The sequence below is a fragment of the Legionella sp. W05-934-2 genome (assembly GCF_964199965.1).
Taxonomy (GTDB): Bacteria; Pseudomonadota; Gammaproteobacteria; order Legionellales; family Legionellaceae; genus JAFIFT01.
The window spans coordinates 57,672-115,342 of sequence record NZ_CAXMZT010000007.1; the positions used below are offsets into that span (position 1 = coordinate 57,672).

A 57,671-nucleotide genomic window follows, 5' to 3' on the forward strand; every position below is an offset into this window, starting at 1 on the left:
TAAAAGCGAACCAACGGTAAGCAACGATAGGCAAGCCATCATTCAACGCTGGCAACAACAAAGTATCGCATTTAAACAATCAGCGAATCGCGAGGAAAAAGCAACCTGCATTGCAGAGATGATTGATTGCCTGCACAAATTAACCATGATTTATCAACAGCACGCATCATCCCAACAATTTTCCCAAAAGAGCGAAACCTTACCATTGGAAAGTTTATCTAGCTGGTTTCTATCGTTTATTGATTTAATCCGGCACCAACAAGACAACCCTGCCTGGGCAACTGATTTTTTCCATCAGCTTAACACCAGTGCCTACCAAGATCTTTATCAAATGTTGACGCATGATGATACGGCTCATTTGATGTTCCATGTTTATTACTACAAACTATTTCCCGATCAATTATCCCAGCATTCAAAGCATCCCGATTTTCTGATTTCACTCGATCATCGCTTATCGTTTCTTTATCAACGCATTGAGCAATTTATTGAAACGTTTATTTCAATTAGCAAAAACCTGTATCATCTTGCACCAAAAAATTTCTTATGCCATGGCAACCAACTTCCAAAAGGAATTACACTTCGTTCAAAAGAAACGTATCGCCAATTAATCATGGAAGGGCTTAAAAAACTAAATAGCAAAGTGGCTATTACAGAACAAACTCCCACCGCCGAAATCATTGACGCTATTTTTCGGTCTTATCAATTTTGGTTTAATCCATGTCGACTTCTGGATGCCATTTTTATGTTATGCAAGCGCTTACAACTTTCAATCCATCAACCATTAGGCACAACATTATATAGCCATATGGTAAATGCCTTTCAATCGCTTGAAGTCGATGCATGTATCAACCTATATGGCTATTTTAGTAACAACGACACATTGTATTTATTAAGAGTCTTGTATTATATAAGCCAAGGAAGAAAGTTGTCGCAACTGCCAACACTATCAGAGGCCCAATGTCAATTAATCGACTTCTTCTATCAAGCGTTAATGCAAGTGACTGATGCACTTTCTGAATCGCTTAATGCGAGAAATTTGCCTTGTAAAGCGATTGAAGTCGATAAAACCGCGAAAGCCCCTAGCCCAAGCAAACGTAATCTTCAAGCGATTCTTCATATTATCGCAACCTACTGTGAAACCGCGGGTACAGGACCAAGCTTGGAAAGTTTATTTGCAGAATTAGAACACGACACGAGGGAACAGCGCTAACTCGTCTTGGGTTATTTAACGGTTGTGTTAAGATGCCAATTATAAATATACCCATCAATTGTTTTGATATGGCGAAGTTGTTTTTTAAGGGGTTCTTTTGCAAACAAGGCTAGATGCTGAATCAAATCGCCATCATTGATACCAAAATCACGGGCAAACCATTTATACATTTTTGATAGGATCAGATGTCCTCCAATTACCTGCGCACCACGTTTACAATTAATATAGGCTGTCGCAGCATCATTGAGTTGTGTTTCAATATTTTCGCCATCAAAGGGGACTAATGGCAAATTGGCTGAACCGATGGAACCATTATTAATGGCATAATGGGTACGAGCATCATTCCAAATGGGGCGAATAATTCGATTATGGATATCCTCTAATGACAAGGGGATATTTTTCACTCGAACTAAACGTGCACCCCATGGCCCAACGCTAAATAAACCCGGCGATATATTAATATCTTGAATACTACTTACCGGATAATAACGATAAACGATTGAAATAGTCAGCGCATTATATAAATTTAGCCAGTAGGCTAGCTGTTCATCACGATTATAGTTATCAATATCAATTTGCTCTAGAAAATGGATGTATTGCTGTAACTTTGCAATATCTGCTTTGGTTATCGCAGGATAGTTCACTAAATGAATATCCTCATGATTGACAACCACATGATGTTTTAAGAAATCGCGCCAAAGCGTATGATCGATCGTTTGTTTAGATAATGGATTATTTGCCTCCCAAATCGGCCAGAGTTCTTTTTGATACATAGCCAGGGAATGCTGAGAAAATAAAAGGCTTATAACAGCTATCAGAAATAGGGAGAAACGCTTAGTCATGTTGTAATGCGGCACGGTGTTGTAAGGCACGGCTAATCGTATAGCCATCTAGGAATTCTAACTCCCCACCCGAAGGAATACCTTGTGCGAGTTGACTCAGCACGATGTCTAGGGGTTTTAGCATTTGCTGAATATGGTAGATGGTCGTTTGTCCTTCAATCGAGGGGCTAATCGCTAAAATAACTTCCTTGATTGCACCGGACTGAACACGGTTGTAGAGTTCAGGCAAGCCAATATCTTCTGGTCCCAAGCCATCAAGTGGTGAAATCTTTCCATTGAGAACAAAATAGGTCCCTTTAAAAACATGACTTTGCTCAATTGCCATCACATCAACGGGTGATTCCACTACACATAGCGTTGCGGGATCACGCTTTTCATCTGCGCAAATTGGACAAATAGCCTGCTCAGCAAAAAAACGGCATTGTTGGCATGCATGCACCCCATTCATCGCCTTTTCAAGGCAAGTTGCTAAGTGTAAACCACGTTGACGATTGGTTCGTAGCAAATGAAAAACCATGCGTTGAGCCGATTTTGGCCCAACACCTGGTAAACATCGTAATGCATCGGCTAATTGTTCGACAAGGGTCATGAACTATGTTTATTCCTTGCCTTCATCTTTCATAAAGTCTTGAGGAATATTTAATCCAGCAGTTAATTGACGAATTTTTTCTTGAGATTTTTTCTCAACGCGATCCGTTGCCGAGTTAATAGCAGCTAACACCAAGTCTTGTAACATGCTGCTATCGGATACATCTTCATCCAATAAAGAGTCATCAATCGTCACTTCCAAAGCCTGATGACGACCATTCATTTTAACTTTAACCATGCCACCGCCGGCTTCGCCCACGACGACCATTTCAGTCAACTCATTTTGTGCTTGTTGCATTCGCTCTTGCATCTTTTGAGCTTCTTTCATTAGGTTAGATAAATCAGCCATGAAAACCTCGCTGTTGTTTCAAATAATAACATTATAGTTCATCTGATAAAAAAGTTATAGAATTTTCGAGCACATTTGCTGAAAAACTTTCTTGAATTTCTTTTACCACCGGATCTGACGCTATCGCCTCAAAGGCTTTTTTTTTATCCTCGGCCTCTTTGGCTGCTTGAATTTTTGCTGGCGTATTATGAACTTCCGGCAATTCTTCAATATGCAACTTGATGGGCCGGTTAAAATGGGCAGCTAAAGCGTCAGAAATTCGCTCTCGCACAGAAGGGATAAACAAAGACAAATGTCCACCATGCGTGACCAAATATATCGCATTCTCTTCTAATGTCTTTAAAGACGTGTTATCGAGTGCTGTCTTTGCCATGCCAGACACATTCAATTTGGCAACAAGACTTGCCCAATCGGTCGGTGTATCCATTGTTTGCTCTTTGCCATCTGGTTTATCTGCTTTGACCTTCGTGTGCGTGTCTGATTTCTTGGTTTCAATCGGCTCAGACAAGGGCTCTGCTGAATCTTGGAGCTCAGGCGATTTTGGCGGGTTTGTGCTACCCGTTTGGGGCATTACCAATGGTTCAGTTTGTTCTGTTTGATTCGATTTTTTTGAGCCTGTATGCTCGACCTCCACCACCGGTGATTGGCCGCTAACGGTTGCATTTGCAATCGATGCTTTAGCTGTGGTTTGTGGCGGATTACTGAATAAGCCAGAACTACTTTTAGCATTTGATGTGCCATCAGGCTTTGTTTGTTTTGGCATTGGCCCAAACTGAAGCAGGCGTATCAAGGTCACATCAAACCCAATTGCTGGCATGGGTGCCAACGATAATGCTTCTTGGCCATTTAGTAAAATTTGATAAAAAAGTTGTAAATCCTCGCCCGACCAATAATTTGCTAACTCGGTTAATGCATCATTTAAGGATGGAACACCGTCGATGTTGCCAACTTGCTGATAGATCATCATTTGGTGTAAATGTTGCAACAATTGTTCGTTAACGTACGAATAATGCCCACCTTCCTGACCAATCTTTGCAGCGATAGTCAGCATTGTTTGCGCATCATTGCCTGCGAGTGCCTGTAAGAGGTGCAGCGCATAATCTTGTTGAGTGTAACCTAACATATTTTGGGTAGACGTTAAGGTTACTTGTTGATTACCAATCGCTAACGCTTGGTCGAGTAAACTCAATCCATCACGCATGCTACCTTGTGCTGCATGGGCAATCACTTCGATCGCTGATTGTTCGTAAGATAACGACTCAGCCGTTAATATTTCGATTAATTGGGCAATGATGGCTTGTTCACTAATCGCTCGTAAACTAAATTGCAAACAACGAGACAAAACCGTCACAGGAATTTTTTGAGGATCGGTGGTAGCTAAGAAAAATTTGACATGTGCGGGGGGTTCTTCCAGTGTTTTCAGCAACGCATTAAAACTGCTTTGGGAAAGCATATGAACTTCGTCGATCAAATAGATTTTGAAGCGACCTTGTGTTGGCAAATACTGCGCATTATCGAGCATCTGTCGCGTATCTTCGACCCCAGTTTTCGATGCAGCATCAATCTCAATTAAATCAAGAAAACGACCCTGTTCAATAGCAACACACGCATCACATTGTAAGCATGGCTCGGCACTTATTCCCTGTTCGCAATTCAAGGCTTTGGCAAAAAGGCGTGCAATGCTGGTTTTACCGACGCCACGGGTACCTGTAAAAAGATAGGCATGATGTAAGCGTTGCTCTTTGAGGGAATGTATGAGGGCCTGGCTGACATGGTCCTGCCCAATCAGCTGGGAAAAAGTTCGAGGACGCCATTTGCGTGCTAGGGCAATATAGCTCATTGACTCGTATCACCTCTAAGTTTGGGCGGCGGTTTCAAAAGCCACACCCCGACGCCCGAATCCACTGCTACCGCTGCTCCCTTCCGGGCCTGACGGGGTTCACAGGTTTTCGTCGTGAGGGGACCTAGGAAACCACCCTAACTGGAAACGTCATGGTAACAAAGTTGCTATTGAAATGCTAGCAAATTTGGCGATTTTGCCTAGGTAACAAAAAAACAACCTTCGTCTGATAACGTGAACGTTTGCGTTATCGTCTGCGTTACCGTATCTAAGCATCTATTTTCATGAGCGCGCTCTAGCCAATTTAACTGATGCAAAATTGCTTCGTGTTATCTAGCAAATGGATTATTTAAAACAATCGTTGAATCACGTTCAGGCCCGGTTGATAAAATGTCAACAGGAACTTCCAGCAAGCTTTCCAGCCGCTTGATATACGCCAATGCATTCGCAGGCAATTGTTTTAAATCAGTGATGTCTGCTGTCGATTCAGTCCAGCCTGGCATGCTTTCATAAACAGGTGTTATCCCTTGAAAAGCATCTGCAGATTGGAGCGGATAGTCTATACGGCTACCATCGGGCTTTTCATAAGCAACAGCGATTTTAATCGTATCTAGGCCATCAAGCACATCTAATTTTGTAAGACATAAGCCCGTAATGCTATTCAACTCAATGGATCGCCTCAACAAAACCGCATCAAACCAACCACATCGCCGTGGACGACCGGTCACTGCACCAAACTCACAACCACGATCTGCCAAACGTCGGCCAATGTCGTCCTGCAATTCCGTTGGGAAAGGTCCGCCACCCACTCGGGTTGTATACGCTTTTGTGATCCCTAATATATAATCAAGAAAACGAGGCCCCACACCGGCACCATTGGTCACTGATCCCACGCAAGTATTGGATGAAGTGACGAAGGGGTAAGTGCCATGGTCAATATCTAAATAGACGCCTTGCGCGCCTTCAAAAAGAATATTATCTCCTTGACGGCGATGGGCGTGTAGCATAGCCGTGATATCCCCAACCATCGGCTTCAATTCATTTGCCCAATGCTTAGTCGCACTGATTACTTCCTCTTCAGAAACGGGATCCGCTTGATAAAGCTGAGTTAAAAGAAAATTATGGTACGATAATAAGCTTGTGAGCTTTTGTTGGCATAAATTTTCATCGAATAAATCAGCCACTTTGACCGCTCGACGTGCCACTTTATCTTCATAAGCAGGTCCAATGCCACGACCCGTCGTACCAATGGCAGAGCTACCCTTTGCTTTTTCTCGAGCCTTATCTAAAGCAATATGAGAAGGTAATATCAAGGGACAAGCGCCACTGATATGAAGGCGTGAGCGAACATCAATCCCCCTCGCTTCAAGTTCTTGGATTTCACCTAGCAAGGCATCCGGCGCCACCACCACACCGTTGCCGATATAGCAATGAACATGCGCTCTTAATATACCAGAAGGGATAAGCCGAAGTATCGTCTTCTCTCCATTGATTTTCAGGGTATGTCCTGCGTTATGGCCACCTTGGAAACGAGCAACAGCTTTTGCATCTTGCATCATCAAGTCAACAATTTTACCTTTGCCTTCATCACCCCACTGGGTGCCGACAATGACAACATTTTTACCCATAATCAACTCTTTTTATATATGGTGAACTATCGTTAATAAAACAACGCCAAATACCATACTGATTAAACCAGCTTTTCGTATCGTATCTTGATTTAACAAACTCAAGCGCAACATGTTGCTACGCCATTTTGATGGACTGATAAAAGGTAACATTCCTTCTATCACAAACACCAGAGCAATTGCTGATAAAAAATCAATTAACATCTGATCTCCAGACTATTTTTCACCTGCTGCATTGAGCACCGGAATTATTCGACATGACTCGTTCATGGTTGCCAACCAGATAATAAAAGAAAGCTGTCTAGCAGCTTTTGACACGTCAGCACGCTGAATAAAGCACCCCTCAATCAGCCCAATAAAAAAGGGTTAAGCGTACTTAACCCTATTCGGTTAGTTTGAGCAGAGCCATCGTGAAGCAACGCTTTATCCAGATGGCCAGGTGACTAAACTGGTTGGTCACGCAAATAGCCCATCAATGTATTATCTCAGGGCATTATACTTAGTTTTTTTTCGGATTACCATTGCTATTGGTAAGTGAATGCTTGAAGTAGTCAAAGAATGAGCTACTTTGATCTAATACCAAAATATCTTGCTTATTATTAAAGCTATCCTGATAGGCGCGCAAGCTGCGATAAAATCGGTAGAAAATCTCATCTTTCGCATAAGCATTCGCATAAATTGCCGCGGCTTTCGCATCAGCGAGTGCTCTTGTTTCTTTTGCTTTTTTTATGGCTTCCGATTTTATAATGGTGACTTCAGCATCAGCAGAAGCCTTAATTGCTTCAGCCTTAGACTGACCATCAGCACGATGTCCCCGCGCAATTTTCTCCATATCAGCGCGCATCCGCTGATATATTGCGTTTGACGTAGAAGGTGGTAGCTCAATCCCCTTGATGCGGACATCAACCACTTCTATCCCTAATGTATCCGCTTTCTCTTCCGCCTTTTGTCGCAATTCATTCATCACTTCATCGCGGCTGTCAGAGACAACTTGGGAGATAGTCCGTTTTCCAAACTCAGCCCGTAACCGGGTATTGATCTGCTGCTCCAGTAGTGTTTCGGCCTTGAAAGCAATCCCACCCGTCGATTTAAAATAGCTGGGTAAATTTTCAATACGCCATTTCACATAATAATCAGCAATAACATCTTTCTTCTCTTTAGTCACAATACGAGAAGATTTAATATCCAAGGTTTGCAGACGCACATCAAAAACACGGACGCTTTCAATAAAAGGCCATTTGAAATGTAGACCAGGTTGTAAAATGATGGTTTGGTTTGATGAATCAGTTTTTAATCGGCCGAGACGCAACAATAAACCATTATAGCCTTGACTGATTGTGAACACCGTTGAAAGAATACCAATCAAAACGAAAAACACCACCACGGCAACGGTTGTTTTAATACCATTCATCTAGATATCCTCCCCTTGACTATACGTCTTACGGATTTGTTGACGCCCGGAAGAGATGCTATTTTGCATCTCATCTAATTGTTTATTTTGTGAATCATCCAGTGACATTATCTGCGATGACATCCCTTTTTGATTAACTAATTTTTCCAAAGGCAGGTACATCAAATTACCCGATTTGCCATCAACGATGATTTTGCTTGACTGACTTAACACCTGTTGCATGGTATCAAAATACATTCGATCAGACGTTACTTTGGGCGCATTTTTATAAGGTGACAAAAGTGCGATAAATTCAGCCACGTCTCCTTCAGCCTTATTAACTGCTTGTTCCACATAGGCCCGTGCTTCTTGGAAAATTCGCTTGGCTTGACCTTTTGCAATTGGTACAACTTGTGCTTCATAAGCCTTTGCCTGCTCGATAAAGCGTTTTTCATCTTCTTGCGCTTTGATGGCATCATCAAACGCATCCTGAACGCTCTCAGGTGCCCTTGCAGGTTGTGGGGAAACACTAACAACCATAATCCCGACTTTGTAACGATTTAAAATAGCCTCCAAGGAAGTCTGAACACTTGCACCCCACGTTTCGCGGCCTTCGGTAATAATTTCATTCAAGGTGGTTGTCCCAATCACTTGGCGCAAGGCGCTTGATGTTGCTTGACGGAGGCTTTCTTGAGGGTCAGTTACTTCAAACAAATAATTTTTTAAATCGGCAATGCGATATTGAACGGCCAACGAAACTTGCACCAAATTCTCATCGCTGGTCAACATCTGACCCGAATAAGAATAGTCCATGACGCTTTCGACATTACGAATAATCTTGGTTGAAATGATTCGCGGAATCCAATGAGGTCCTGAACCGACCGTGTTCACATATTTTCCGAAACGAAGAATAGCCGCTTGCTCAGCGGGTTGAACAATGAAGATTCCAGAAAGTAGCCAAATCACGAATAAAGCAGCAAATACTATGCCAATGATAAACCCCCCTCCGGGTGGTGTCGTTTCATCATTGCTACCTCCGCGTCCTTTACCACCCATGAACGATTTTTTCAGCTTTTGTTGAAATCGTTTCAAGGCTTCATCCAAATCAGGCGGCTCCTGTTTTCCACCCCAGGGATCTTTTTCATTTCCTGAATCATTCCATCCCATTGTCTATTCTCCGGAAAATGGCTAAAACTAGCATTTTATGGGGAACTTTGCAGGAAGGCAAGTGATAAGGTAAATGACAGAGCAACTGCGTCGAATTGAAACAGCGTCGTTGCGACCCAGAACGCCGTCTAGGGCAAGCAACGACCTCAAGTAATCCACTAGGCTTTTTCTAGTTGCAGCATGACATCTTGGTTAAAATTAGCGACGATCAATCCTAATAATTTCACTAATTGGCGATAATCTTGGATGTCAAAAACACCGGCTTGCTGATGGGCATAACGCATGGGAATACCAAGATTTATGACGGGCACACCTTTACCAGAGGTTTGTATCCTGGCACCGTCTTCACCGTATCCGGATTCTAGCTCAAGCTGTAGAGGAATATTGTTTTTTCGGGCAAGCGCTATCACCCACTCAACCAGCGCTTGATTGGGGATCATACTCCTATCATAAACAAACAACGTCGGTCCAGCACCCAACTTGATATGATTTTTTCGTTTTGCGGAAACTTCAGGATAATCATCGGCCAAGCCAATTTCAACGTTAATCGCAACATCCGCTTGCGTACTAGCATAAATAGTGCTCGCGCCACGCATCCCTACTTCTTCTTGCACGGTTGCTGCAGCAAATAATTGATTGGGTTGATGACGAGGAGAAACATTTTTCAACGTGTCAGTGATGGCAGCAAGGCCAATTCGGTCATCCAATGCTTTGGCAAGATAGCGTCTGTCGCTTAGCTTGGTAAACTTGCTGGCTGGCGCAATTGCTAGTCCTGGGCGTATGCCAAATTGTTGCTCAGCTTGTTGCTTACTAGTAGCACCGATGTCAATAAACAATTTACTAAAATCAGGTGTCTTTGTTTTATAGTCATCTTTTAATAAGTGAGGTGCATCAAAGCCACTATATCCCGTGACCACCCCAGAGGGCGTTTGGATATGCCACCGTTGTGCAAATGTGACAGGACCATAGATGCCGCCAATTGCCTGTACTCTAATGAAACCATCATCGGTGATTGAGTCAACCATCAGACCCACTTCATCCATATGAGACATCAGCAATAAGCGGGGGCCTTGTTGGTTATTGCTATGACCCGTAATAATATTCCCCATCCCATCGGATTTAAAATCTCGGGTATAGGGCTGCCAATGCTCTTTTAACCATAAACGGACCGGTTTTTCAAAACCAGAAATTGCGGCTATTTCACTTAATTGGGCGATGTTTTGAAGATCTGCATCCATTGCCTTGTTAGCACCTACTGCATGGCAACTGATGGCGAACAACAATCCACTTGCTAACCATTTTTTCATATCATCTCCTATTGACTTACTCTTTTTTAAATATTAAATCCCACACACCGTGTCCTAATTTTTCGCCTCGCTGTTCAAATTTGGTTAAAGGTCTTGAGGCTGGCCGAGGCACATAGCTATTCGTTTGCGATTGATTGGTGAGATGAGTATTCTCGCTCAAGACATTCAACATCTGCAAAGCATAGGGTTGCCAGTCCGTGGCGCAATGGATAAACCCACCTGGCTTTAATTTATCAACCATTTTGGCAACCCAATCGGATTGAATCAATCGGCGTTTATGATGTTTGGTTTTATGCCAAGGATCGGGAAAGAAAATTTGAAACCCGTCCACCGAATTATCAGCCACATAGTCTTGGATTATCGAAACAGCATCTTGATCGATGATACGAATATTAGTTAATGCTTTTTCATGAATTAAAAAGGCAATATTGCCAATTCCTGCTTGATGCACTTCAATTCCCACATAATTAAGCTCGGGATTTTGCTCAGCCATGGTGACCAACGTCTGCCCCATGCCAAAACCAATCTCGATGATCGTGGGTGCATTTCGACCAAACAGCATCTGCCATTGCCATAGCCCTGGCTCTAGTGGCAGGACATAGTCTGCGAAATAATCACTTAATCCTTTGTTTTGGCGAGCAGTCAAACGACCACCTCGCCTAACAAAACTGCGAATCTTGCGTTTCAAGTTAACCTCGTTAAAACTCGGATGAGATTTGTGGCGCAAATTGTTGTATATTTTGTTTAAATTGCTGCTTAATTTGGGTCAAGGCCAGCTCATCATCGGCCTCAAATCGAGCCACTAAGCAAGGGGTGGTGTTGGAAGCTCTTAATAGGCCCCATCCCTTATCAAACTCAACTCGCATCCCATCCAAGGTAATTTTTTTACCCCCGGTGAATACCGACTTATCGACTAATGTCTGCATCGTGCTAAATTTCACCGACTCATCCACCGGAAGATGTATTTCAGGTGTGCTAACACTATCGGGAACGTCTTCGAACTGTTGATCCGCATCCCGGTCATCGTCACTGAGCAACTCGAGTAGCCGGCAGGCGCTATATAACGCGTCGTCAAAACCAAACCACCGGTGCTTGAAAAAGATATGGCCACTTAGCTCCCCCGCTAACGCCGCTTTTTCTTGTTGCATAACCCGCTTTAGAACAGAATGGCCTGTTGGCGACATCACCGGTCTCCCACCATAGGATTCGATATATCGAGGAAGGTTGGCTGAACATTTCACATCGTAGACAATCGTCGCACCGGGTTCTGCTTTTAATACGCCTTTAGATAACATCATCATCACCCTGTCAGCCCAGATTAAGCGCCCTTTTGGGGTGATGACGCCTAATCGGTCAGCATCCCCATCAAAGGCAAAGCCAATATCCGCTTGGGTTTCTTTAACTAATTTTTTTAAATCGCTTAAATTCGCTTCAATGGTGGGATCGGGGTGATGATTGGGAAAACGTCCATCCACATCGCAATACAAGGGAATCACCGTGCAACCCATCGCTGTTAAAACCTCAGGGACATATCGACCGGCAATACCATTGCCACAATCAACAACCACTTTGAAATGTCGCTTGATGCGATGGTCAGAAACAATCCGATCCCGATAAACATCAAAAATGGCAGTGGTTTGGTATGTGCCTTCTCCGCGATGAAAGGTTTTATTGACAATCAGATTTTTTAATTGTTGAATGTCGTCAAATACGAGCGTTCGTCCGGCAATCACCATTTTAATCCCATTATCTGACGCCGGGTTATGGCTTCCCGTGACCATCACACCGCAATCGCTTCGCTGTTGATAGGTTGCGAAATAGAGCATAGGGGAAGTGACTTCGCCCAAATCAATGACATCAATACCACTATCGATTAACCCTGCTGACATCGCTTTTGCTAACTGCGGGCTTGTTAACCGACCATCTCGACCCAGGTATATGACTTGTCGGTCCTGCTGTTTCATTAAGGTGGCTATCGCGTTACCAATGGTGTAATAGGCATTTTCTGAAAAAGCAGTGCCAATCTGGCCTCGAATATCATAGGCACGGAAAACGCTATCTGGAATAGCAACAATTTCATAGGCCATTATTGCCTCCCAGAACTGCCAAAGCCACCTTCGCCCCGATCGGTTTGATTAAATTCATCGACAACTTCAAAAGAGGCTTGAATCACTGGAACAAAGACGAGCTGAGCAATCCGGTCACCTGGCTCAATGGTAAAATAATCGTTTCCTCGATTCCAACAGGATACCTTTAGCTCCCCTTGATAGTCTGAATCAATTAAACCCACTAAATTACCCAATACAATGCCGTGTTTATGGCCTAACCCTGATCGCGGTAAAATGACAGCAGCCAAACTCGTATCACCAATATGGATGGCCATGCCTGTTGGAATCAACAATGTTTCGCCAGGAGCAAGTTGGTATGCGCTTTCAAGGCACGCCCGTAAATCAATGCCAGCCGAACCATCCGTTGCATACGTTGGCATGGGGAAATCATTCCCTAAGCGCGGGTCTAACCGTTTTAGTTGTATTTTTCTATCCATTATGTATGCCTCAAATTGCAATCAGTGAGGCGTATTTTGCAGATTTGTTGCAATAAATGCAATGATTTGAGCAGCGATTCGTGTTTTATGATTATTGGGTAACTCGATTACTTTATCCGATGTGATAAGGGTTACTTGATTCGTTTCTTTGCCAAACACTTTATCATTGCCCACTTCATTAGCCACGACTAAATCCAGCTGTTTACGAACCAGTTTATCTTTTGCATGCGCTAATACATGTTGCGTTTCTGCAGCAAAGCCAACCACGTAAGCAGGCAGCCCACTCTTTGCGACCGTCGCAATGATGTCAGGATTATTTATGAGTTCTAACGTATGATTTTTTGCCTGTCCCCGTTTGATTTTTTCTGCTTGGGGTGTTGTCACAGAAAAATCGGAAACGGCCGCACATCCGATGACAATCATATCTTTCTTTAATAACCCATTCACGGTTTTTAACATATCGGCAGCACTTTCAACACGATACAGTTGCACGCCCGAAGGGGGGGATAAGGAAACGGGGCCGGATACTAATAATACCTTTGCGCCGGCATGTTTGGCAGCGCGCGCTAAGGCATATCCCATTTTCCCCGAGCTACGGTTACTCAAATAACGCACCGGATCAATAGCCTCTAAGGTTGGGCCTGCTGTAATTAACACCGTTTGACCCTGCAGGGATGTTTTGAAATCCGCTAAACGCAGTTGTTCAATGATTGCTTCTACTTCGGGTAAACGGCCTGGGCCAAATTCACCACAAGCCTGAGCGCCCTCATCAGGCTCCATGACCATCACACCATAGCTGCGCAACGTGGCAACATTGGCTTTCGTGGCTGGATGCGACCACATGCTATGATTCATGGCGGGACAAATCACCACCGGATTGGTGTTGACTAAAAATAGCGTCGATAGCAAATCATCCGCTAGTCCATAGGCAAACTTAGCAAGACAATTAGCCGATGCAGGGGCTATGACAAACAAGTCTGCCCACCGCGCCAACTCAATATGACTCATGCCCTTTTCAGCTTCTGCATCGAACAACGCCGTGCGCGGTGGCTGGCCACTCAGGGCTTGGATACTCAAAGGCGTGACAAAATGAGACGCGGAATCCGTCATCACCACGCGGATGTCTGCGCCTAAATGGGTTAACTCACGAATGAGCAACAGCGCTTTATAGGCAGCCACCCCACCTGTAATGCCAACTAAGATGTTGGCCCCAGTAAAATCTTTCATGCAAACCTATCCAGAAAAGCACCATTGATTGCCTATATCATAGTCGAAATTAAGGCAATGTTCCTAGCCTAACTTTATTTCATACTCATAAAATAGCAAATTGATTAACGAGTTGCCATAAAAACCGTTGACTACTAGCCACCTCTTGCAATCCGCCCCCCCAATGGTAATAATGAAGTGAGTCGCATGATTTTGGTCTTTAATGCTATTATCGCTGGCTAGGGCGTATCCTCACTCCATTAGTTAAAGCGAAAAATAATTAATTCAATAAGTAGGAGCGGCAATGAGCCATCACATTTGGGCACAACATTACAACCCTGAAACCAAGGAAGAAATTGGCGAATTGGCGCACCAACATTTATCCTCCATGCTTTCCGAAGTCGCTATCCAATACGCCAATAAGGTGGGCTTTAGCCAAATTCTGCCTAATGGGATGCACGCATCTCTAACCTACCAACAAGCCGATGAGCTTTCCGATGCGTTTGCTTGTTTTCTACGCAATAACTTAAATCTTCGCCAAGGAGACCGCGTTGCCGTCCAGTTGCCGAATTGTTTAAGTTATGCCATTGCCGTATTTGGCATCCTGAAAGCAGGCTGTGTGTTAGTCAACACCAACCCACTTTATAAAGCCGAGGAAATGACCCACCAATTTGCTGATGCAGGCGCTAAAGCATTGGTTATCATTGATATGTTCACCGATGCATTACCTGAAGTGATTCCCCAAACCGCCATTGAACACATCATCACTGTCAGGATTGATGAGTTTTATTCACCCATTCAAAGTGGCCTCATCCGCTTTATCCAAAAATATGTCAAACGAGTCATCCCCCATTTAACCCTTCCCTATACCCCATTTTCCCAAGCACTCGAGAAGGGCAAATCACAGTTAAACAAAGGGGAGAGCGTCAAAGCATTCATCGAAGGGCTTGATGAAAATTCGTTGGCGTTATTGCAATACACGGGTGGAACCACCGGTGTTTCCAAAGGGGCTATGCTCAGTCATAAAAACCTCATTTCCAACATGATGCAAATGCTGGAGATGGTTGGTTCTTATTTAAAATCTGGCGAAGAAACGGTGTTAACAGCACTGCCTCTTTATCATATCTTTGCTTTTACTGTGAATTTATTAGGGTTTTATTTTATGGGGTCTCACAACATATTGATTCCCTCCCCACGCCCTGCTAGCAATATGAAAAAAGCCTTTGAAACTTACGATATTACTTGGATGAGTGCAGTTAATACATTACTCAATTCCTTGCTCAATGAAACATGGTTCCTTGAAAATCCACCAAAGCATATGAAAGCGACTGTATCAGGTGGTATGCCATTGCATGAAAATGTGGCAAAAAAATGGGAAAGAGTGACTAAATCCCCCGTTGTTGAAGGGTATGGATTAACGGAATCGTCCCCATTGCTATCCTTTAACCCGTTAGGTGGCAAAACTAAAATTAATTCCATCGGTATTCCCGCTCCCTCCACAGAAATGAAAGTGGTCAATGAAAAAGGCAAGGAAATGCCCATTGGCGAAGCCGGCGAAATTATTGCTAAAGGACCTCAAATCATGCTTGGGTATTGGCAACGCCCTGAGGAAACCGCCAATACCATTCGGGATGGATGGTTATATACCGGTGATGTTGCTACCATGGATGAAGAGGGCTATTTCACCATCGTTGATCGTAAAAAAGATATGATTATTGTCAGTGGCTTTAATGTATACCCCAACGAAGTCGAATCTTGCATCGCTAAATATGACGGCGTCATGGAAGTGGCTGTTATTGGTGAACCAAATGACAAAACGGGAGAAGCAGTTATCGCGTATGTTGTCAGGAATTCCCCAGACATGACCGAAGAAAATTTACGGCAATTCTGCAAACAACACCTTGCCGATTACAAGGTGCCAAGACGGGTTATTTTTCAACAAGAGTTGCCAAAGAGTACGGTGGGTAAAATTCTACGCCGTTCATTACGAAAGCAACCCAATGTTCAAACTATGGAAGTCAGTGAACCGGCTTGATAGTGCTTTCCTCCATACTGGACAAACAAAACTGATCTAATACGGGCGCGGGCACTTTTTAAATCAGTGCTTTTTGTCCGGTAATGATAGTGCTTTCCCATACTTGGTTTAACTGATTAATGACAGCTTCGGCCGGGATTAAGGACATGGTATCTAGGCCGTGAATTTGTGTTCCCCAAGGGATAGTGTCGACAGTCTTTCCAAGGACTTTTTCGACCGCTTCATCATAGTAATCGACAGCCAAATGGCGATAAGGGTAAGGACCCGATATTTTCCCAGACGTTACTGCTTGCAAGGCAATCACCGGTGTGCCAACGGCTCCAGCCATATGGGAGGGACCCGTGTCTGGACAAATCATTAATTTAGCTTGTTTTATCACAGCCATCAATTGAGGCGGTTTTGTTTTACCCACTAAATCGAACACCTCAACTTCCGCCAAAATAGCATCTGCCAGCTGCCTATCAAAATGACCCGGACCACCGGTTAATACGATATGACAATCCAGATTAGCCTTTGCATACTTGATAACAGAAATATACCGGTCAACAGGCCAGCTTCGTTCGGGTTTGCTTGCAGCCGGATTTAAACAAATAATGGGCATACCTTGGGGAAGATGGGATTTTGCCCATTCCTCATTTTCTACGCTAATGGGTATATCCCACCTGACATCTGTTTGCGGCACACCAAGAGCGTCGGCAAATTTTAAAAATCCTTCTAAGGTATGCTCCTTTCCTGGCTGAATCGCTTCATCGATAAACCAACCATGACCATCTTTTGCACGCTTGGTGTCATAGCCAATAATGCGTTTAGCCCGAATAAGCGGATAGAGGAGATTTGCTCTTAATGCTGCTTGAGCAGCTAAGCATACATCAAATTGATAAGATCGCATTTGTTGTCGAAACGCCCAAAAATCCTTTATCGATTTGGGTTTGTCAATCACGACAAAGTCAATTCCTTTCATCGGAGCGACGAGTTGATAAGCAAGTGATGAAATCACCCAGGTGATCGATGCATGAGGAAGCGTATCTTGAAGACGTCTGACAAGCGGAACAATCATCAACACATCGCCGAGAGCCGATAAGCGCACGAGACATATCGATTGGATCTTTTCTGGTTGAACGTTGACAGATCGTCGAAAAAGCATGTGGATGGCTACTTATCAAGAATATAGACAGCACCACAATAGGGACACACTTCCCTGCCTGTTTTTTCGATGGGCAAATACACTTTGGGGTGCGCATTCCAAAGCGTCATCTCATCGGTTGGGCAGGATAGGGGTAAATCGTTTGCAGTAATATGATATTCTTTGCGCTCACACGCTAATATTTTACCTTCTTGAGACATAGTTTACCTTATAGTAATTTAAGAATTTTCCCGCATTAGGCGTTAACCACATTACCCTCTCTCCCCCGTGCGCAGCATGGGGGAGAGGGATGGGGAGAGGGGGTTAACAATCGTTCGCGTTAGCGATACATTATTCGATCTGCCCTCTCCCTACACCCTCTCCCGTTCCTGGGAGAGGGGATTTTGGAATTACTGTAGGTTGGGCTCTAAAAGATAGACCCTTTTGCTAACTATAGAATTAAACCCTACGCCGACGTACCGCGGCTTGTCCGCGGTATCCAGTAACGCCCGTTTGTACCACACATCAGTATCAAAGCCAGCCCCTGGATCCCGCGAACAAGTCGCGGGACGTCGGAATAAACAATGTGTCGATCCTTTAGAACCCAACCTACACCCAATTATCCATGATTTCTTCAACGATGGCTACGATTCGTTCCCGATTTTGTTCCTGTTCTGCCATCATAATACGTCCATAGGGCCAGCGACGTAACCAGGTGATTTGTCTCTTGGCTAATTGACGTGTGGCGGCTACCCCTTTATCTAACAACTCCGATTCATTCAATTGACCTTGCAAATAGCGGTACACTTGCCGATACCCCACCATGCGCATGGAAGGGGAATGAATGGCGTTCGGCCATTGCTCGAGGATGCTTTTTGTTTCCGTCACCAACCCTTCCTTCAACATAGTGCTAAACCTTTCGGCAATACACTGATGTAGCCATGCTCTTTTTTTCGGTAGTAATAGGATATTTTCAAACCGATAGGGCAAGGGCCTGTTCTCTTCGATGAGGTGTGATAAGGGTTTTCCGGTTAAATAATAGACTTCCAGTGCTCGCGAAATACGCTGTTTGTCATGCGGATGGATACGTGTTGCTGTTATTGCATCAACCTCTGCTAGCGTTTGGTGTAGATATGGCCAACCTTTCGCTTCTCCTTGTTCGAGCAATTGACTTCGCAATGACTCATCGGCGCCGGGGAGTTCGGAAAGACCTATCTGTATGGCTTGAAAATACATCATTGTGCCACCAACCAATACGGGAATACGCTGATTGGTGAAACTTTTGTTGATGCATTGGTCGACATCTCGAACAAATTGAGCCGCTGAATAACTGCCATCGGGCTCAATTAAATTGATGAGCTGATGGGGGTAGCATAGAAGCTCTTCAACCGTTGGCTTTGCAGTACCGATAGCCATCTGTTGGTAAACCATTGCTGAGTCAACCGAAATAATATCGATGGGCAGTTTATCAGCCAAGGCCATCACCAGTTTTGTCTTTCCACTGGCTGTTGGTCCTAACACACAAAATACCGGTTTAACCATAGAGGATGCTCCGACAATGATTATCGGTTAATCGAATCATGCCGTTTAACTGATTTTGTTCGATTTCAGGCTGGTGGGCGTCACAATAAGCCGTCATTAAATCTATTATCGAAGCATCAATGGATGGCAAATGCTCAATGTAGGCTTTAATGATGAGTGAAAGCATGGATGAAATCGTCTGTGGTTTGGCATCAAGAATCTGATCAACAAGCACATGCAAAGGCAGTTGTGACAGCATCAAAGGCGTCCCCTGCCAATGCAAGGCATTCCCCTGAATGTTAGCAGTAAGGCCAAGCTGGGATAATAACGGCAGATAATCAACAAATGTTTCCTCATCCCCCGGTGTTAAGGGGTGGCTTAAAGGCACCAGTAATGGGCGGGAAGGTAACGGGAATGATTGTTGGTTGCAATGCCAAGTAAGTGCAGCTTCTATTAACACTGGTTTATGCCAAAGCAGCCAATGGCCTTGCCATTGGAAGATTCCATAGTCATTCGACACCGAATGAGACGACACTGGATTAATGTTAATACTTTGATGCATTCCAGGTATGTTCACCGGTCTCGTCGGTTCTGATATTTGCCAACGGCTCGTCAATGGGGAAGAGGTCGTTGAAAGGGTGCTTTGATACGATTGCTTATCTGCGATTGGTTTTGAGCCTAGCAGGTCTGTGATTTGTGAATAGATAAAATCATGAACTAATCGCGGCTGTTGAAATCGCAACTCATGCTTCGTTGGGTGAACATTGACATCCACTTCCGCAGGGTCAATGGTTAGATACAACAAACAAGCAGGGTGACGCCCCGGATAAATAACCGATTCGTAGGCTTGCTTTAAGGCATGGTTCAGCAATTTATCTTTGACCATACGCTGATTGACATAAATCCAAAGCTTGTCTGATTGAGAGCGTTGATAGGTTGCATCGCTTATCCAGCCACTTAACCGCATCCCCGCACGTTCGGCATCCACATAGTGGGCTGCCTGGATAAAGGGTTTTCCAAATAGCTTTTCAAGCCGAACAAGTAAACGCTTATCATCCGTTGCTGCGGGCAGTTGCAAGACGATTTTTCCATTGTTTCTTAACATAATTGCGGCTTTAGGCGTGCTTAAAGCAAAGCGTCGAACAACCCCTTCGAGCGCATGAAACTCCGTTCGCTCTGACTTAAGAAAGCGCTTTCGAACGGGTGCATTATAAAATAAATCGCGAACTTCAACGGTCGTGCCTCGTTGTCTTGCGCATGGGTTGACCTGCCAAGATTGTTCATGCCAGCGCAATTCACTGGCTTGAGGCATCTCATCGGTTTTAGATTGGATAGTTAAACGAGCCACTGAAGCAATACTCGCTAAAGCCTCTCCACGAAAGCCCATGGTATGGATAGCATACAAGTCATTTAATGTTTTTATCTTACTAGTCGCATGTGCTGCCACAGCAAGGGGTAGGTCGTCTGGATGGATACCAAAGCCATTATCTGCCACACTAATGCCATTCAAACCAGCATATTCCACATCGATATGGATCTGCGTTGCACCGGCATCACGGGCATTTTCGAGTAATTCTTTGACTACCGATGCGGGTCGTTCAATGACCTCACCCGCCGCGATTTGATTGGCTAGATCCGATGGAAGCGTCTGTATTCTAAGAATCATGAAGAAGCCGGGATTACTAACTTTTGTCCAATATTCACTTGTTCTGATTGTAGTTTATTTGCTTTTTTAAGCAAGTCCAGTTTGACATGAAATTGCCTTGCAATTTTTAATAATGTATCGCCTCGCTGCACTTGATATCGCGTTTCTTTTTTGATTTTCCCCGCCTTGACTGGCTTGTGAGATGATGCAGAAGGATACTCAAACTTTGAGCCCGGTGGAGGAAATTGTTGGAAATGCCTTTTAATGCCTGAGGTGATAGCCTGGGCCATCCGCTGTTGATACGATGAGCTGGTAAGATTTTTTTCTTCTATCGGATTGGAGATAAAGCCCGTTTCAACCAAAATCGATGGAATATCCGGTGATTTTAGAACGACAAATCGCGCTTGTTCTACCTTATCATTATGTAGCGATGTGATTTTGCCCATGTATGATAATACTTGCTCACCAACATTTAAGCTTGCACCGATGGTTGCTGTTTGTGATAAATCGATCAACACGGACCGAATCATGCCATCTTCATCGTCGAGATCCCCTAAATCAACCCCGCCCAACTCCGAGTAGTTTTCTTTTTCCGCTAACCACCTTGCTGCTTCACTGGTTGCACCTCTTTGCGATAAGGCAAACACCGATGCCCCTTTGGAGTGGGGATTTTTAAACGCATCAGCATGGACAGAGACAAATAAATCCGCATCATATTTACGGGCAATATTTAACCGATTGCGTAACGGAATATAATAGTCTCTATCTCGGGTTAAAATGGCCTTCATCCCAGGTTCTTTATCAATTTGGCGTTTGAGATTTTGAGCGATGGCTAAGACAACATTTTTTTCGTGTGAATGCTTTGGACCACTCGCGCCCGGATCTTTGCCGCCATGTCCTGCATCAATGACCACGACAATATTTCGTCGGCTGGCTAAAGGCTTAGGTGGTTGAATGTCTGGCTTAATGCTTTTTGAATTCGGTTTTGAATCGAAGGACTTTCCGCCTGGCTCCCCAATAGTAAAACGCAGACTTCGATGCTTATTCGGTAAATCGGCAACGACAAGTCGTAGCGTGGGTGATTCTTGCAAATCAAATACCAAACGATATTTATCACGTTCAGGACGGCCATCTCGAATTTTTTCGACCATGCCTGTTGGCTTGACACTCGCTAGATTAATACGTTTATCGATGTGATCAAAATCAACCACGAGTCGATAGGGTTTCATTAACGTAAAGTAACTGTAGGATGTGTTATTATCCACTTCAATATCGATAACGGTACCCACATGATGAACCGTGATATTGTATAGTTGGTTAGCAAAGCTAACTGACATCAAGCTGCTAAGCAAAATGCCAATAAACAATCTCATCGCTGTCCCCGCAAACAGTGGATAAAGGCTTCTCCGCGTTCGGTTTTAGCTGAAATAGTCATCATTCGCCCATTCTCCTTGATAGTCATATCAATCAGCACATCCAACACAGCCATAGCCGTTTGCGTTTTAGAAGGCCACTCGATAAAACAAACCGCGTTGTCAGTGACATAATCTCGAAAGCCAATGAATGCTAATTCTTCTTCATGGGCAATCCGGTACAAGTCGAAATGATGCACTTGCCAATTTTGACAATCGTATGTTTCGACAAGTGCATAAGTGGGGCTTTTGATTGCTCCCGTTATTCCTAATGCTCTTAGTAATGCCCTTATCAAGGTTGTTTTGCCTACCCCTAACTCACCCGATAATCCAATAACGCAGGGTGGTTGGACACAGCCACTCATTTGGGCTGCCCATTGCCCGGTGGCAGACTCATCCTCTAATTCAATTATTATGACATTGTTCATCAAAAACTCAATGGTATCTATAGCATCTCAGGCATAAAGTGCAACGTACCCAAATTATCACTTCGATTCAACAGCCCCTCATCCGCCCTCTGGGCACCTTCTCCCCATGTCTCCTGAGAAGGGAAAATGAAAGAAGATGTTTATAGCCGATTGATACAGGCGGGGATCCTGTCAATCACATCTCTGGCAATCATGGAAACTTCGCCATAATGCTTAGCCGCTTCATCCCCCGCAATGGCATGCAATAATACACCATATTGGCTAGCACGGCTTATATCCATTCCTTGAGCAAGCAAAGCAGCTATGATACCACTTAACACATCACCCATGCCAGCGCTAGCCATTCCTGGATTACCGTGCTGACATACATGGATGCCATGTCCGTCGCAAATCAGTGTCCCTACTCCTTTTAAGACACAAACACCACCATATTGGCTTTGAATTTTTTGGGCGTACGCAAGTCTGTCCGATTGCACTTCGCTAGCCGATATCCCTAACAATTTCCCCGCTTCGCCGGGATGGGGTGTTAACACCATTTGGCTTGATTGATAGTGTTTCATGTCTGCCAGCAAGTGCAGAGCGGATGCATCAATTAGCATGGTTTTATTAGCCTGCAACGCTTGGCTAAAACAGCCTTTCGCCCAATCATCCTCGCCTAATCCAGGACCTACCACCAACACGGTGGCTTTTTCAAGTAATGCTTTTGGGATGTTCGCATCATCTATACCATACACCATGGCCTCAGGCACGACGGGTAATACCGCTGTCATGTTAGCGCGGCGTACCACGGCACTGACCAAACCCGCACCTGTTCGCATGGCTGCTAATGATGCCATGGCAACAGCACCCGCCATCCCCTCGTTGCCGCCAATAATCAAAACATGTCCAAAATGCCCCTTATGAACGTTTCGCTTACGCGCAAGAAAACCGTAATCTGTTAGAGGTAATGTGTTGGCAATTGCTGGATAGGATGCTAAGAAATCGTCCTCATTTAAGTTAGCAACATGGATTTCCCCAGCATGATCCGGTCCATCTGCCATATACAACCCTATTTTGGCGCCAATCAAGGTTACCGTATAATTTGCATGAACAGCAGCGCCCATCGCACAGCCCGTATCAGCATTTAATCCCGAAGGCAAGTCAATCGAAACAACGGGGCAAGGTTGCCGATTAATCCAGTGAATAGCGGATAAGATGGGTTCACGACACGGGGCTGATAAACCAATTCCCACTAGACCATCAATGATAACCGCATTAGCCAATAAGGCTTCTTGTTCATCGAAAGGCTTCAAACTCAACCCAGAAAATTCGGCTTTTTCAGCTGCCCTTGCGGCACTGCCTGTCAATCTGTCACGTGGTATTACCATTCTAACATCCACGAATTTACCTGCTGTTTTCAGCAAAGCAGCAACTGTCAATGCATCGCCACCGTTATTCCCACCACCTATCACACAAACATAGTGTGATGGACTCGGATAATATCGACGGATAAACCGATAGACCGCATCAGCCGCTTTTTGCATCAAGTCCCATTCAGCGACGTGCTGCATGATTTGGCTTTCAATCGCCCTTATTTGTTCGGTCTTATAGAGCTTAGGCATAATTAACTGTTAGCAAACATAATACCAAGCCAGTAGATTAGCAACGCAATTTGCACCGCATATAATAAAAATCTTGCCATGACCGCATAGATTCGTACGGAATAGAGATGGACTAACGACTGAGCAATTCGGCAAGTTAGAAAAAGATAAGCCAGTGGATCAATGAGTTGCACTTGATTGAGCATAAAAGCAATCAAGCAAACACCCACGACCATGGGTAAGTTTTCAAGGCAGTTCATTTGCGCTCGATGAATGCGATGGGCAAATGGCGCAAGCATTTCACCGTCAGGTGTGATATGCCTTAAGTGGAATCTTCCTGAACCAACCGCATGAAATCGCGACACCGAAACACCCAATAACAAGATAATCGACCAGGTAATAAACCCCATTAACATCAGAACTGTTGGTGACATAATCATTCCCTTATACTTAGGGTGCGTCAGTATAGTTAGCACGAGACTGTATACGTGATCACTACGGGGACGCTCCCAGTTTGTCTAAAGCATTTTCTCAACCCAATACCCCACCTCTGCCCATTGGCATCTACTTTCCTTTTTTGGGAAAGGAAAATGAGGGGTGTTATTTAGCAAAGTCATATCCATAATAGCAGAAAAATAGTTAAAAAAAACAGCATTTTAAGTAAGTGTTTTCTCTAACATGTATTATTTACGAAGTAATAATGTCATCTTAAACATACACGCAAATCATTGGATAGGATGTGAGGGTTGGTAACAATGTTGTAAAGATTGCGAATGCATAGGGTAAAGAAATTTTGGGAAAGTTTTGAAAGATTTTCACCCTTTCGAAAACATGCTAGGCTTGTTGTTTTTTTGATGAAACGATTATGTTACCGTCAGCCAATGAGTTAGTGTATTTTATTGAAGTATCCAACTGCTTAAATCTTTCGCGTGCGTCTGAGCGGCTTGGCATTAGCCAGCCTTCTTTAAGTTTGGCGATTAAGCGCCTGGAACAAAGCATTGGTATTCCGTTGTTTATTCGCCATAAACAAGGGGTATCGCTCACCCAAGCTGGTAAGCAGTTAGTGGTTCATGCGCGCCAGCTGTTACAATATTGGGAAAATACTCGCTCAAAAGCCTTGGCGTCTCATCATTTTGTCCAAGGGTTTTATACCATCGGCTGCCATTCCGTCATTTCATCCTATTTGCTGGCTGATTTTTTACCCAAACTTCTGGCAAAACACCCGAAATTAGAAATCCATTTACGCCATGATATTTCGCGAAAAATCACTGAAGAAGTCATTAACCTGTCTTGTGATTTGGCGATTATTGTTAATCCAATTGAACATCCCGACTTAGTCATCAAGAAATTATGTCAAGACAAGGTCACCTTTTGGGTGAAAAAGGATTTATCGCCGCTACAGATGATCCAAGACCCCAATGCGGTGATTTTATGTGATCCCAGTCTTACCCAAACGCAATGGTTACTCAAACAACGAGACGAAGCGGGCATTAAAGCCAAGCGGTTAATGACCAGTAATAGCTTGGAAGCCATCGTTAACCTAGCATTGACCGGCTGCGGCATTGCCATTTTACCGGAACGAGTTGCCAATCGATTAGGCAATAATGAACTCATTCCCATTGCCAATGCCCCAGCATATGAAGATGATATCTGCTTGGTCTATCGCCATGAAAATCGGGATCTGATGGCCATGCAAACGATCATTGAATCCCTAAAAGCGCATATTAAGGCTGCCTGAATCCTTTTTGGGGAAGCTAGCGATTGACATGCCCCCAAGGCGGTATCTCCCCTAAGATCATTTGGGGATCATAACCTAAATTTACCATGCGAAACCATTCATAGTTGAGATATCGGTTCTCATCCTCAAGGCCTTGTTGCTCACTATTATCAGGCTCTAGGCAATCATCGCTGGGATTATACGTCTGAGGGCGACACACAACCCCTTCAATGTCCTCAAGGGAATCGGCGTTCATCGCAGCAAACCAATCCTCAACCAGCATGGGATGATGCGGTTCAATAGCCGGGTCGATGACATAATAGTTATTTTGGAAGGCAACAATGGGTGCAACGTGATACCACCAGCTTACTTCACCATACATCGAATAGGGCGTTTGCACGGTTAAGTCACCAAAAGCAAAAATTTTAGCCGGACTTACTTGTGTTTTATCATGCAATATTAGCTCAACTAACGCTGCTCGGGCAAAGCAGCCATCATCGGGATATAACCAAGAAATTCGCCTTGGGAAATCCGGTGCATCTATGTCAGATAGAAAGCGAGTATCTCTTACATAGTAAAACAGGTCTAACAACGCATCATAACTTGCTATTTCTGGGACATCATCAAAATTGATTTGCTCAAAAGCAACGGAGAGTGACGAGGGGGTACTTCGGTAGTTTTCCAAAAATTTTGGAAACTTTGCTTTTTTCAGAGCAGACGCCATCGCCTGTTGATAGGGTTGATAGGGTTGTCTTTTTGCTGATACAAATGGCAGATGAGAGGCACACAACTGCCCAGCAATAACACAAATAACCAACGTAATGACGGGTTTCATAATCCATCCTTAGCTATAGCATTTCGATCATCATTACTGGTTGGAAAAGATAAATCAATAGCTTAACGTCACAGCAAACCTTTAAAGCTATATATACCCAATTGTGCTGAGGGAATTGTGAGTTTCTGTTTCTAGGCTTTCATCGTGGAAACTTAATTTTGTTCTAGATTCTTGGCTATGACAGCTACTTTCTTGTAAATCAGGACCTATAGCCATAGTAGAGCCATAGCTTAAACGGTTTAATAAAGTAACCGTTGAATCTGCTTTTATTTTTTTGCTGCTATGATAAGGCTTATTCGTTTCTTCCCGAGGCTGCCCTGCTGTCACTGGCTGAGCTTTGAATCGATATAAATTGGCAAAAATGATGCTTGATTCTATAATCATCATGGCAACCCCGACCGCTGGCGGTAGTGCAAACCCGATAGAAACAAAAACGCCGGCCGCAGCAAGCGTAATAAGCGAATTATAGCCAAGACTGATGCTTAAATTGAGAAATATATTATGCTTGGCTTGCTTGGCAACTTCAAACCCTGATGCAATCGGGAGAAGTAAGCCTTTCTGTAGCATCATCCCCGCATGTTGCTGGGTAATACTATCGCCAATATCTGATTTGACAGCGATTCCAATATCCGCTTTTGCCATAGCGGATAAGTCATTGACTGCGTCGCCAACCATCGCCACCTTGTGGCCTTGGGATTGGAGTCTTTCAACAATGCTTGTTTTTGATCTTTCGTCTTCGTTTGTTGCAACGCCAACGGTATTTGCGTGAATATTTTCTAACGGTATCGCTAACCTCGATGCATAAAGATTGGCTGTCTGTTGGTCTGCACCAGTACAAATATGGACTGATTTGCCTAATTTTTTAAGCTGTTGAATGGTGTCAACTGCATCATCTCGCAGTGGATCGTCGATGGCGATTTGGGCAATGACTTTGCCCTGTTTGGTCACATAGATATTACCCTCTTGTGGATTATCATAGGGAGCAGGAATAGTATCAATACCCATTGATTCAAGCATTGCTTGATTGCCAATGCTAAAAACTTCGCCATTTATTTCAGCACTAATCCCGGCATGATGCTTGACATCAATAGCCGAAGTTAGTTTGACATTTTCCAATCCGTCTATCCCTTGCTCGGCAATATAACATCGAATTGCTTTTGCCACCGGGTGAGAAGCGTTCGATTCGAGTTTGGCAATATGTTTTAAATAGTGTTTATCTTCGATGTTGATTTTTCTAACTTCAAGCTCACCTTTGGTTAATGTGCCATTCAGATCAAAAATAATCGTATCAATATCAGCTGCTGCTTGCAGAGAACTTCCATTTTTGAAAATAATTCCCTTATCAACCCCCTTTTTCATGCCTATTCGAACGGCCATTGGCGTGATTAAACTCAACGCACAGGGGCATGCACTCACCAATACGGATATGGCACATTGAATGGCCAACGCTGGGGAAAACAAGGTGCCAATGACGATACTGGATGTGATTGCAACAAGGATTAAGGTGGGTATAAAAAAAGTCAGTATTTTGGCTGTGAATAATTCAACCGGTGCTTTTTCAGCATAGGTTTTTTCGATATTTTTGGCGATTAATGAAAGATAAGATTCATCATAAGGCTTGGTAACGCGCATTGTCACGCCCGATAAATCTTGGTCTAAACTCATGCCTGCTTTGACCATCTCCCCTTTTTGCAAGCTTTTTAACATGGGCGAGCCATCAATTCGAGTGGTGTATAACAAAGCAGGGGCTAACAGCTCTCCATCCACCGGGATGGTTGAGCCTTTATCGAGAAGAATGACATCATTCGGTTTCAACGCTTTCACTGAAATTGTATGCGAAGGCGTACCAGAAAGAGTCACTTTTTTGGGCAAGCAATCGCGAACGTCTAAGTTCTGATTAATTTTGTCGAATAAACTATGCTCAATATATTCACCAAGATGCCAAAAACCTAATACAAAAGGGGCTGCTTCGACCATCAATGGCAAGCCAGGGACAAACGGACTGATGATGGACACAACTAAAATGGTTAGCGTACTGATGGAGTATAACGTCGTTGTATCCCATCGTTTTTCTAATAGTGCTTTCCAGGCTGATTGATAGACATTGTATCCCAGATAAAGTGTTATCAATGACGTGAGACAAGTTAAACCATAAATGCCTATCGTAGGCAATGCAAGCCCTGACAGAGCTAGCAGGATTAACCCGGTTCCCCATGCTAGACCAATGGTTGCCTTAGTTTTGTGATTTTCATGAGGATGGGAATGTGCATGTGCATGTGCATGTGCATGTGCATGCGCATGTTCATGTTCATGTTCATGTTCATGTTCATGTTCATGTTCATGTTCATGTTCATGTTCATGTTCATGTTCATGTGTATGTGTATGTGCCAAAGGAATATTCGTCTTTATTTTGAACAAAGAGAAGATATTCTATCATTTATCTCGTCGCTAGCAAGCCAAACAGGCGATATATTTTTAGGGAGGTGAGTATTTTGTCGCATTCGTTTAGGATATTACCGAGTCAGTGCCTATGATAAGCCCTCTTTCTTAGGTTAAGCCGTCTTGACTTATTAATGAGCAATAAAGCGTTAAGATCATCTTGCCTGCCAAGCTGAGGTTGTCCTAATTTAAGCGAATTTAGCTCTTTAGCTGTCCACACAGGGTTACAATACGTGCCTCCTATTTTGTCCCAAATCGTTAACCCAGTCGCATAATTACAGTTACATTGATACCGATGGTGCATTAAGTGATATCGGGGTGTGATAATAATATAGGATAACGCTTTTTCAGCATATGTGTTTAATTTCAAATTACTATGGCCAAATAGCACGATAGTTGTTTGAATGAGATCACTAATTAATAGAATGAAAAACCATGGCCCCATGATGAAGATTAAGCATACTTTGGAAATCGTGAATAAAGAAAACTCTATCGGGTGGAAACGAAACGAGGTGGTTACATTCATCGAGGTCTCAGTATGGTGAATTATGTGAAAATGCCATAGAAGTCTACTATGTGCAACTCGATGAAATAAATAGAAAAATAAATCGTATATCAAAAACCAAGCAACAAACACCTGCCACCAAGACATCTGAAAGGAATAAAACAATCCGATTTGATAGTATTGGCAATACAACGCAGTTCCTAATGTGCTAACAGGAAACATCAGCAACATATTGATGATGCCCAATTCCCAATTGAGTAGTCTTCTTCTGCGAAAACCAGCCTTGCCAATTTTGTGTAAACAAAAGAAATATTCTAAGCCTATAAATAAGGCAATAATGATAAAGAATACTAAGGTCCGCGAAGCAGAAAAGAATTGAAAGTCCAACGTATCCATTGCAATAAGCCCAATACACAAAGTTAGTAGGAAATTGTCACATACATAAAAACAACAATTATGACCTATTCTTATAGTCCTTTATAACGTGAGCAGATTGATAAGTTGCCTATGAATAAAACAAAATGTTATTTTATATTATAGATCAAATTTTGAATTATTTGGCGTAATTATGATCTCTTTTTCGGAATGGAACTTCCTCAACCGGCAAAATAAAATATTGATCTTTGTACCGACAATTTCTCAATAGCTCAGTCGTTGCGAGCCTTAATACAGACCTTGAAAAACGTCCCGAACTAACTTCGTCGTCACTGCGAGCAATGCGAAGCAGCCCAGCAAGTGTAGCAACTGTCTTGAAATATATTCATTATTTATCTATGTGTTATGGTGGGGCAGTGGGGATTGAGCCCACTGCAGAGTAACATTTAATGAATAGAAGGTGAAACCGCTTCACTTTCTTCAATTGGTTGAAGCTCAATTGCTTTTGGTTTTGGGGCAACTTGTTTAGTATTGGAAATGATCATCATCATGCCAATAGCAGCAAGTATCGCCCCAATGATTTGTATAAAACTATCCAGTGTGAAAGAAGTGCTTGCTTTGCCGGTTTCAGCATCTGCTTGAAATGCATTACCAAATAGGCCGCCAATGCCTTTCATCACATCTTCTGGTTGAATGCTTTTGACTTTTTCACGGACGGCCTCACTGGCTGCATTGGACACGTCTTTGGTGACATTATCAATTGCACCATTAAGTTGCTTTGACACGGCATTCTTATCGATACCCAATTGACTCATCAGTGCTTGCATGAGCCCTGCGCTACCAAATGGAACGGCATTTGGTGTTGCTTTTGATTTTGAATTAGGAGAGGTATTTGGACCTTCCTGGGAATCATTGGTTGGTGCCGACGGTTCGATATCGTCATTGACTGTTTGTTCAGGTGCTAACGCATTTAATGCGCCTTCTTTTATCCGGCTTACAGCCGATTTAATGACAATATCGCCAATGAAATCTTCAGAAGATTTCTTAAAATCGCCAGCCACTTGAACAACTTTGTTTTTCAAACCCGTCGCATAGCCGCTAATGGTATCGGTTATTGTAGAAAATATAGACATAATAGTTACCTTGGTTGTTAAATGCACACAAATGATAATTTACGAACATTAAGGCAACATTAAGATTGAAATATATTTTTACAAAAGGCATGAATTATTTTTATTATATGTTTTATATCAATAGGTTATAAATTAAATATTTTGTAAAGATTTTGTTACATTTGGTGTTTATGGCTGGTATCTGTACATGGTAGGTCGGGCCTTGGCTGAGGGATCTTCAGTTGTTGGAAGATGCCTCATATTTAGTCGTTGCGAGCGCAAGCGAAGCAATCCAGATCGATGTCACGCTGAAGATCTGAACTGGATTGCTTCGCTTTGCTCGCAACGACGGCAACTTTTTCTTGCTTTAGAAAACTGAAGATCCCTCAGCCAAGGCCCGACCTACTGATTTTTGTTCAAATACCGATCGGAGATCAACCCTCAACGCTTTTTAAAACTGCTCTTCTTCCGTGCTTCCTTGCATGGCGCCTAATTCGGACTCGCCACGGGTGATAATCGTTTGAATGGCATCAAAATAGCCTGCGCCAACAAAGCTTTGATGCTTAACCGCGCGAAAGCCTTCTTTTTCCAATTCAAACTCTTTGCCTTGAAATTTTGCATAGGCATACATCCCATCTTTCAAATAGGCCTTCGCTAATTCAAACATACCAGTATTTAAGCTATGCCAGCCGGCAAGGGTAATGAATTGAAAACGATAGCCTAGTTCGAACAATCGATACCGAAAATCTTTCAGTTGATTGTCATCCAGATTTGCCTGCCAATTAAACGATGGCGAACAGTTATAAGCCAACATTTTCCCAGGGTATTTTTCATGAATGCCTTGGGCAAATTCTTTTGCTTCTTCTAGATCCGGTTTCGCTGTTTCACACCAGATGAGATCAGCAAGCGGAGCATAACTCACGCCTCGTGAAATAGCCTGATCTAAGCCATTCTTGACATAATAAAACCCTTCATTGGTCCGTTTACCTGTGAGAAAGGACTGATCGCGCTCATCAATGTCTGAGGTTAGTAGATTAGCTGCTTGAGCATCGGTTCGCGCAATGAGAATCGTTGGAACACCCAGAACGTCTGCCGCTAATCGCGCTGCAACTAATTTATTCATCGCCTCACGCGTAGGCACTAATACTTTGCCACCCATATGCCCGCACTTTTTAGCCGAGGACAGTTGATCTTCAAAATGCACTGCTGCAGCTCCTGCACGAATCATGTGTTTCATTAATTCATAGGCATTGAGGTTTCCGCCAAAACCGGCTTCTGCATCTGCAATAATGGGTAGGTACCAATCAATATCAGCATGATTAGTTAAGTGATTAACTTCATCCGCACGAGTCAATGCATTATTAATTTGCTCCACTAATAGCGGTACAGAATCAACGGGATATAAGCTTTGATCCGGGTAAACTTGTCTCGACGAATTATTATCACCAGCCACCTGCCACCCTGAACAATAAATGGCTTTAAGGCCTGCTTGAGCTGCTTGAATAGCCTGATTACCCGTTAAACAGCCCAATGCCGTTAACGGTGCATCTTGTTGCAAGGATTGCCACATTCTTTCTGATGCGTATTTAGCAAGCGTATGTTCAACCATCAAGCTTGGGCGTAATGATAAGACTTCTTCCGCATGATAAGGACGTAAAACTTGTTTCCAACGTGGATTGGTTTCCCAATCTTTTTCCAATGCTTGCATTTCTAATTTATTATCCATGTTGTTCTCCTGTTCTAACCTAATAAAGGATACGCTTCCAAGGTTAGGAATTCTGGGAATGTCTCACTGAAAACTAAGTCAATTAATAGCTGTTTCGCTGTAAATAAATGATTAGCTTCCCCATTGTCATTTAATTGTGACTCAATGATGGCACTTTCTTGATCGATACACGTTTGTAAATAGGTTTTATTGACGGTTGAACCATTATCCAATGCAGTCCCCCATTGCCTCCATTGCCATAACTGGGAACGACAGATTTCTGCTGTCGCGGCATCTTCCATGAGAAAATTGACTGGAACGCAGCCATTGCCAGCCAGCCAAGAGCGCAAATAGTTAAGGGCAACGGATATATTATTGCGAACACCCGCTTCTGTAACAGGCCCTTTGGGCGCTTGAAGAAGCTCTCTTTGTCCAATATCAGGCTTCTTAGGCAGATACTGAATTTGATTCACTCCCTCCATATGTTCCCTAAAAATGGTCAACGCCAAATTAACTAACCCGGGATGAGCGACCCACGTTCCGTCATGGCCAGCTTTTACTTCTCGTAATTTATCCGCTTTGACTTTCGCTATCGCTGCTTTATTGGCTTCTTCATCATTTTTAATAGGAATTTGTGCAGCCATCCCGCCCATGGCATGAATGCCGCGACGATGGCATGTGTAAACTAACAAATCGACATACGCTTTTAAAAAGGGGGTTGTCATCGTCACATCATTTCGGTTTGGCAAAACAAACTGTTTATCATGATGCAGTTGTTTAATATAGCTGAAGATATAATCCCAACGCCCACAATTTAACCCCAATATCCGATCCTTCAAGGCATGAATAATTTCATTCATTTCAAAAACAGCACTGATGGTTTCAATCAAAACCGTCACTTTGATACAATTAGGAGGTAGCCCCAGATCCGATTCTGCGCGGCTTAATACCGTATGCCAAAGCTGTGCTTCATGATAATGCTCAATTTTAGGTAAGTATAAATAAGGGAGTTTGCCCTGATCGAGTAATGTTTTTGCGTTGAAATAAAGAAAAATCCCTGCATCAAAAACACTGGCGGAAATCGGTTCACCGTCGCATAAAAAATGCGCTTCCTGTAAATGCCAACCTCTGGGGCGAACCATTAAGGTAGCAACGGTGTCATTGAGTTGATAATGCTTGCCACTTTTTGGGTCATCGTAGCGTATTGTCCGTTTCACCGCATCAATTAAATTCAGTTGGCCTTCAAGGCAGTTCTTCCAAGTTGGTGAATTGGAGTCCTCAAAATCAGCCATGAACACTTTCGCACCACTATTTAACGCATTGATTATCATTTTGCGGTCGACTGGTCCCGTGATTTCGACACGCCGGTCCAACACTTCTTCCGGAATGGGTGCTGCTTGCCACTCATCATCTCGAATTGCTTTCGTCTCTGGGATAAAATCCGGCAGATGTCCGTTATCAATCTTATCTTGGAATGTTTGTCGGAAGTTTAAACATCGTTGCCTATCGTGGTAAATCGTTTGATTTAGCCCTTCGATAAAAGCTTGGCATTCCTCCGTTAGAATGGACTTTTCTAATTCAGTCGATGCTTGATACATGGGTTCTCCCTGAAACCTTTTTTTATTGTTCCCTATCCTTAAGGGATATATTTAGCTTTGAACCAGGCAATTTTAAAATAAGTCGTCGTTTTTGTTCAGAGATCGAACTGGATTGCTTCGCAAAGCTCGCAACGACGGTGTTTTCAAAAAATTGTCCGGTACAAAGTATTTTTATACAGAACTTCTATAGACTAATGCGAGTTTACAAAAATTACTATAGCATAAGAGTCAGCATTAATAATTTTTTTTACTCTCCTATCTTTAAATTGATATGAGTAATACTAAGATTGTCTATAGTAATAGTAAGAACATAACATAATGAATTGTATGGATAAATCCACCCAGATAGCTGAAATAATCATCCATGGCTTTCAACGCCATTTCATTTTGTTTAAACAAATTACTCTGAAAGCCAAAGAGCTGTTTGAAAAAGCCCAATGGCAAGCGCTTCGCTATAGTAATTCCCAACGCATCTCATTTTACACTAACCGAGTCAGAGAGACGATTGAACAACTTCACGCTGCTTTTCCAGGCCTTCAATTAGATGAGCCGTTATGGGCAGAAATTAAAAAGAAATATGCCGAGTATCTTGTATTTCATCCGCAAGTGGAGCTGGCTGAAACATTTTACAATTCGGTATTTTGTAAATTGTTTGACAAACGCTATTATCACAACGACAACATATTTGTTGAAACAACCATCGATCCAAGCAATTTGCCTGTTCCGATGTCGTCTGTTTATGAAAGTTATTTTCCTGCGTTGGAAGGATTAAAGCCAACCCTTGAGCAAATCCTATTGCGCTTTCAGTTTGACATTCCTTACGAAGATATCCATCGAGATATTCGTTACATTATCCGTAGTTTTATCAAACAAACACCAGATCGATCATTTGGGCTACATCAGATGCGCATTGATGTCTTAAAATCAATTTTCTATCGTAATAAAGGGGCTTATATTGTTGGTCGAATTGTGAATCCAAATGGCCAACTCCCGTTTATCATCCCCCTTTTAAACCGCAAAGATAAGCAAAAAGAGGCTGCGATTTATGCGGATGCGCTGATCATGCGCAAACGTGATATGATTACCACGTTCGGTTTTTATCATACTTATTTTATGGTAGAAACCGAGGCACCCTCCTCACTGGTTAATTTTTTACAAGAGCTCATGCCGGAAAAGTCTATCAGCGAGCTCTATTCAGCCATCGGCTTTCACAAACAAGGCAAAACGGAGTTTTATCGCATCTTTCTCAATCATTTAGAACAAAGCGATGATCAATTCATCGAAGCACCAGGCATTGAAGGCATGGTGATGCTCGTCTTTACTCTCCCCTCGTTTCCCTATGTTTTTAAAGTGATAAAAGATAAATTCCCACCTTCGAAAAATTTCTCCCATCATACCGTCAAAGAGCGATATTATTTAGTTAAACAGCACGATAGGGTAGGTCGGATGGCTGACACACTCGAGTACTCGGATGTGGCAATCCCCAAGGGGCGATTTTCCAACAAATTACTAGCCCTATTAAGAAAACAAGTTGGTCGTTCGCTTGAAGAAAATAATGACGTGATTTTTTTCAAACACATCTATATTCAAAGACGAGTGAAACCCTTGAATCTTCTCCTAGACGAGCTCGATGAAGCGGGGCAATTTAAAATCCTTGATGAATACGCACAAGCAATTCGCGATATGATTGGTGTGAATATTTTTCCAGGCGATCTTTTACTGAAAAATTTTGGCATCACCAAATTCAAGCGTGTCATTTTCTATGACTATGACGAAGTCCAATATCTTTTAAATATGAATTTTCGTCCCATACCCAAACCCCAGACAATCGAACAAGAGTTGGCAGCTGAACCGTGGTATTCGGTAGGACCCTATGATGTTTTTCCGGAAGAATTTCCCACCTTTATTACCGCCAATGAGACCATGCGAAACTATTTAACTACCCATCATGCGGATCTGTTTGATCCAAGTTATTGGCAAACGATCCAATACCGCGTCCGCCATGCTATTTTCCAGGATGTATTTCCCTATCCCCTACGATTTCGTTTCCCAAGCTTTGTTGAAAAAGGAAAGGGCCTTTTAAAAAAAAATAGTGCGTGACGATCAAAACTGCAAGCATTGCCCAGGCATACCAGGTATGTGGGGGAATGGTAGGATAAATCATAAAATTATAACCCATGACAAAAAAGGACAAGACGAAAAAGATCGCAAAAATACGCTGCTCGTAGTTTTTTAACGTCCACAGAAAAAGCCGAATTAATAACACGCCCGTTACAAAGCCGGCTAAAATTTCCGTTAAGGTATGATAATGGTGTTGCATCATCCCAATGCTTAAACAGACTAATAATAGTGGGATGGCGAGACGCAATGCGCGGTTAGGGATATGATAAAACAACCAGCCATAAAAAACCGTTGCAAATTGCATATGCCCACTGGGGAAGGCATATCCGGAATGCAATTCGGGAGGCAATGGTACCTTAAATGTTCCTTTTAGTGCCACATTGATAAGAATACTCATGCAACTTAAGCATGCGGCATAAAAAAACAACGGCTTATCGTAATAGACCCAGCCTAAAATAAAAATAATCAGTACCATAGGGGGATGCGAAAAATGTAACAATCCATCTATGGCCGTCGAAAACATGGTGACAAACTCCTAATATCCTAAAGTCCTGTACGAAACAAATCAATGGGTGGTAACCTATACTGAAAATTCAAAAAAATCAAGGATATGACGCCATGGGGGCTTTTTATCAGAATCCACCATCATTGGATAACCAATATACCGGTGATGTTGTGCTACGTGATTATTTAGCTTGGCGTTTGCCAAAATCTATCCACCAGGCCATTGAGGCCGATCTCACCCAACTGGGTGAGCGGGTCGTCACCGATATCTATCAACTCGGCCAGCAAGCCGAATCGTCTCCGCCCAAACATATACCCTATGATGCGTGGGGAAAGCGCATCGACCATATTGAAGTCTCTCATGCTTGGCAAGCCTTAGATAAAATAGCCGCCGAAGAAGGGTTAGTGGCAATTGGCTATCAACGGCAGCATGGTATCTGGTCACGCGTGTATCAATTTTGCAAATTATACTTATTCCATCCCTCTTCAGCGATTTATACCTGTCCCTTAGCGATGACTGATGGTGCAGCGCGAGCAATTGAACTATATGGTGATGATGCGTTAAAAAAAGAAGCCTTGACTCATCTCACTAGCACAAACCCCGAAGAGTTTTGGACATCCGGACAATGGATGACAGAACGGACTGGCGGCTCGGATGTTTCGGGCACATCAACGATAGCGGTTCATGTGAAAGACAATCGTTATCATCTCAGCGGTGATAAGTGGTTTACGTCCGCAACAACGTCTCAAATGGCGATGACGTTGGCCCGCATTGAAGGAGCTGAACAAGGAAGCAAAGGGTTAAGCCTATTTTATTTGCCCTTAAGAGATGAGCATGGACAATTGAATGGCATTCAAATCAATCGACTCAAAGACAAACTTGGCACCAAAGCATTACCAACAGCTGAATTAACCCTGATTAATGCCAACGCCAAACTCGTTGGCGAACCGGGTAATGGGGTGAAAAAAATCGCATCGCTATTTAACATCACCCGAATTTACAATGCATGCTGCGCCGTAGGATATATGCGCCGAGCCATCGCCTTGGCCTCTGATTATGCCCAAAAGCGACAAGCATTTGGCCGTTTGTTATCCGAACAGTCTCTCCACGTAGAAACATTAGCCACCATGCAGCTAGCATTTGAGGCAGGATTTCACTTGGTCTTTCATGCCGTTGAACTCTTGGGAAAAGAAGAGTTAGGCCAAGCGTCTGAAGATGAATCAAAAGTATTGCGTTTACTAACGCCGTTAATCAAGCTCTTTACCGCTAAGCAAGCGATCATGGTTGTCAGTGAAGCATTAGAAGCATTTGGCGGGGCAGGCTATGTTGAAGATACGGGATTGCCTCAACTCTTACGCGATGCACAAGTTTTATCGATTTGGGAAGGAACCACCAATATCCTAAGCCTGGATGCTTTGCGCGCCATTGCCAAAGAAAAGGCCGCAGAGCCTTTCTTTGTGGATATGCGCCAACGTTTAGCAACCATCGAACACCCAACTTTACAAGCAGCCAAAAACAACACTGAACAGGCTATCTTGGCACTGCAAACCTATTTCGGTGACCTACATCAACAAACGACCGATGAACAACAACGATGTGCACGGGAACTTGCCTTTAGCCTAACCCGCACTTATGCAGCTACCCTGTTGCTAGAACAAGCGCAATGGGCAAACCAATCCGATGCTTCCTCTCGTTGCCTCACTGTCACTCGCCGCTGGTGTGCCCAACCATTAGTAACGATAGAAACGTATGATGCGCATTATCATACTCAATCCAAAGAGTTATTATGGCCTAACCAACCATAGCTGACTCACGCTTGTTTCTCAATGGTTGACAAGCTAGCTTTTTTCTCAATCGATTCTTGTATTGGCAATACATAGTGGTTAAATGCGGTCGCCGATTCGGGGGTAAAAAAGCCGAAGGTATGTCTTTTTTGACAGCAAGTTTGCTGAAGATTACTAAGGATTGTCAGCAACTGGTCTTCGGTTAGTGCCTCTTGTTGCAACGCTTCCAGGTGTTGAATTAATTTGTCGACTTTATTTTCAATTTCAGTGCTAGACCATTCATTCACCATCCCAATCCGGATAATTTCGCCCAGCAAAAACTGCTTAATGAAAGGGAGGCAAGCATCTATTTCTGGTTGCCCCTCATAGTTCATATGCGTAATCTCCGCTTGAAAATAGGTTCGATAATGATTCAAAGATTGTGGATCTAACCAATTGGAAGAATAACAATGTTGTTTAGCAATTTGTGCCAATTCAAAGGCCTTTTTTGCAATCCATGAATAGGTAAGTTCTGAATCGTTGGTTTCGCTTAAATGGCTGAGAACAACTTGGTACGATTCGATTTTGACTTGGGTATATTTGTCGTTCCCGCCAGAAACAAGTTGTTTGGCATTGATTCGAAACAGTTCAAGCTCTATGAAAGAAATCAACTTATCCTTGATCAAGGATAAGCCATTGGCAGAATGGTCTGTCACCAAAACCTTAGGTTCATCATACTGCGGTTGTTGGCATTGGTTGACGAAGTGTTCAACCGATTGACGAGTCAATTCCGATTGGTAAACATAAAAATACATTACCTCATAAAATTCATCGAATTGTTCGGCTGATAACCAAGCATCGGGTATAAATCCTTGTGCATCATAAAGAAAAACGGAAAGCCCTTTCTCATCTTCTGGTAAAACAATGCCAGAAATAACATGCCCTCCGGGTAATTTTTTTAGATTAGTAAATAAAATAAAATGACTATAGGCTGGGATATGTGATGTTTTCAGCCAGTTTATTAAGGATGAATAGGATCCTTCCTTGCTTAATTTTTGCCATTTAACCGGTTTCTTATCATCCTCCAACTCCCTAAACCGTTTATCCAATTTTTGACTATGATACTCAGCTAGAAAAGGCGGGAGATTGGGTAAGGGTGTGACATTAAATTTTAACTCACCTTTGCTGAGGGTGATGCACTTAAACGCATGCATGGTTATTTCAATGCAGTTAATAAAGCGGCCAGGGTGGTAACCCCAGTTTAATTCTTGGAGTGCATTGGTTGCTTTTATTTGCCATTCCGGGCGGGTATCCTTGCCCCCATAAAGAATCTGCAATATGGTCTGAGCCAACTTCATGTTTTCTATCTCAGCATCAAAAAAAATAGGCCATATCATAACGATAAATTCAACATCTGCCAATAAAGAAATAGTTGTCATCCCCTTTAATAATTATTGCTCCAAAGTCTTTTAAGTGATATGGTTTTGCTAACGTCTTTTTATTTGCGTTGGTATCATGCGACTATTTATTTACGGCTTAGGCCTGCTTTTTGTGATGACACTGCATGCTAAAGAACAACCCAACGCAAGCTTACCCGGCCCCTATTCTGTATCGATGGGGGAGTATCATTTGCCTGCCCAAATCCATGAGGATATCCTCGATGACCGGGAGACTGAGCTATGGGCGAATATGCATTTCCCTAACAACTTGGAAAATGCGACGAACAAAATACCCCTCATTATCCTCCTACATGGCAATCATTCAACCTGTGGCTTTGGCCATAATCCGCATGTTGATAGTAATTGTAGTTATACCTATACCGGCCACTGCCCTCCGAGTTTTCAAGTCGTTCAAAATCACAAAGGTTATGACTACCTTGCCCAACATCTCGCATCATGGGGTTATGCGGTGGTATCCATTAATGCCAATCGTGGCATCACCTGCGGTGACAGTATCCGTGGGGATAGTGGATTAAATTTAGCGCGGGGAAGATTGGTCCTCAAACATTTAAGCCAACTTTACCAATGGAGCCAGCAAGACAATAAACCGAAGGATATCAATCTTGAGGATAGTCAATCGCCTATTTTGCACCAGCTGGATTTTTCCAATGTGGGTTTGTTTGGCCATTCTCGCGGTGGCGAAGGTGTTCGAGCCGCTTATAATTTATATCGAGATAGTGAGAGTCCCTGGATTGAAAAAATTCCAACTCTTTCCATCCAAGCGATTTTTGAAGTCGGTGCCGTGGATGGCCAAACGTCGCGCATCTTAGATGCCAAAGACATCCCATGGATTCAGCTCATTCCCCTATGTGATGGTGATGTCAGTGATTTTCAAGGACGCTATCCCTTTGAACGCATGTTGTTGGATGGGGAAGAATCCAATGTCGCCCAAAAATCGCTCTACCAAGTTTGGGGAGCCAATCACAATTATTTCAACAGCGAGTGGCAAACCACCGACAATCGTTATTGTCCTGACAATATTCGCATCTATGATCCCAGCGATATTGGTTCAGAAAAACAACAACTGATTGCAAAATCAGCCGTACTTGCCTTTTTTAAAAGCCATCTCGGCAATGATCAAAATGATCAATTTAACCAACACTTTAATCCCTTAGTTCCAATTTCTCCGGAAATTGCGAGCATCACTCAAATTGACAGAGATTTCACCCCCACCCCAGCAGCCAGTGATTATCTCAGTGTGGATGAATTTGATAAACCAACGGGGATTAACCACAGTGGCTTGGATAATGAGGATTACCAAATTCAAATACGGCACGACTATCTCGATTTTAATTGGGGAGAACCGGATTATTTAAAACATCCACAACGAGGCGCCATCATCCAATGGATGCAATCCGATGACCAACCCTTTTTTAAAGCAATATTCGCAAATCCCGGCGAGGGAGTGAATATCGAAGCCTATGCCACTTTGGACATTCGTCTTGCCAGAAAAATAAGCCGACTCAATTTTACACCCACCACCAACTTTACCCTCCAAGTAGAAGACGGGTCAGGGCAGTTATCCAATGCCATCGCATTAAGTGACTATGTTAAAATCAATGGCCCGGTTGACGAAGAGCCGATATTACAGACCGTTCGCATTCCCTTATCGGCTTTTCAAAACATCAATAAACAAACGATCCGAGCCGTTAAGTTTACTTTTAATAAATCCGCGACAGGTGCTATCTATTTAGCCAATATCCGCTTTCACAAGCAAGTGGGCATGGGTGGGCTTGAATCCTCATTGCCGCCGTTTAAGCAGACCTTCGGGCAAAAAGCTAAATCTAAACTCACTCCCAATCGCCTGGTTTCTGCCAAGCTTAACCAGCTAACCCTGTTAAAATCGTCCCAGAAAACCTTGAAAGGCCATAGCAAAGAAGGTTATGAAATTAGGCTTAAAAGCCAAGTCCCCTTTGATGCGATTGATAGTTTACCTGTTCTTCAAATTGGTAATCAAACATTTACGCTGAGTCGATATCCTGATAAAAACAATTTAAAAGAAATCGCCTTTGTGTTGACTAAGCAACAATACCAACAGCTGAATAGAACCATCGCACCGGTCCTAAAATACGGTAAGCAATGGCAGTTTAGGCCGATTCAGTGATAGGCCTTTTATTTTTTGCGCTATCATTAATACATGAAGCGAGCATTTGCCAATTTATTCAACACCATTCACGCATGGATTTGCCTGCATGTGTTTAATATCCCACTGCCTGTTCCTTTGCCTAAAAATTACAAAGAAAAAATAAAACTTGCTAAAGCCCATTTGTTAAAAACTCGCCATAATAAGATGATTATGCGAACACCCCGATCGCATGTGATTCATGTGTTTCAACCGGATGCTCCCCCGAGAGGCAAAATTTTAATTACCCATGGGTGGATGTCTCAATCGATGTATATGATTGGCATTATCGATGCCCTACAACGGGCAGGGTATAAAGTGTATGCCTTGGATTTTCCAGCGCACGGGGAGTCCAAAGGTATACGCGTCAAATGGTTTGAATCGGTGCAAGCAATTACCGAAGCACAAAAAAAATTTGGTCCCTTTGATATGGCAATTGGTCATTCTTACGGTGGTTCCATGCTATTGTGCGCTTTTTGTTTAGCAGAACATTTTGGCGTTCAACCGTTTAAAAAAATCGCCTTAATCGCAGCCCCCACTACCGTCACATCACCGATTAAACGAGCAGCTAGACGCCTAAAGCTTAACCGCTATGCCTATCGCATTTTCCGCCAATGGATGAGAAGTGAACATAATATTGATGTCAAATTGTTAAAACCCTATGACAAAGCCAAAACGGGTGATACCAAGTTTCTCGCCATTCATGGGGAAAAAGATGCCATTATTCCCACCCAGGAATCCATCCACTTTTGCAACAATAATCCCAATGCAAAACTACACCTCATTGCTGAGTTAAATCACAATAATGTCCTTTTTAGTGATGAGACCTATCAGACTTTATTATCCTTTATTGGAGATGATGGGCCATAATGATACGGTGCATTTATTTCATTTTTTCTCGGTTTATCGAATTTTAGAATCCATCGGTAAAATTTATATCTATTCATACTGAGGTATCTTCAGTATTCGAAAACAGAGAAAAGTTGCCGCCGTTGCGAACGCAGTGAAGCCATCCAGAGCCGTAGTTTTTTTCGGAGATCGAACTTACAATTGCCTTGCAAAGCCTTTAACCAACTTCACATTCTGTTTTTTATTTAAGCGCATCGATCTTCTGGGCTGCGTTGCAAAGCTCGCAGTGACGACGTAGTTAGTTCGGGATGTTTTCCAGGACCTGTATAAAGGCTCGCAACGACTAAATATCACGCCCCTAGTAACTAATGTCGAAAACAACGGTTACCGGTGAAGACCATGGCGATACCATGTTGGTTGCATGCAGCAATGACTTCTTCATCACGAATGGAACCGCCTGGCTGAATAATACTGGTGATGCCAGCTTTGGCTATTTGTTCAATGCTATCTTTGAAGGGGAAAAAGGCATCAGACGCTAAACTTGCACCAACGGCTTTTTCACCCGCTTTTCGGATGGCAATATCCACCGCATCGATCCGAGAAACTTGGCCAGGGCCAATGCCTAAGGTTTGCTCATCTTTGCACACGACAATGGCATTTGATTTGATATGAGCAACGACTTGCCAGGAAAACGCTAGATTTTTCATGGCTTGCTCGGTTGGCACTGCTTTAGTGACTACTTTCAGTGTCGACTGGTCAAAATGACTTGCTTGTCTTGTTTGAGCCAACATCACGCCAGCCACATGTTGGTAGTGGATTTGCTCGGACGGTTGGGCAAAATCAACGGACAATAAGCGAACATTGGGTTTTGCTTGAAAGGCGCTCAGTGCTTCTTTGGTAAATGAAGGCGCAAGGACGACTTCAAAAAACTTATCGACCATTAATGCCGCTGCTTCCCCATCACAGGGTGAATTTAATGCAATAATGCCACCAAATGCTGAGGTCGAGTCCGCTGCAAATGCGCGATCAAAGGCTTGCGCTGCCGAATTGCCGCTCGCCACGCCACAAGGATTAGCATGTTTGACAATCACACAGGCTGTTTTCTCAAATTGTCTAACGCAATTTAAGGCCGCATCCGCATCCACGATATTGTTATAGGATAAAACTTTTCCTTGATGCTGGGCTGCATCTAAAATAGCAGATGGCTTTGCATTTAAGCGATAAGCACACGCTTGTTGATCCGGGTTTTCCCCATAGCGTAAATCCATCACTTTTTGCAGATAAAACGATTGTTGCTGGGCAAAGGTTTCCTGAGCGAGCACTTTTTTGGCAAGATAACTTTGAATCAATTGATCATATTCTGCCGTATGAGCAAACGCTTTTTGTGCCAAGACTTGACGTTGGGATAGTTTCAATCCACCATCGGCCTGCAATTGGCTAATAATAAATTCATAATCACTGGGATCGACCACCACCGTGACATCATCCATATTTTTAGCAGCCGCACGTATCATTGTTGGCCCACCAATATCAATATTCTCAACCGCTTTTTCAAATGAGCAATCGGCTTGTTGGGTCACTTTGGCAAAGGGATATAAATTAACCACAACCAAGTCAATCCACTCAATCCCATGGGCTTTAGCAATGTCAGCATGTGACTTTCGCTTACCCAAAATACCCCCATGAACTTTCGGGTGAAGCGTTTTTACCCGCCCTTCCATGATTTCGGGAAAGCCCGTCATTTCAGCAACATCTTTGACAGCCACCCCATTTTCACGTAATAGCTGACTAGTGCCGCCAGTGGATAACAGTTCGATGCCCAAGGCTTGTAGTTGCTCTGCAAACGTGACGATATTGGTTTTATCGGATACGGATAATAACGCACGCTTAATGGGTTGACTGGTCATTTTTACTCCCTATCATTTCAATTGCATCTGCCAAAGCGATAACCTCCAGGGCCTGCACTTTAGCTTTTAAATTTTCGACGGTATCGTAAGCCTCAACAAGGCATCGCTTTTGCACCAAAATGGGGCCTTCATCGACCACATCACTCACTTCATGAACCGTGCATCCCGATTCAGCACAGCCATCGTCTAGTACGGCTTGATGAACAGCCATATCCATTAAACCCGCATAGGCGGGAAGCAAGGAGGGATGCACGTTGATAATGCGATGCCGCCAATGGGCCACAAATTCCGGTGATAAAATACGCATAAAGCCAATGAGCACGACTAAATCAACGCCCGCAGCTTCTAACAAGGCCGATAATTTACCATCATAAGCGGATCGGGATAACCCTTTGGCATCACAAAACCACCATGGCCAAGTTTGCGATTTCGCTTTGTCTAAAATGCCGGCTTGCTCACGGTTGCTTATCACCGCATTGATGTGAAAAGGAACTTTACGATGGGTGAGTTCTGCCACCAACGGTAATAAATTTGACCCTCTTGTTGACCCGAGGATGCCTAAGCGCAACGCCTTCACGACAACTCCTCGACTGAGCGTAAGGTCCGCATCATTGCATGGCGCTGGTCAATTAAAGCTTTAGTGCCTATATCTTTCCGATGAAATACTTCCCCTTCAATTTGACTAATAGCAGATTCGGCTATTTTTTCAGCCTCAGCAATGGTATCAGCCACACCAACCGCAGCGATGGTTCTTGAACCACATGCATATAAAACGCCCTCTCGTTCATCCACGGAAGCCAGATACAGTTTTGCCGGTGCAGATACGTTGCTGATATCAATGGGGATATCTTTTAAAGGGTTATCGGGATAACCGTTGGGTACTGCATATTTGCACACCGTCGCTTTCTTTTGGAAGGTGATGGGTATTTCTGCTAAACGGCCCGTGGCAATCGCATGGCAAAGGGCAACAAAGTCGGTGTCCATCAACGTTAGCATATTGAGTGATTCAGGGTCACCTAATCGCGCATTGAACTCAATACAGGCTATCCCGGATTTGGTGGCAATATAGCTGCCATAAAGAATACCTTGATAAGGTTGACCACATGCTTGATTCAATGCATCAATGACAGCTTTATTAATATCATGAGCTGCTTTTTCATCCGCTTTGGCTAGAAAAGGAAGGGTGTGATTCGCGTCGGAATAACTCCCCATCCCTCCCGTGTTGGGTCCTTTATCCCCATCATATGCACGCTTGTGATCTTGAACTAGCGGCATGGGGACATAGGTTTTGCCATCGGTAAAGCAATGGCAAGAAAACTCTTGACCAATGAGTTTCTCTTCTATGACAAAAGGCAATTTGTGTTCATATAACCACTGACAATAAGCATAGGCTTCCACGAATGAATGAAGGTGATCGCCGGCTACTTTCACGCCTTTACCACCCATGAGCCCATCGGCTTTTATCACATACCCCGCTTCCCCTAATTCTGCTAAAAAGTCTTCAACGCCCACTAAATCATCAAACCGACGATAACGGGGGGATGCATCAATTTGGTAGCGATGTAATAAATCACGGGTAAACGACTTGCTGCTTTCAATTCGTGCTAACGATTGGTTTGGTCCAACACAAAGGATGTTGTTCGCTTTCAGGGTATCGACCAACCCGGCAGCTAAGGGTGCTTCTGGGCCAATAATCGCGAGATCTATGTGCCATTGTTGGGCCTTTTTCAACACCGCTTCACAATCAGTGACTGAGCCAACAGCATAGCCTTTGGTGAAGGCGCTAATGCCGGGATTATGGCTGGTTCCATAACAAAAAAGCTGCGCTGGGGTTTTTGACTGAGCAAATGCTTCTATCATCGCATGCTCACGCGCCCCCGAACCAACCACTAAAATATTCATTAAACTTGCTCCTTTTTCCTGGCGTCACCTAACTCATTTTTCTTGGTATCCGATAACTGTCCAGTAATATAGCGCCCATTCATACAAGCCATGCACGGTTTTTCAATATGGTGACGACCCTTACGCGTGACCGCTTCCACCAAGTCTTCCTGCGTTTGGTATAACAAAGCATCAACCCCCAAAAATTGGGCAATCTCAGCCTCATCCATCTTTGCCGCAATTAAGGAATCTCGTGAAGGGATATCAATCCCGTAAAAACAAGGTTCTTTGATAGGTGGGCTCGCTGAAGCAAAATAGACGGCTTTGGCATCATGCTCGCGAACCATCGTCACGATTTCTCGACTCGTTGTCCCACGGACAATACTGTCATCGACAATCAACACATTTTTGTTTTGAATTTCAATGTGTTGGGGAATTAGTTTATAACGAACATGCTGTGCCCGTGATTTGCCTTCTGGCATGATAAACGTGCGGCCAATAAACGGATTTTTGTACAACCCCTCTGAGTAAGGAACACCTAACGTTTGCGCCATAGCCATTGCCGCTGTATTGGCGGTGAAGGGGGCGGGAATAATGACATCCGGTAATAGATCGGGATACTTTTCCAACCAACGTTTGCCAAGATTTTGCCCCATTCTTAGGCGAGCGCGATAGACACTCACATCATCTAACACGGCATCAGGACGGGCGAAATAGACATATTCAAAAATGCACGGGGCAAACGTTTTCTGGTTTATTTGGCGGCGGAATACTTTACCTGCTTGGTTAATGAAGATCAATTCGCCATTGCGAATATCGTTCACCGGTTCATACCCCAATGGGTAAAACATGGTTGTTTCAGAAGCGATCACATAATCGTTACTGCCATTGGGATTTTCACGTTGACCCAATGTGAGCGGACGAATGCCATGGGGGTCACGAAAACACAGGATGCCTTTTCCCATAATGATGCTGACCACGGAGAAGGAACCAATCGCTTTTTCATATATATTGGCTACGACTTCGCACAATATGTCAAAATACGCCTCATCACGATCTGTTTTATTGGTGTGGGCTTCTAAGCCTTCTGCTAGTAAGTGCAATAATACTTCTGAATCGGTCGAAGAATGCAAGTGACGATGCTTATTATCCCGCAAATCTTCTGCTAATTCCTGATAATTCAACAAATTGCCATTATGCGCTAAGGCGATGCCACGCGGGGTGCCTACCCAGGTTGGTTGGACGTCATCGATGGAATGGCCACCGGCTGTTGGGTAGCGTGTATGGGCTATCCCCATGGACCCTTTGAGGGTTTTCATATCGTCAACGTTAAATACTTCTCGGACTAACCCCAACCCCGTTTTCATGTGAAATCGCTGCTGACAGGTTAAAATACCCGCCGCATCTTGGCCTCGATGCTGGAGGTGAATTAAACTGCCATAAAGCTCTTCAGCTACTGGCTTGTGACTATAGATTGCAACGATCCCGCACATAATGCTTCCTCTTTAAAGCGCCATGACATGCATATACTTATTTAAGTTTGCCACCATTCGCTTATTCATATTGTCCGTTGGCAAAGGATACTGAAACGGTTGACCGGTGATGGTTTCAAATAAATGAATGTATCGAGTTGACAAGGTCTCGATCAAATCATCCGGCGCTTTTGGCAGCACGTCATCTTCATAAGGATTACAATGCTGCATAAACCATAACCGCAAAAATTCTTTATCAAATGACTCTGGCTCTAAGCCTTGCTGATGGCGTTGTTCGTAACTTTCTGCTAACCAGTAACGGCTAGAATCCGGTGTATGTACTTCGTCTACTAGGGTTATCTGACCTTGACTATCAACGCCTAATTCATATTTTGTATCAACGAGAATCAAGCCTTTTTGACGTGCGATGTCGCTGCCAAATTGAAATAGTTTCATCACGATTTCGCTGGCAGCCTGCCAATGGGCTTGGGTCATCCATCCCTCAGAAATAATGGCTTCAGGACTGATTGGGCGATCGTGATTATCTGCTTTCGTGGTGGGTGTTAGGATAGGATGCGTTAATTTATCATTTTTTTTAAGGCCATCCGGTAATGACACGCCACAATAGTTACGATTGCCTTGTTGGTACTGGGTCCATATTGAGGTGCTGGTTGAACCCGTCATATAACCGCGTACCACAAATTCAATTGGAAAAACAAGGCACTTTTTAGCAATCGTGATATTGGGATCAGGCACATCCACCACATGATTAGGAACAATGTGCTCGGTTTGTTGAAACCACCAGGCGCTGCAGAGGTTCAAAACTTGGCCTTTATATGGCACTGAACAAAGTATTCTATCAAACGCACTTTGTCGGTCTGTGGTAACAATGGCGAGGAATTCACCCAAATCGTACGTATCTCTTACTTTGCCAACTTGCTTATTTGGCCAGGGAAGATTCGTTTCGGTTAAACAAGGTCTAAGATTAGTCATAGGCATAACACACATGTGAAATTGGGTTATAAAGAATATGCGAATTTAATATCGCATCGGTTACCTTCTCTAAATGGGTAGGTTCTGCTTCGATTTGCCATAACACACCATGCTCAATGGATTCGATGCCATCAATGGCAAAATGATGTTGTAAATGTTGTTTTTTTTGCAGGCCCAATATATCTTCATGCGCCCTTATCAAAAACGTATGGTGGCTCGATTTCGGTTTATAATCAACCAAGTATTCTTTTTGTTCATTGTATAACACACCACTCGCTTGAATCTGATGCAACACCGTTTTCGATGCACAGTGCACAGACCAATGTTGCAATCGCTTCACTCTCACTTTGTCACTCACCGATTGGATTGTTTGGTTAATTGTGAAAGCCGTATTGTCATTAATAATCAAATCGACAAAGAGATCGTGAGCATCGGGGTTAGGTCGATATAGTTGTAACGAGGGTTTAACAATTGTTTGAGCAGGGGCAGGTGAACAGGATTGATATCCAGAGGCAATATAATCTCGCATAGACTGGAATATACTATCGCCAGCACTGGTTCGTTCAGGATGGGGCATCATCGCCATCACATTACCGGCATGATTGACCATCGCGGCAATATTGGCAGCCGAACCGTTCGGGTTAATCGGGAATTCGGGGTTCACTTGTCCCGCTTCATCGCAGTACTGCCAAGCTATCAAGCCTTGTTTCTTTACAATAGCCAACATGGCATCATCCATCATAAATCGACCTTCACCATGGGCAATTGGCACTTGCATCATGGCATTCGCTGGTAAAATGCGGTTAAACGCATTGGCGTTACTTGCGACACCTGGTTTTAAGTGTACCCAAGCGTTATAGTAGCCCGTTCCTAAAACATTACCTTGTGCAACCCGTTTATTATCCGTTAAAGCAATCGATAATGGGTAATTTTGATAACCAGGGACCATACCCGTTTCAACTAAAATCTGAGCACCGTTGCAAATTCCTAATACCGGTTTTCCAAGCTCACTTTGTTGCTTGATCGTTTGCATGACAGGGTGCATGGCTGCAATGATGCCTGCGCGGCCTCTATCCTCATAGGAAAACCCGCCAACAATGATATAACCATCCATCGCTGCTAATTCATCAGTTGGCATATTCCATAAACAGGGTATCGGTGTCATCCCTGCACGAGAAACAGCCAAACTGGTTTCACGTTCACAGTTTGATCCGGGAAATTGAACAATGGCAATACGCATTAGACAATCCTCACTGATGATTCATTTTGCTCATAGACAAATCCAATGCACGATAATTGAAAACTTGGGAATAACTTAAATGCCTCTGTTAGCGCATCCGCACTCGCTGGGTCCACAACCACAACCAAGCCGATTCCCATATTGAATGTTCGATACATTTCGAAATTGTCTAAACGTCCCAATTGTTGCATGACGGAAAATATAGGCAAGGGTTCCCAACTCGCTGCTTTAATTTCCACGGCGCAATTGGCGGGTAGTATGCGAGGGATATTGTCGATAAAACCACCACCCGTAATATGTGCCATCCCTTTAATATCAACGCCTTCTTTTAAGCTATGTAATATCGGATGGGCATAATTAATATGAGGCTCAAGCAATGCTTCGCCCACCGTTTTTTGTAACTCCGGATGGTAACTGTCCACATCAAGGCCAGCTACATCAAAAAATAATTTTCGCGCAAGCGAATAACCATTGGTATGTAACCCACTTGATTGCACACCAAATACCAAATCCCCTGATTTAATTGATTGGCCGGTGATCATTTTATCTTGCTCAACCACACCGGTGACAATACCAACGAGATCGTGCTCACCATCTAAGTAAGTATCTGGCATTTCGGCCGTTTCACCGCCGACTAAGGCGATTTGCTGTTCGCAACACGCTTTGCTCATGCCAACCAAAATCTGTTCGATGATTTCTGGCTTTAACTTATCTGAGGCAATATAGTCTAATAAGGTAAGAGGTTTTGCACCCATGACTAAAATATCATTGGCGGTGGCACTCACGAGATCAATGCCAATCGTATCAAATTGGTTCATCATTTTCGCGACTTTGATTTTAGTCCCAACCCCATCAATACTTTGTACCAATAATGGATGGTCATACTCATTGAGCAAACTTTTCAAGTCAAAACAAGAACCAAATGCCCCTACTTGCGTTTTTACCGGCGGGGTAAAAGTTTTTTCAACTAGCGGCTTAATACGCTTTACAGCTTCATTGCCAGCGGCAATATCAACACCGGCTGCTTTATAATCGACGATTGTCACACCCATTTCTCCCGTAAACCATTTTCCCAATGTTGTTTAGCTAATGCTACCGGCACGTTTAATTGCTTTTGCATCGATAATACCCCACGATTGTTGGTTTGACCAATTAACCAACAAGGAACGTTTCGCTGTGAAAATAAATCCACGACCGCTTTCAGATGGGCTTCTTCGATTTCTAACACAAATCCGCCACTCTCACCGAACAAGGCTAACCAATCGGGTAAATCCGATGTTATCGTCACATCAACCCCGATTTGGTGTGCAAAACTCATTTCCGCTATGGCCACAGCAATCCCACCTTCACCGATATCATGGGCTGAAAGAACCCATTGATTGTCAATGGCATCGGTGACGGCATTGAGTTCGTTTGCAATTTGAGATAAGTCAGGCTTAGGTACGCTTGCCCCAAGTGCATGGTATAATTCATATAGCACACTGCCACCCAGTTCTGCTTTACGTGCGCCTACCATCAACAAATGGCTACCGATTTGTCTAAAACTGGAAGCAACTGCTTTGCGGCCATCCGCTAATCGTCCCAAGCAACCAATCATTGGACTTGGCGGAATACTGCCTCGCTCACTTTCATTATAGAGTGATACATTGCCAGAGATAACCGGTAATGGTGCGCCGGGGTAATCTTTAAGACCGATGGCCTGGCAGGCATCCGTAATCCCTTTGATTGACTGAGCAAATGTCCACATGCGTTCTGGATTTTCAGGGTTCCCGAAACACAAGCAATCTGAAATAGCTGCTGGCGTAGCACCCGTCGCCACAATATTTCTCGCTGATTCAACCACCGCATTGACTGCCCCCCAGTAGGGGTCAATCTGGTTATATCTTGGGTTATGATCCAATGATAAAGCAATCCCCGTATGACGAATTTCTTCCGGGTATTTATCTTCGTTAAATGGCATCATCACCCCGGCATCCGCCATACCCGATTCGATTTGTGTACGCCCTTGAACTTGTTTGTCGTAAGTTTCATAAATGGGCGCTCTGGAAGCGATGTTTTCATGAGCTAGGAGGGTCAGTAACGTCTCATCCAAATTCAAGGTGGGTAAAGCGGGTTCGCCCAAGGTTTCAGTAGGTTGGCTCATTGGACGGTCATAAACAATCCCTTTGGTAATATCGGCCGCTTTTGCATCAATGATCGTTTGGCCATGATAGGTCACAACGTATTGCATATCTTTGCGAATTTTACCAACGACTGCGGCGCAAGCGCCTTTGGAGATTTCGGGAAGTGCGAAGTCCTCGTTGTAATGCTTGAGAATCCGCTCAACCATATTGGGGGGAACTGCCCACATAAAGCGTTCTTGTGTCTCAGAGCAGAGGACCACATGCGCAGGCAAGTCGGTCATGCTAACGGGAATTTGCTCAACCATGACATCCGCACCATAGCCACCCGCTTCGGCCATTTCAACCGTTGCACAGGCAACGCCACCTGCGCCCAAATCTTTAAATCCGACTCGTTGAGTGAGTTGTTCATTTTTCAGTTGTTCAAATAAGGCATAGTTGGCTTTCAAAAGATGACGCTTTAAAAAAGCATTGGGTTCCTGAACAGCCCCTTTATTGGCTGCTTTATTTTGGTTGTCAAAATTGGCAGAAGCAAAGCTTGCCCCCCCAAAGCCGCTGTTGTCCGTGGCTTTTCCAACTAAGATATAAACATAATCTTCGCCATTTTCTGGAACGTAGGAATGAATGATTTGGTCATCTCGCACAATGCCAAGAGTCACAACTGTTACAAGACAGTTGTCATTATAAGCTGCGTTAAAATAAACATCGCCGGCGATATTAGCAATCCCCGTGGCATTGCCATAACTACTGATGCCATCAACCACCCCTTCGCTGATCCAATGGGTGGTTTGATTGTCGAGGCTTCCAAAGCGCAAACCATCGGCCAAAGCAATGACTTCCGCCCCCATGCAACAAACATCACGAATATTACCACCAACTCCTGTCGCAGCGCCCTCAAAAGGAACGATTTGTGAGGGGTGATTATGGGACTCATGGCTCATGACGATTCCGTAACGATGGCCATTATTATCTTCTGCAACCGAGACAATACCTGCATCTTCTTTAGGGCCTAAAATAACATTTGGGGCATCAGTTGGTAATTGCTTTAAATGGATTCGGCTGCTTTTATAGGAGCAATGTTCAGAGCCTTGTATATTCCACAAATGGCATTCTGCAAGGGTTGGTGGGCGCTTTAATATGACATTTTGGATATGCAACGCTTCTTCAGGTGCTAAGGTGATACGGTTCTCCATTAGCAACGCTTTGACTTCTGTCAGTGATTTGTTGCTAAAATCAAGAACGGTTAATTCGTTTTCCATAATTCCAGGTTACCATGCTGATTTTTGATGCTGAATTATAGCATAAAATGCAGGTTATTTGTAAGAGCTGAGAACAATTTTTATCAAAAAGAGACTGGTTGTATTTCACGATTTCCTCCTTTTTCTACATCGTCATCCTTCTTTCACTAAAGGAGGGTAATTTATGGTTGACGTGACTTCATGTTGCACAGCCTTGAATGTATCCTTAAGGTCAAACCCAACGGGAAGACAAACAGCAACATCTTTTTCTTCAGATATAGGCAATGTTCCTCTTATTTACACATAGCGAAATTACGTTAGAGAAATTCTAGCTAAACTATCATTTTGAATTTTCTTGGGAATGACATGAAACTTAATTATAATTTGCCATCCTTATCATTTTTAGAATTTATTAAATATGACTCCTGATACTTTTATTGGTAAACATAAATATGAGTTAGATACGCCTTGCTTAATCATTGATATCGATTCTTTGAAAAGAAATCTAATGATTATGCAAAATTTTGGCAAGAGAAATAACATTGCCATTAGGCCTCATACTAAAACACACAAATGTTCAAAATTGGCCCAATTGCAAATAGACTATGGAGCAATCGGTGTTTGCGCGACAAAAGTTTCCGAAGCGGAAGTTCTTATCAACCACGAAATTAATAAAATTCTGATAACCTCTCCCGTTGTCACCCCCACTAAATTAAAACGGTTATCCTACTGTATACAAAAGTCATCCGAGGTGATGGTTGTGGTGGATAATCTTGGCAATGCGAATGATCTGAATGAATTGGGGAAACAGCTGAACAAGCCCATCAAGGTATTGATTGACTTGGATTCTGGGATTGGTAGAACAGGTATAAAAAATAGCGAGGCCGTTGATTTTGCCAAACAGCTTTCTCATTATCCTTTTTTGGCGCTCTCAGGCATACAATGTTATGCGGGGAATCTCCAACATATACAATCATACCAAGAAAGAAAGCAACGCTCATTAATGGTAATGAAACAAGCAAGCCTTATTCTAAAACAATTAAGAGAGGCTGGATTTCAATGTGACATTTTGACTGGCACAGGAACAGGAACGTATGATATCGATTGTCAGGATACATTGATAACCGAAATTCAACCCGGCTCCTATACGGTAATGGACGTTGAGTACTTTGAGATTGAATCCGAACATGGCAAAAAATTTAATACATTTGCACATTCAATGACGTTGCTATCAACAGTCATTAGTAGTAATAGGAAAGAACATGTAACGGTGGATTCTGGCACAAAAGGCATATATGTCGATAATCACCATAAACCAATCATCGTAAATCATGAAGGGCTTATCTATGATTGGAATGGCTTTGGGGATGAGCACGGAAAAATAATGGCTACTAACGGCGGCCCACTTCCTTTAAATGGCACGGTTTTGGAAATGATTGTCCCTCATTGCGATCCGACCATTAATTTATATGATCATTTCTATATGACACAAAATGACGTGGTGATAGATGTTTGGCAAATTGATATGAGAGGTAAAGCGCAATAGGACCTAATGAAGATTCACAAGGGCGCCCCGATTGTGGAATTTTACCCCAAAAACCATCCAACGCTAACAGGCGATGTATCAACGTTCTTTGAGGCTAATAAAGCTAAGGGATTTTTTTAGTTGATGTATCGTCTGGGGATTTAGTCAACTGACCCGCTGATTGATGTGATTGCGTGCCGGGCAAGGTATCCTTCTCTTTATGACTGAACATAGTTCCTTTAGATACAGACGTCACTATTAATGCTGGACTATTATCAGGCCCACTTAAATCACTCTCTACCTTCGAGGCTTTTTCTTTTTGACTAACGGCATCAGCAAACTCGCTAATTTCCTTTTCCAACGATGGATTGGTGGTCAAATCTGCTGATTGTTTAATTAGCTCCAAGGTATGCAACATATTTTCTCGTGCATGGACTGCCCATTCTGGAATTTGTGGCACCCCGCCTTCCAAAGCGTCATCTTTTTCAGGAATCAAAGGAACACTTTTTAATGATGACCCTTCAATTTGGCGAACATTCGCTAACTCAGAAGATAATCCTCTGCTGCCACCAATTTCTCGGAACTTCAGTACTGAAAGATATTCTTTCTCCACGTTTAACAATTCTTGTTTTAATTCTAATTCCTGCTCAGCACCTACGGGGGTTGAACTAGTATATCTTTCCGTAATAAGTTGTCTTGCTTTTTCATAGTCTTGCTTGAGTTCAGAAGGGTTAATCCGGCAAGGCTCTTGTTGTTGCCCAAACAAATAAAATTCAATCACGTCAATTTTGTTTAACTGATTTTCAGGTCGAGTCATGTACTGTTCTTCGTATGAGACTGGACGGTCGAGACCAGTATAGGTCCATTGTCGATACCATTGTTGATAGTCTCGACAAATTTCTTCTAATTCGCCTGGTTCAAAAAAGGAGCCTTCTTTCGTTGCATTGGGTAAATTGGCCTCCGTTCCGGAAAACCCCATCATGTGCTGAGTAAAGTCGAAATCCGTTACAGGGCTATTATCAGCCATTCGATAATGGTTATGATTCCAGGCTGCTTCACTTTCATTGGTATGCATCGATTTGACATGGTATGCATTGCTACCTCGATAATATAAATCACAGCCTCGTGTTACATGTTGATGGGCTTGTGCTGCAGACTGGTATAAAATATCTCTAAATTCCTGAGGGTAGCGATCTTTATACTTGGGATGCAATACAAAATACCAGGTAATACTATATCCTTTTACTTGGACCATCACGGGGACTTGTGTATATTCTTCAACCCCCGTTGTTTCGGTAACGACATTATCGGTTAAGCGAAATCTTTTCTTTTCTTCCCGCTCATAATGCCGCTTAGCTTCACGATATCCATCTTTATTACCTGCATTATGAAGCTGTTGAAGATGATTTGCCGCCGGTGTTACTTCCGATTTGTCGATGGGAAGATTAAACTTTTTCTTGAGATATCGACTATAAGGCTTTGTATAGTTGGTGTTTAACAGATCGGAAGCACGAGTAGCCATTGTTAATCCAATTCGTTTTATGACCTATAAAATAAATATAGACCATTATGATCTGTTTTCAAGCAGATGAATTCGCTCTTGCTTTATATGGCTTGGGTTTATTGGTTGGGCGGCTTTTGTATTTCATCTGTTTCAAGCACATCATTACTCGTATCGAGTGTAGTACTTTGAAAAAATGTATTTGAGCTTAAAGAAGATTCAATCGGTGACTTTCCCTGTGAATTCTCGGGGAATTGGTCAGACGAGTTATATTGTTTTTCAATATATTGCCGAAGTGATGGGAATTTGGTTGGATCAAATTTACTTAAGTAATTCAGCAAAAATCGATATTGCTCCGGGGACAAAATTTCCGCCTGTTTGCCTGTCAGAAAATTCTCAACCTCAGAAAAATGAATAAAATTATTGATAAATCGTGCACATTTTTCGGCATCATAATGATTGGTTATCGCCGAAAACAAAATGCTGAGCAAACTCTGTATTCCGTTTTCTTGGCTTTTCGATTTGAGTACGCAGATTTCTGTAAGTAATGATTTTTTATGACTAGTCGGTGTATTTTCATAGATGAACATCGTTAGTTCTAGCAGATGGTTAAATTGTCTTTCACCCTCACCATTAGGCTGGTTAGCTGCCCGCTGAAGTCCTTGCAATATTAGTAAAAAATTACTTAACTCAGCATAGCGCCCTTTTGCGATAGGTTTGAGGAAATGATTGTGTATTTTATCGCCAATCTGAGTAGAAGGCACCGATATTAGCGTTTTGATTATCTCGCAAACGACTTCTGTAAGACCTTCATTGTTAATAACAGACGAATT

At 43.1% G+C, this 57,671-nt stretch carries 47 protein-coding genes and 1 other RNA gene (2 of these 48 cut by a window edge); 8 read left to right on the forward strand and 40 right to left on the reverse strand.

The window, feature by feature from the left end; all coding sequences use genetic code 11:
- On the forward strand, window positions 1–1,210 hold the 3' portion of the coding sequence (locus AB3348_RS09385) for a hypothetical protein (RefSeq protein ID WP_367607347.1). Its footprint begins 221 nt before the window's first position; the window shows 1,210 of its 1,431 coding nt (coding positions 222–1,431); its start codon lies off the left edge, out of view; the stop codon is at window positions 1,208–1,210.
- Window positions 1,211–1,221: 11 nt separating this feature from the next.
- On the opposite strand, the gene AB3348_RS09390 is transcribed toward AB3348_RS09385, so the two are convergent.
- The 14 genes from AB3348_RS09390 to coaBC form a co-directional block, all read right to left on the reverse strand.
- Entirely contained in the window at window positions 1,222–2,052 is an 831-nt protein-coding gene (locus AB3348_RS09390) for a DUF547 domain-containing protein (protein WP_367607458.1), read from the reverse strand.
- Window positions 2,045–2,641 (reverse strand): recombination mediator RecR, encoded by a 597-nt coding sequence (recR, locus tag AB3348_RS09395; RefSeq protein ID WP_367607348.1) that lies wholly within the window; start codon window positions 2,639–2,641, stop codon window positions 2,045–2,047. Before recR ends, AB3348_RS09390 begins: the two co-directional genes overlap by 8 nt.
- Before the next feature lie 9 nt (window positions 2,642–2,650).
- Entirely contained in the window at window positions 2,651–2,989 is a 339-nt protein-coding gene (locus AB3348_RS09400; RefSeq protein WP_367607349.1) for a YbaB/EbfC family nucleoid-associated protein, read from the reverse strand.
- Window positions 2,990–3,020: 31 nt separating this feature from the next.
- Complete coding sequence (gene dnaX, locus AB3348_RS09405; RefSeq protein WP_367607350.1) at window positions 3,021–4,829, reverse strand: DNA polymerase III subunit gamma/tau; 1,809 nt, start codon at window positions 4,827–4,829, stop codon at window positions 3,021–3,023.
- A gap of 32 nt (window positions 4,830–4,861) precedes the next feature.
- Window positions 4,862–4,958: signal recognition particle sRNA small type (ffs, locus tag AB3348_RS09410), an RNA gene on the reverse strand.
- A 200-nt stretch (window positions 4,959–5,158) separates the two neighbouring features.
- Window positions 5,159–6,457: an adenylosuccinate synthase gene (locus AB3348_RS09415; protein ID WP_367607351.1), complete on the reverse strand. Its 1,299-nt coding sequence runs from the start codon at window positions 6,455–6,457 to the stop codon at window positions 5,159–5,161.
- Window positions 6,458–6,469: 12 nt separating this feature from the next.
- Entirely contained in the window at window positions 6,470–6,661 is a 192-nt protein-coding gene (locus AB3348_RS09420; RefSeq protein ID WP_367607352.1) for a DUF2065 domain-containing protein, read from the reverse strand.
- A 295-nt stretch (window positions 6,662–6,956) separates the two neighbouring features.
- The gene (hflC, locus tag AB3348_RS09425; RefSeq protein WP_367607353.1) at window positions 6,957–7,868 is read right to left on the reverse strand and encodes a protease modulator HflC; all 912 of its coding nucleotides are present in this window, start codon (window positions 7,866–7,868) and stop codon (window positions 6,957–6,959) included.
- A complete protein-coding gene (gene hflK, locus AB3348_RS09430; RefSeq protein WP_367607354.1) occupies window positions 7,869–9,014 on the reverse strand; it encodes an FtsH protease activity modulator HflK in 1,146 nt (381 codons plus the stop codon).
- Window positions 9,015–9,172: 158 nt separating this feature from the next.
- Complete coding sequence (locus AB3348_RS09435; protein ID WP_367607355.1) at window positions 9,173–10,321, reverse strand: M42 family metallopeptidase; 1,149 nt, start codon at window positions 10,319–10,321, stop codon at window positions 9,173–9,175.
- Window positions 10,322–10,337: 16 nt separating this feature from the next.
- A complete protein-coding gene (gene trmB, locus AB3348_RS09440; protein WP_367607356.1) occupies window positions 10,338–11,009 on the reverse strand; it encodes a tRNA (guanosine(46)-N7)-methyltransferase TrmB in 672 nt (223 codons plus the stop codon).
- A gap of 10 nt (window positions 11,010–11,019) precedes the next feature.
- Window positions 11,020–12,408, reverse strand: a complete 1,389-nt coding sequence (locus tag AB3348_RS09445) for a phosphomannomutase/phosphoglucomutase (protein ID WP_367607357.1) — start codon at window positions 12,406–12,408, stop codon at window positions 11,020–11,022.
- Window positions 12,408–12,866, reverse strand: a complete 459-nt coding sequence (gene dut / locus AB3348_RS09450; protein ID WP_367607358.1) for a dUTP diphosphatase — start codon at window positions 12,864–12,866, stop codon at window positions 12,408–12,410. The genes AB3348_RS09445 and dut overlap by 1 nt, the downstream gene beginning before the upstream one ends.
- A 21-nt stretch (window positions 12,867–12,887) precedes the next feature.
- Entirely contained in the window at window positions 12,888–14,093 is a 1,206-nt protein-coding gene (gene coaBC, locus AB3348_RS09455; protein ID WP_367607359.1) for a bifunctional phosphopantothenoylcysteine decarboxylase/phosphopantothenate--cysteine ligase CoaBC, read from the reverse strand.
- Window positions 14,094–14,376: 283 nt separating this feature from the next.
- Here coaBC and AB3348_RS09460 point away from each other — a divergent pair, with 283 nt between their 5' ends.
- Window positions 14,377–16,107, forward strand: coding sequence for an AMP-binding protein (locus AB3348_RS09460; RefSeq protein WP_367607360.1), 1,731 nt, complete (start codon window positions 14,377–14,379; stop codon window positions 16,105–16,107).
- Between the two features lie 58 nt (window positions 16,108–16,165).
- Here the strand turns inward: AB3348_RS09460 and AB3348_RS09465 are convergent, their stop codons facing one another.
- From AB3348_RS09465 to AB3348_RS09500, 8 genes are all read right to left on the reverse strand, one after another.
- The gene (locus AB3348_RS09465; RefSeq protein ID WP_367607459.1) at window positions 16,166–17,164 is read right to left on the reverse strand and encodes a glycosyltransferase family 9 protein; all 999 of its coding nucleotides are present in this window, start codon (window positions 17,162–17,164) and stop codon (window positions 16,166–16,168) included.
- A 95-nt stretch (window positions 17,165–17,259) separates the two neighbouring features.
- The gene (locus AB3348_RS09470; protein ID WP_367607361.1) at window positions 17,260–17,451 is read right to left on the reverse strand and encodes a zinc-finger domain-containing protein; all 192 of its coding nucleotides are present in this window, start codon (window positions 17,449–17,451) and stop codon (window positions 17,260–17,262) included.
- A 388-nt stretch (window positions 17,452–17,839) separates the two neighbouring features.
- The gene (gene miaA, locus AB3348_RS09475) at window positions 17,840–18,772 is read right to left on the reverse strand and encodes a tRNA (adenosine(37)-N6)-dimethylallyltransferase MiaA (protein ID WP_367607362.1); all 933 of its coding nucleotides are present in this window, start codon (window positions 18,770–18,772) and stop codon (window positions 17,840–17,842) included.
- The gene (mutL, locus tag AB3348_RS09480; RefSeq protein ID WP_367607363.1) at window positions 18,765–20,417 is read right to left on the reverse strand and encodes a DNA mismatch repair endonuclease MutL; all 1,653 of its coding nucleotides are present in this window, start codon (window positions 20,415–20,417) and stop codon (window positions 18,765–18,767) included. The genes miaA and mutL overlap by 8 nt, the downstream gene beginning before the upstream one ends.
- Window positions 20,414–21,769, reverse strand: a complete 1,356-nt coding sequence (locus AB3348_RS09485) for an N-acetylmuramoyl-L-alanine amidase (protein ID WP_367607364.1) — start codon at window positions 21,767–21,769, stop codon at window positions 20,414–20,416. The genes mutL and AB3348_RS09485 overlap by 4 nt, the downstream gene beginning before the upstream one ends.
- On the reverse strand, window positions 21,766–22,236 hold the full coding sequence (gene tsaE, locus AB3348_RS09490; protein WP_367607365.1) for a tRNA (adenosine(37)-N6)-threonylcarbamoyltransferase complex ATPase subunit type 1 TsaE: 471 nt from the start codon (window positions 22,234–22,236) through the stop codon (window positions 21,766–21,768). Before tsaE ends, AB3348_RS09485 begins: the two co-directional genes overlap by 4 nt.
- A gap of 140 nt (window positions 22,237–22,376) precedes the next feature.
- Window positions 22,377–23,837: an NAD(P)H-hydrate dehydratase gene (locus AB3348_RS09495; RefSeq protein WP_367607366.1), complete on the reverse strand. Its 1,461-nt coding sequence runs from the start codon at window positions 23,835–23,837 to the stop codon at window positions 22,377–22,379.
- 2 nt (window positions 23,838–23,839) lie between these two features.
- Window positions 23,840–24,250: an MAPEG family protein gene (locus AB3348_RS09500; RefSeq protein ID WP_367607367.1), complete on the reverse strand. Its 411-nt coding sequence runs from the start codon at window positions 24,248–24,250 to the stop codon at window positions 23,840–23,842.
- 431 nt (window positions 24,251–24,681) lie between these two features.
- On the opposite strand from AB3348_RS09500, the gene AB3348_RS09505 reads away from it, so the two are divergent.
- Window positions 24,682–25,554, forward strand: a complete 873-nt coding sequence (locus tag AB3348_RS09505) for a LysR family transcriptional regulator (RefSeq protein WP_367607368.1) — start codon at window positions 24,682–24,684, stop codon at window positions 25,552–25,554.
- Between the two features lie 16 nt (window positions 25,555–25,570).
- Here the strand turns inward: AB3348_RS09505 and AB3348_RS09510 are convergent, their stop codons facing one another.
- The 6 genes from AB3348_RS09510 to aceB form a co-directional block, all read right to left on the reverse strand.
- The gene (locus AB3348_RS09510; RefSeq protein WP_367607369.1) at window positions 25,571–26,368 is read right to left on the reverse strand and encodes a protein-glutamine glutaminase family protein; all 798 of its coding nucleotides are present in this window, start codon (window positions 26,366–26,368) and stop codon (window positions 25,571–25,573) included.
- 87 nt (window positions 26,369–26,455) lie between these two features.
- Window positions 26,456–28,759, reverse strand: coding sequence for a heavy metal translocating P-type ATPase (locus AB3348_RS09515; RefSeq protein ID WP_367607370.1), 2,304 nt, complete (start codon window positions 28,757–28,759; stop codon window positions 26,456–26,458).
- A gap of 130 nt (window positions 28,760–28,889) precedes the next feature.
- Window positions 28,890–29,708, reverse strand: a complete 819-nt coding sequence (locus AB3348_RS09520) for a sterol desaturase family protein (protein WP_367607371.1) — start codon at window positions 29,706–29,708, stop codon at window positions 28,890–28,892.
- Window positions 29,709–30,133: 425 nt separating this feature from the next.
- On the reverse strand, window positions 30,134–30,820 hold the full coding sequence (locus AB3348_RS09525; RefSeq protein ID WP_367607372.1) for a type IV secretion protein Dot: 687 nt from the start codon (window positions 30,818–30,820) through the stop codon (window positions 30,134–30,136).
- Between the two features lie 430 nt (window positions 30,821–31,250).
- A complete protein-coding gene (gene aceA, locus AB3348_RS09530; protein WP_367607373.1) occupies window positions 31,251–32,525 on the reverse strand; it encodes an isocitrate lyase in 1,275 nt (424 codons plus the stop codon).
- 14 nt (window positions 32,526–32,539) lie between these two features.
- The gene (gene aceB, locus AB3348_RS09535) at window positions 32,540–34,102 is read right to left on the reverse strand and encodes a malate synthase A (RefSeq protein WP_367607374.1); all 1,563 of its coding nucleotides are present in this window, start codon (window positions 34,100–34,102) and stop codon (window positions 32,540–32,542) included.
- 327 nt (window positions 34,103–34,429) lie between these two features.
- Here aceB and aceK point away from each other — a divergent pair, with 327 nt between their 5' ends.
- Window positions 34,430–36,202, forward strand: coding sequence for a bifunctional isocitrate dehydrogenase kinase/phosphatase (aceK, locus tag AB3348_RS09540; protein ID WP_367607375.1), 1,773 nt, complete (start codon window positions 34,430–34,432; stop codon window positions 36,200–36,202).
- Here the strand turns inward: aceK and AB3348_RS09545 are convergent.
- The gene (locus AB3348_RS09545) at window positions 36,108–36,746 is read right to left on the reverse strand and encodes a phosphatase PAP2 family protein (RefSeq protein ID WP_367607376.1); all 639 of its coding nucleotides are present in this window, start codon (window positions 36,744–36,746) and stop codon (window positions 36,108–36,110) included. The two genes, aceK and AB3348_RS09545, sit on opposite strands and share 95 nt — an antisense overlap.
- Before the next feature lie 95 nt (window positions 36,747–36,841).
- Between AB3348_RS09545 and AB3348_RS09550 the strand changes: the two genes are divergently transcribed.
- Entirely contained in the window at window positions 36,842–38,533 is a 1,692-nt protein-coding gene (locus AB3348_RS09550; protein WP_367607377.1) for an acyl-CoA dehydrogenase family protein, read from the forward strand.
- 5 nt (window positions 38,534–38,538) lie between these two features.
- Here AB3348_RS09550 and AB3348_RS09555 read toward each other — a convergent pair whose 3' ends face one another.
- Window positions 38,539–39,930, reverse strand: coding sequence for a hypothetical protein (locus tag AB3348_RS09555; protein WP_367607378.1), 1,392 nt, complete (start codon window positions 39,928–39,930; stop codon window positions 38,539–38,541).
- 76 nt (window positions 39,931–40,006) lie between these two features.
- Between AB3348_RS09555 and AB3348_RS09560 the strand changes: the two genes are divergently transcribed.
- Together AB3348_RS09560 and AB3348_RS09565 are read left to right on the forward strand one after the other, a co-directional pair.
- A complete protein-coding gene (locus tag AB3348_RS09560; RefSeq protein WP_367607379.1) occupies window positions 40,007–42,094 on the forward strand; it encodes an alpha/beta hydrolase family protein in 2,088 nt (695 codons plus the stop codon).
- Between the two features lie 33 nt (window positions 42,095–42,127).
- Window positions 42,128–42,982, forward strand: a complete 855-nt coding sequence (locus AB3348_RS09565; RefSeq protein ID WP_367607380.1) for an alpha/beta hydrolase — start codon at window positions 42,128–42,130, stop codon at window positions 42,980–42,982.
- Window positions 42,983–43,326: 344 nt separating this feature from the next.
- On the opposite strand, the gene purH is transcribed toward AB3348_RS09565, so the two are convergent.
- From purH to purL, 8 genes are read right to left on the reverse strand one after another with little or no spacing between them, the layout of a single operon-like run.
- Window positions 43,327–44,868 carry a bifunctional phosphoribosylaminoimidazolecarboxamide formyltransferase/IMP cyclohydrolase gene (purH, locus tag AB3348_RS09570; RefSeq protein WP_367607381.1) on the reverse strand — a complete coding sequence of 514 codons (1,542 nt, stop codon included), beginning with the start codon at window positions 44,866–44,868 and terminating at the stop codon, window positions 43,327–43,329.
- The gene (gene purN, locus AB3348_RS09575; RefSeq protein ID WP_367607382.1) at window positions 44,849–45,445 is read right to left on the reverse strand and encodes a phosphoribosylglycinamide formyltransferase; all 597 of its coding nucleotides are present in this window, start codon (window positions 45,443–45,445) and stop codon (window positions 44,849–44,851) included. The genes purH and purN overlap by 20 nt, the downstream gene beginning before the upstream one ends.
- The gene (gene purD / locus AB3348_RS09580; RefSeq protein WP_367607383.1) at window positions 45,442–46,770 is read right to left on the reverse strand and encodes a phosphoribosylamine--glycine ligase; all 1,329 of its coding nucleotides are present in this window, start codon (window positions 46,768–46,770) and stop codon (window positions 45,442–45,444) included. The genes purN and purD overlap by 4 nt, the downstream gene beginning before the upstream one ends.
- Window positions 46,770–48,242 carry an amidophosphoribosyltransferase gene (gene purF, locus AB3348_RS09585; RefSeq protein ID WP_367607384.1) on the reverse strand — a complete coding sequence of 491 codons (1,473 nt, stop codon included), beginning with the start codon at window positions 48,240–48,242 and terminating at the stop codon, window positions 46,770–46,772. The genes purD and purF overlap by 1 nt, the downstream gene beginning before the upstream one ends.
- 12 nt (window positions 48,243–48,254) lie before the next feature.
- Entirely contained in the window at window positions 48,255–49,214 is a 960-nt protein-coding gene (locus tag AB3348_RS09590; protein ID WP_367607385.1) for a phosphoribosylaminoimidazolesuccinocarboxamide synthase, read from the reverse strand.
- A complete protein-coding gene (gene purQ, locus AB3348_RS09595) occupies window positions 49,207–50,454 on the reverse strand; it encodes a phosphoribosylformylglycinamidine synthase I (protein WP_367607386.1) in 1,248 nt (415 codons plus the stop codon). Before purQ ends, AB3348_RS09590 begins: the two co-directional genes overlap by 8 nt.
- Window positions 50,454–51,500, reverse strand: coding sequence for a phosphoribosylformylglycinamidine cyclo-ligase (purM, locus tag AB3348_RS09600; protein ID WP_367607387.1), 1,047 nt, complete (start codon window positions 51,498–51,500; stop codon window positions 50,454–50,456). The genes purQ and purM overlap by 1 nt, the downstream gene beginning before the upstream one ends.
- Entirely contained in the window at window positions 51,497–53,833 is a 2,337-nt protein-coding gene (gene purL, locus AB3348_RS09605) for a phosphoribosylformylglycinamidine synthase subunit PurL (protein WP_367607388.1), read from the reverse strand. Before purL ends, purM begins: the two co-directional genes overlap by 4 nt.
- A gap of 397 nt (window positions 53,834–54,230) precedes the next feature.
- On the opposite strand from purL, the gene AB3348_RS09610 reads away from it, so the two are divergent.
- A complete protein-coding gene (locus tag AB3348_RS09610) occupies window positions 54,231–55,358 on the forward strand; it encodes a DSD1 family PLP-dependent enzyme (RefSeq protein ID WP_367607389.1) in 1,128 nt (375 codons plus the stop codon).
- A 103-nt stretch (window positions 55,359–55,461) separates the two neighbouring features.
- On the opposite strand, the gene AB3348_RS09615 is transcribed toward AB3348_RS09610, so the two are convergent.
- Window positions 55,462–56,859 carry a hypothetical protein gene (locus tag AB3348_RS09615; RefSeq protein ID WP_367607390.1) on the reverse strand — a complete coding sequence of 466 codons (1,398 nt, stop codon included), beginning with the start codon at window positions 56,857–56,859 and terminating at the stop codon, window positions 55,462–55,464.
- A 98-nt stretch (window positions 56,860–56,957) separates the two neighbouring features.
- A protein-coding gene (locus AB3348_RS09620; protein WP_367607391.1) for a hypothetical protein crosses the window boundary here: on the reverse strand, window positions 56,958–57,671 show its final stretch. 762 nt of this gene lie beyond the right edge of the window; only the last 714 of its 1,476 coding nucleotides appear in the window; the start codon falls outside the window, past its right edge; it ends in the stop codon at window positions 56,958–56,960.

Bases quoted from the DNA above. Each gene is read 5' to 3' on its own strand.
- AB3348_RS09390 (WP_367607458.1), bottom strand. From the start codon at position 2,052: ATGACTAAGCGTTTCTCCCTATTTCTGATAGCTGTTATAAGCCTTTTA.
- recR (WP_367607348.1), bottom strand. From the start codon at position 2,641: ATGACCCTTGTCGAACAATTAGCCGATGCATTACGATGTTTACCAGGT.
- AB3348_RS09400 (WP_367607349.1), bottom strand. From the start codon at position 2,989: ATGGCTGATTTATCTAACCTAATGAAAGAAGCTCAAAAGATGCAAGAG.
- dnaX (WP_367607350.1), bottom strand. From the start codon at position 4,829: ATGAGCTATATTGCCCTAGCACGCAAATGGCGTCCTCGAACTTTTTCC.
- AB3348_RS09415 (WP_367607351.1), bottom strand. From the start codon at position 6,457: ATGGGTAAAAATGTTGTCATTGTCGGCACCCAGTGGGGTGATGAAGGC.
- AB3348_RS09420 (WP_367607352.1), bottom strand. From the start codon at position 6,661: ATGTTAATTGATTTTTTATCAGCAATTGCTCTGGTGTTTGTGATAGAA.
- hflC (WP_367607353.1), bottom strand. From the start codon at position 7,868: ATGAATGGTATTAAAACAACCGTTGCCGTGGTGGTGTTTTTCGTTTTG.
- hflK (WP_367607354.1), bottom strand. From the start codon at position 9,014: ATGGGATGGAATGATTCAGGAAATGAAAAAGATCCCTGGGGTGGAAAA.
- AB3348_RS09435 (WP_367607355.1), bottom strand. From the start codon at position 10,321: ATGAAAAAATGGTTAGCAAGTGGATTGTTGTTCGCCATCAGTTGCCAT.
- AB3348_RS09445 (WP_367607357.1), bottom strand. From the start codon at position 12,408: ATGGCCTATGAAATTGTTGCTATTCCAGATAGCGTTTTCCGTGCCTAT.
- dut (WP_367607358.1), bottom strand. From the start codon at position 12,866: ATGGATAGAAAAATACAACTAAAACGGTTAGACCCGCGCTTAGGGAAT.
- coaBC (WP_367607359.1), bottom strand. From the start codon at position 14,093: ATGAAAGATTTTACTGGGGCCAACATCTTAGTTGGCATTACAGGTGGG.
- AB3348_RS09460 (WP_367607360.1), top strand. From the start codon at position 14,377: ATGAGCCATCACATTTGGGCACAACATTACAACCCTGAAACCAAGGAA.
- AB3348_RS09465 (WP_367607459.1), bottom strand. From the start codon at position 17,164: ATGATTGTTCCGCTTGTCAGACGTCTTCAAGATACGCTTCCTCATGCA.
- AB3348_RS09470 (WP_367607361.1), bottom strand. From the start codon at position 17,451: ATGTCTCAAGAAGGTAAAATATTAGCGTGTGAGCGCAAAGAATATCAT.
- miaA (WP_367607362.1), bottom strand. From the start codon at position 18,772: ATGGTTAAACCGGTATTTTGTGTGTTAGGACCAACAGCCAGTGGAAAG.
- mutL (WP_367607363.1), bottom strand. From the start codon at position 20,417: ATGATTCTTAGAATACAGACGCTTCCATCGGATCTAGCCAATCAAATC.
- AB3348_RS09485 (WP_367607364.1), bottom strand. From the start codon at position 21,769: ATGAGATTGTTTATTGGCATTTTGCTTAGCAGCTTGATGTCAGTTAGC.
- tsaE (WP_367607365.1), bottom strand. From the start codon at position 22,236: ATGAACAATGTCATAATAATTGAATTAGAGGATGAGTCTGCCACCGGG.
- AB3348_RS09495 (WP_367607366.1), bottom strand. From the start codon at position 23,837: ATGCCTAAGCTCTATAAGACCGAACAAATAAGGGCGATTGAAAGCCAA.
- AB3348_RS09500 (WP_367607367.1), bottom strand. From the start codon at position 24,250: ATGTCACCAACAGTTCTGATGTTAATGGGGTTTATTACCTGGTCGATT.
- AB3348_RS09505 (WP_367607368.1), top strand. From the start codon at position 24,682: ATGTTACCGTCAGCCAATGAGTTAGTGTATTTTATTGAAGTATCCAAC.
- AB3348_RS09510 (WP_367607369.1), bottom strand. From the start codon at position 26,368: ATGAAACCCGTCATTACGTTGGTTATTTGTGTTATTGCTGGGCAGTTG.
- AB3348_RS09520 (WP_367607371.1), bottom strand. From the start codon at position 29,708: ATGGATACGTTGGACTTTCAATTCTTTTCTGCTTCGCGGACCTTAGTA.
- AB3348_RS09525 (WP_367607372.1), bottom strand. From the start codon at position 30,820: ATGTCTATATTTTCTACAATAACCGATACCATTAGCGGCTATGCGACG.
- aceA (WP_367607373.1), bottom strand. From the start codon at position 32,525: ATGGATAATAAATTAGAAATGCAAGCATTGGAAAAAGATTGGGAAACC.
- aceB (WP_367607374.1), bottom strand. From the start codon at position 34,102: ATGTATCAAGCATCGACTGAATTAGAAAAGTCCATTCTAACGGAGGAA.
- aceK (WP_367607375.1), top strand. From the start codon at position 34,430: ATGGATAAATCCACCCAGATAGCTGAAATAATCATCCATGGCTTTCAA.
- AB3348_RS09545 (WP_367607376.1), bottom strand. From the start codon at position 36,746: ATGTTTTCGACGGCCATAGATGGATTGTTACATTTTTCGCATCCCCCT.
- AB3348_RS09550 (WP_367607377.1), top strand. From the start codon at position 36,842: ATGGGGGCTTTTTATCAGAATCCACCATCATTGGATAACCAATATACC.
- AB3348_RS09555 (WP_367607378.1), bottom strand. From the start codon at position 39,930: ATGACAACTATTTCTTTATTGGCAGATGTTGAATTTATCGTTATGATA.
- AB3348_RS09560 (WP_367607379.1), top strand. From the start codon at position 40,007: ATGCGACTATTTATTTACGGCTTAGGCCTGCTTTTTGTGATGACACTG.
- AB3348_RS09565 (WP_367607380.1), top strand. From the start codon at position 42,128: ATGAAGCGAGCATTTGCCAATTTATTCAACACCATTCACGCATGGATT.
- purH (WP_367607381.1), bottom strand. From the start codon at position 44,868: ATGACCAGTCAACCCATTAAGCGTGCGTTATTATCCGTATCCGATAAA.
- purD (WP_367607383.1), bottom strand. From the start codon at position 46,770: ATGAATATTTTAGTGGTTGGTTCGGGGGCGCGTGAGCATGCGATGATA.
- purF (WP_367607384.1), bottom strand. From the start codon at position 48,242: ATGTGCGGGATCGTTGCAATCTATAGTCACAAGCCAGTAGCTGAAGAG.
- AB3348_RS09590 (WP_367607385.1), bottom strand. From the start codon at position 49,214: ATGACTAATCTTAGACCTTGTTTAACCGAAACGAATCTTCCCTGGCCA.
- purQ (WP_367607386.1), bottom strand. From the start codon at position 50,454: ATGCGTATTGCCATTGTTCAATTTCCCGGATCAAACTGTGAACGTGAA.
- purL (WP_367607388.1), bottom strand. From the start codon at position 53,833: ATGGAAAACGAATTAACCGTTCTTGATTTTAGCAACAAATCACTGACA.
- AB3348_RS09610 (WP_367607389.1), top strand. From the start codon at position 54,231: ATGACTCCTGATACTTTTATTGGTAAACATAAATATGAGTTAGATACG.
- AB3348_RS09615 (WP_367607390.1), bottom strand. From the start codon at position 56,859: ATGGCTACTCGTGCTTCCGATCTGTTAAACACCAACTATACAAAGCCT.